The sequence below is a fragment of the Campylobacter concisus genome, from assembly GCF_002914195.1.
Lineage (GTDB): Bacteria > Campylobacterota > Campylobacteria > Campylobacterales > Campylobacteraceae > Campylobacter_A > Campylobacter_A concisus_M.
Window position 1 is genome coordinate 115,344 of the sequence record NZ_PPAU01000108.1, and the last position, 57,671, is coordinate 173,014.

The 57,671-nt window shown below is 36.6% G+C and carries 56 protein-coding genes and 2 pseudogenes (2 of these 58 cut by a window edge); 35 read left to right on the forward strand and 23 right to left on the reverse strand.

What is annotated here, in order from left to right:
- The 8 genes and pseudogenes from CYP28_RS06605 to gap all read right to left on the reverse strand — a co-directional run.
- Nucleotides 1-1,689: the 5' portion of a TonB-dependent receptor domain-containing protein gene (locus tag CYP28_RS06605; protein ID WP_103593582.1), read on the reverse strand. The gene continues 318 nt to the left of window position 1, outside the view; 1,689 of the gene's 2,007 nt are visible here — the first part of the coding sequence; the start codon lies at nt 1,687-1,689; its stop codon lies off the left edge, out of view.
- A 234-nt stretch (nt 1,690-1,923) separates the two neighbouring features.
- Nucleotides 1,924-2,946, reverse strand: coding sequence for an NADH:flavin oxidoreductase/NADH oxidase (locus tag CYP28_RS06610; RefSeq protein WP_103593583.1), 1,023 nt, complete (start codon nt 2,944-2,946; stop codon nt 1,924-1,926).
- Between the two features lie 201 nt (nt 2,947-3,147).
- Nucleotides 3,148-3,604, reverse strand: a pseudogene (locus tag CYP28_RS10925) (DUF2625 family protein).
- A pseudogene (locus tag CYP28_RS10660) lies at nt 3,546-3,698 on the reverse strand (DUF2625 family protein); the annotation flags it as partial. The pseudogenes CYP28_RS10660 and CYP28_RS10925, both read right to left, overlap by 59 nt.
- Nucleotides 3,699-3,925: 227 nt before the next feature.
- Nucleotides 3,926-4,744, reverse strand: coding sequence for an enoyl-ACP reductase FabI (gene fabI, locus CYP28_RS06625; RefSeq protein WP_103593585.1), 819 nt, complete (start codon nt 4,742-4,744; stop codon nt 3,926-3,928).
- A gap of 175 nt (nt 4,745-4,919) precedes the next feature.
- Nucleotides 4,920-5,597, reverse strand: a complete 678-nt coding sequence (locus CYP28_RS06630) for a triose-phosphate isomerase (RefSeq protein ID WP_103593586.1) — start codon at nt 5,595-5,597, stop codon at nt 4,920-4,922.
- Complete coding sequence (locus tag CYP28_RS06635) at nt 5,594-6,796, reverse strand: phosphoglycerate kinase (RefSeq protein ID WP_103593587.1); 1,203 nt, start codon at nt 6,794-6,796, stop codon at nt 5,594-5,596. Before CYP28_RS06635 ends, CYP28_RS06630 begins: the two co-directional genes overlap by 4 nt.
- Nucleotides 6,797-6,811: 15 nt before the next feature.
- A complete protein-coding gene (gene gap / locus CYP28_RS06640; RefSeq protein ID WP_103593588.1) occupies nt 6,812-7,810 on the reverse strand; it encodes a type I glyceraldehyde-3-phosphate dehydrogenase in 999 nt (332 codons plus the stop codon).
- Nucleotides 7,811-7,889: 79 nt separating this feature from the next.
- Here gap and nadD point away from each other — a divergent pair, with 79 nt between their 5' ends.
- Nucleotides 7,890-8,771 carry a nicotinate (nicotinamide) nucleotide adenylyltransferase gene (gene nadD, locus CYP28_RS06645; RefSeq protein ID WP_103593589.1) on the forward strand — a complete coding sequence of 294 codons (882 nt, stop codon included), beginning with the start codon at nt 7,890-7,892 and terminating at the stop codon, nt 8,769-8,771.
- On the opposite strand, the gene CYP28_RS06650 is transcribed toward nadD, so the two are convergent.
- Nucleotides 8,755-9,738, reverse strand: coding sequence for a YeiH family protein (locus CYP28_RS06650; protein ID WP_103593590.1), 984 nt, complete (start codon nt 9,736-9,738; stop codon nt 8,755-8,757). The two genes, nadD and CYP28_RS06650, sit on opposite strands and share 17 nt — an antisense overlap.
- 103 nt (nt 9,739-9,841) lie before the next feature.
- Here CYP28_RS06650 and CYP28_RS06655 point away from each other — a divergent pair, with 103 nt between their 5' ends.
- Nucleotides 9,842-10,777: a sugar transferase gene (locus CYP28_RS06655; protein ID WP_103593591.1), complete on the forward strand. Its 936-nt coding sequence runs from the start codon at nt 9,842-9,844 to the stop codon at nt 10,775-10,777.
- Nucleotides 10,778-10,867: 90 nt separating this feature from the next.
- On the opposite strand, the gene argS is transcribed toward CYP28_RS06655, so the two are convergent.
- The 6 genes from argS to gpmI are packed head-to-tail and all read right to left on the reverse strand — an operon-like array spanning nt 10,868 to nt 17,074.
- The gene (gene argS / locus CYP28_RS06660) at nt 10,868-12,451 is read right to left on the reverse strand and encodes an arginine--tRNA ligase (protein WP_103593592.1); all 1,584 of its coding nucleotides are present in this window, start codon (nt 12,449-12,451) and stop codon (nt 10,868-10,870) included.
- A 9-nt stretch (nt 12,452-12,460) separates the two neighbouring features.
- Nucleotides 12,461-12,682 carry a twin-arginine translocase TatA/TatE family subunit gene (gene tatA / locus CYP28_RS06665; RefSeq protein WP_021091616.1) on the reverse strand — a complete coding sequence of 74 codons (222 nt, stop codon included), beginning with the start codon at nt 12,680-12,682 and terminating at the stop codon, nt 12,461-12,463.
- 50 nt (nt 12,683-12,732) lie between these two features.
- Nucleotides 12,733-13,344 (reverse strand): guanylate kinase, encoded by a 612-nt coding sequence (gene gmk, locus CYP28_RS06670; protein WP_103593593.1) that lies wholly within the window; start codon nt 13,342-13,344, stop codon nt 12,733-12,735.
- Nucleotides 13,345-14,787, reverse strand: a complete 1,443-nt coding sequence (locus CYP28_RS06675; protein WP_103593594.1) for a Highly acidic protein — start codon at nt 14,785-14,787, stop codon at nt 13,345-13,347. It lies immediately after the preceding gene.
- A 57-nt stretch (nt 14,788-14,844) separates the two neighbouring features.
- A complete protein-coding gene (gene fliR / locus CYP28_RS06680) occupies nt 14,845-15,606 on the reverse strand; it encodes a flagellar biosynthetic protein FliR (protein ID WP_054197078.1) in 762 nt (253 codons plus the stop codon).
- Nucleotides 15,607-15,610: 4 nt separating this feature from the next.
- On the reverse strand, nt 15,611-17,074 hold the full coding sequence (gene gpmI, locus CYP28_RS06685; RefSeq protein WP_103593595.1) for a 2,3-bisphosphoglycerate-independent phosphoglycerate mutase: 1,464 nt from the start codon (nt 17,072-17,074) through the stop codon (nt 15,611-15,613).
- Between the two features lie 79 nt (nt 17,075-17,153).
- Between gpmI and mraY the strand changes: the two genes are divergently transcribed.
- The 10 genes from mraY (at nt 17,154) to CYP28_RS06735 (ending at nt 28,260) form a co-directional block, all read left to right on the forward strand.
- Entirely contained in the window at nt 17,154-18,218 is a 1,065-nt protein-coding gene (mraY, locus tag CYP28_RS06690) for a phospho-N-acetylmuramoyl-pentapeptide-transferase (RefSeq protein WP_103593596.1), read from the forward strand.
- An 8-nt stretch (nt 18,219-18,226) separates the two neighbouring features.
- Nucleotides 18,227-19,444 carry a UDP-N-acetylmuramoyl-L-alanine--D-glutamate ligase gene (murD, locus tag CYP28_RS06695; RefSeq protein ID WP_103593597.1) on the forward strand — a complete coding sequence of 406 codons (1,218 nt, stop codon included), beginning with the start codon at nt 18,227-18,229 and terminating at the stop codon, nt 19,442-19,444.
- 144 nt (nt 19,445-19,588) lie between these two features.
- Nucleotides 19,589-23,143, forward strand: a complete 3,555-nt coding sequence (locus tag CYP28_RS06700; protein ID WP_103593598.1) for a glycoside hydrolase family 19 protein — start codon at nt 19,589-19,591, stop codon at nt 23,141-23,143.
- Between the two features lie 10 nt (nt 23,144-23,153).
- Nucleotides 23,154-23,957 (forward strand): hypothetical protein, encoded by an 804-nt coding sequence (locus CYP28_RS06705; protein ID WP_103593599.1) that lies wholly within the window; start codon nt 23,154-23,156, stop codon nt 23,955-23,957.
- Nucleotides 23,957-25,795, forward strand: a complete 1,839-nt coding sequence (locus CYP28_RS06710) for a TIGR02594 family protein (RefSeq protein ID WP_258034136.1) — start codon at nt 23,957-23,959, stop codon at nt 25,793-25,795. The genes CYP28_RS06705 and CYP28_RS06710 overlap by 1 nt, the downstream gene beginning before the upstream one ends.
- Nucleotides 25,792-26,220, forward strand: coding sequence for a hypothetical protein (locus tag CYP28_RS06715; RefSeq protein WP_103593601.1), 429 nt, complete (start codon nt 25,792-25,794; stop codon nt 26,218-26,220). Before CYP28_RS06710 ends, CYP28_RS06715 begins: the two co-directional genes overlap by 4 nt.
- Nucleotides 26,221-26,458: 238 nt before the next feature.
- A complete protein-coding gene (locus CYP28_RS06720) occupies nt 26,459-26,932 on the forward strand; it encodes a hypothetical protein (RefSeq protein WP_103593602.1) in 474 nt (157 codons plus the stop codon).
- Nucleotides 26,933-26,949: 17 nt separating this feature from the next.
- A complete protein-coding gene (locus tag CYP28_RS06725) occupies nt 26,950-27,402 on the forward strand; it encodes a hypothetical protein (protein WP_103593603.1) in 453 nt (150 codons plus the stop codon).
- A 120-nt stretch (nt 27,403-27,522) separates the two neighbouring features.
- Complete coding sequence (locus tag CYP28_RS06730; protein WP_103593604.1) at nt 27,523-28,002, forward strand: hypothetical protein; 480 nt, start codon at nt 27,523-27,525, stop codon at nt 28,000-28,002.
- 3 nt (nt 28,003-28,005) lie between these two features.
- On the forward strand, nt 28,006-28,260 hold the full coding sequence (locus CYP28_RS06735; RefSeq protein ID WP_103593605.1) for a hypothetical protein: 255 nt from the start codon (nt 28,006-28,008) through the stop codon (nt 28,258-28,260).
- Between the two features lie 806 nt (nt 28,261-29,066).
- Here CYP28_RS06735 and CYP28_RS06745 read toward each other — a convergent pair.
- Nucleotides 29,067-30,098 (reverse strand): 3'-5' exonuclease, encoded by a 1,032-nt coding sequence (locus tag CYP28_RS06745; protein WP_103593607.1) that lies wholly within the window; start codon nt 30,096-30,098, stop codon nt 29,067-29,069.
- 63 nt (nt 30,099-30,161) lie between these two features.
- Here CYP28_RS06745 and waaC point away from each other — a divergent pair, with 63 nt between their 5' ends.
- Genes waaC through CYP28_RS06785 form a run of 8 tightly spaced genes read left to right on the forward strand, consistent with a single transcriptional unit; the run spans nt 30,162 to nt 36,934 of the window.
- Entirely contained in the window at nt 30,162-31,136 is a 975-nt protein-coding gene (gene waaC, locus CYP28_RS06750) for a lipopolysaccharide heptosyltransferase I (RefSeq protein ID WP_103593608.1), read from the forward strand.
- A complete protein-coding gene (locus CYP28_RS06755) occupies nt 31,129-32,022 on the forward strand; it encodes a lipid A biosynthesis lauroyl acyltransferase (protein WP_103593609.1) in 894 nt (297 codons plus the stop codon). Before waaC ends, CYP28_RS06755 begins: the two co-directional genes overlap by 8 nt.
- Nucleotides 32,016-32,720 carry a glycosyltransferase family 2 protein gene (locus CYP28_RS06760; RefSeq protein ID WP_103593610.1) on the forward strand — a complete coding sequence of 235 codons (705 nt, stop codon included), beginning with the start codon at nt 32,016-32,018 and terminating at the stop codon, nt 32,718-32,720. The genes CYP28_RS06755 and CYP28_RS06760 overlap by 7 nt, the downstream gene beginning before the upstream one ends.
- Nucleotides 32,717-33,778: a putative lipopolysaccharide heptosyltransferase III gene (gene rfaQ / locus CYP28_RS06765; protein WP_103593611.1), complete on the forward strand. Its 1,062-nt coding sequence runs from the start codon at nt 32,717-32,719 to the stop codon at nt 33,776-33,778. Before CYP28_RS06760 ends, rfaQ begins: the two co-directional genes overlap by 4 nt.
- Before the next feature lie 4 nt (nt 33,779-33,782).
- Nucleotides 33,783-34,856 carry a glycosyltransferase family 4 protein gene (locus tag CYP28_RS06770; protein WP_103593612.1) on the forward strand — a complete coding sequence of 358 codons (1,074 nt, stop codon included), beginning with the start codon at nt 33,783-33,785 and terminating at the stop codon, nt 34,854-34,856.
- Entirely contained in the window at nt 34,853-35,650 is a 798-nt protein-coding gene (locus CYP28_RS06775) for a polysaccharide deacetylase family protein (RefSeq protein WP_103593613.1), read from the forward strand. The genes CYP28_RS06770 and CYP28_RS06775 overlap by 4 nt, the downstream gene beginning before the upstream one ends.
- On the forward strand, nt 35,650-36,156 hold the full coding sequence (locus CYP28_RS06780) for a hypothetical protein (RefSeq protein WP_103593614.1): 507 nt from the start codon (nt 35,650-35,652) through the stop codon (nt 36,154-36,156). Before CYP28_RS06775 ends, CYP28_RS06780 begins: the two co-directional genes overlap by 1 nt.
- Nucleotides 36,149-36,934: a glycosyltransferase family 25 protein gene (locus CYP28_RS06785; RefSeq protein ID WP_103593615.1), complete on the forward strand. Its 786-nt coding sequence runs from the start codon at nt 36,149-36,151 to the stop codon at nt 36,932-36,934. Before CYP28_RS06780 ends, CYP28_RS06785 begins: the two co-directional genes overlap by 8 nt.
- Before the next feature lie 8 nt (nt 36,935-36,942).
- On the opposite strand, the gene CYP28_RS06790 is transcribed toward CYP28_RS06785, so the two are convergent.
- Genes CYP28_RS06790 through CYP28_RS06800 form a run of 3 tightly spaced genes read right to left on the reverse strand, consistent with a single transcriptional unit; the run spans nt 36,943 to nt 39,779 of the window.
- Nucleotides 36,943-37,701 (reverse strand): polysaccharide deacetylase family protein, encoded by a 759-nt coding sequence (locus CYP28_RS06790; RefSeq protein WP_103593616.1) that lies wholly within the window; start codon nt 37,699-37,701, stop codon nt 36,943-36,945.
- Nucleotides 37,698-38,747 (reverse strand): glycosyltransferase, encoded by a 1,050-nt coding sequence (locus tag CYP28_RS06795; RefSeq protein ID WP_103593617.1) that lies wholly within the window; start codon nt 38,745-38,747, stop codon nt 37,698-37,700. Before CYP28_RS06795 ends, CYP28_RS06790 begins: the two co-directional genes overlap by 4 nt.
- Before the next feature lie 3 nt (nt 38,748-38,750).
- Nucleotides 38,751-39,779 carry a glycosyltransferase family 2 protein gene (locus tag CYP28_RS06800; protein WP_180997920.1) on the reverse strand — a complete coding sequence of 343 codons (1,029 nt, stop codon included), beginning with the start codon at nt 39,777-39,779 and terminating at the stop codon, nt 38,751-38,753.
- Between the two features lie 87 nt (nt 39,780-39,866).
- Between CYP28_RS06800 and CYP28_RS06805 the strand changes: the two genes are divergently transcribed.
- Complete coding sequence (locus tag CYP28_RS06805; protein ID WP_103593619.1) at nt 39,867-41,039, forward strand: O-antigen ligase family protein; 1,173 nt, start codon at nt 39,867-39,869, stop codon at nt 41,037-41,039.
- A 58-nt stretch (nt 41,040-41,097) separates the two neighbouring features.
- Here CYP28_RS06805 and uvrA read toward each other — a convergent pair whose 3' ends face one another.
- Nucleotides 41,098-43,926, reverse strand: coding sequence for an excinuclease ABC subunit UvrA (uvrA, locus tag CYP28_RS06810; protein WP_103593620.1), 2,829 nt, complete (start codon nt 43,924-43,926; stop codon nt 41,098-41,100).
- 174 nt (nt 43,927-44,100) lie between these two features.
- Between uvrA and CYP28_RS06815 the strand changes: the two genes are divergently transcribed.
- The 14 genes from CYP28_RS06815 (at nt 44,101) to CYP28_RS06880 (ending at nt 56,236) form a co-directional block, all read left to right on the forward strand.
- Nucleotides 44,101-44,385 carry an NADH-quinone oxidoreductase subunit I gene (locus CYP28_RS06815; RefSeq protein ID WP_021091598.1) on the forward strand — a complete coding sequence of 95 codons (285 nt, stop codon included), beginning with the start codon at nt 44,101-44,103 and terminating at the stop codon, nt 44,383-44,385.
- Between the two features lie 108 nt (nt 44,386-44,493).
- Nucleotides 44,494-44,907, forward strand: a complete 414-nt coding sequence (gene ndk / locus CYP28_RS06820) for a nucleoside-diphosphate kinase (RefSeq protein ID WP_002942517.1) — start codon at nt 44,494-44,496, stop codon at nt 44,905-44,907.
- Nucleotides 44,908-44,923: 16 nt separating this feature from the next.
- Nucleotides 44,924-45,283, forward strand: coding sequence for a hypothetical protein (locus tag CYP28_RS06825; RefSeq protein WP_103593734.1), 360 nt, complete (start codon nt 44,924-44,926; stop codon nt 45,281-45,283).
- A 12-nt stretch (nt 45,284-45,295) separates the two neighbouring features.
- On the forward strand, nt 45,296-45,442 hold the full coding sequence (gene rpmF / locus CYP28_RS06830; RefSeq protein WP_002942540.1) for a 50S ribosomal protein L32: 147 nt from the start codon (nt 45,296-45,298) through the stop codon (nt 45,440-45,442).
- Between the two features lie 3 nt (nt 45,443-45,445).
- Nucleotides 45,446-46,435, forward strand: a complete 990-nt coding sequence (gene plsX, locus CYP28_RS06835; protein WP_103593621.1) for a phosphate acyltransferase PlsX — start codon at nt 45,446-45,448, stop codon at nt 46,433-46,435.
- Between the two features lie 3 nt (nt 46,436-46,438).
- Entirely contained in the window at nt 46,439-47,446 is a 1,008-nt protein-coding gene (locus tag CYP28_RS06840) for a beta-ketoacyl-ACP synthase III (RefSeq protein WP_103593622.1), read from the forward strand.
- 238 nt (nt 47,447-47,684) lie between these two features.
- Nucleotides 47,685-48,284 (forward strand): peroxiredoxin, encoded by a 600-nt coding sequence (locus CYP28_RS06845; protein ID WP_103593623.1) that lies wholly within the window; start codon nt 47,685-47,687, stop codon nt 48,282-48,284.
- A 123-nt stretch (nt 48,285-48,407) separates the two neighbouring features.
- Nucleotides 48,408-49,490 carry a PilZ domain-containing protein gene (locus CYP28_RS06850; RefSeq protein WP_085658080.1) on the forward strand — a complete coding sequence of 361 codons (1,083 nt, stop codon included), beginning with the start codon at nt 48,408-48,410 and terminating at the stop codon, nt 49,488-49,490.
- An 8-nt stretch (nt 49,491-49,498) separates the two neighbouring features.
- Nucleotides 49,499-51,787: an ATP-binding protein gene (locus CYP28_RS06855; RefSeq protein ID WP_103593624.1), complete on the forward strand. Its 2,289-nt coding sequence runs from the start codon at nt 49,499-49,501 to the stop codon at nt 51,785-51,787.
- A 59-nt stretch (nt 51,788-51,846) separates the two neighbouring features.
- The gene (plsY, locus tag CYP28_RS06860) at nt 51,847-52,458 is read left to right on the forward strand and encodes a glycerol-3-phosphate 1-O-acyltransferase PlsY (RefSeq protein ID WP_103593625.1); all 612 of its coding nucleotides are present in this window, start codon (nt 51,847-51,849) and stop codon (nt 52,456-52,458) included.
- A complete protein-coding gene (locus tag CYP28_RS06865; RefSeq protein WP_103593626.1) occupies nt 52,455-52,781 on the forward strand; it encodes a dihydroneopterin aldolase in 327 nt (108 codons plus the stop codon). The genes plsY and CYP28_RS06865 overlap by 4 nt, the downstream gene beginning before the upstream one ends.
- 76 nt (nt 52,782-52,857) lie before the next feature.
- Nucleotides 52,858-53,529 (forward strand): homeostatic response regulator transcription factor HsrA, encoded by a 672-nt coding sequence (gene hsrA, locus CYP28_RS06870; protein WP_021091657.1) that lies wholly within the window; start codon nt 52,858-52,860, stop codon nt 53,527-53,529.
- Between the two features lie 38 nt (nt 53,530-53,567).
- Entirely contained in the window at nt 53,568-54,785 is a 1,218-nt protein-coding gene (locus tag CYP28_RS06875) for a sensor histidine kinase (protein ID WP_180997949.1), read from the forward strand.
- Nucleotides 54,786-54,787: 2 nt separating this feature from the next.
- On the forward strand, nt 54,788-56,236 hold the full coding sequence (locus CYP28_RS06880; RefSeq protein ID WP_103593627.1) for a Ppx/GppA phosphatase family protein: 1,449 nt from the start codon (nt 54,788-54,790) through the stop codon (nt 56,234-56,236).
- Between the two features lie 61 nt (nt 56,237-56,297).
- Here CYP28_RS06880 and CYP28_RS06885 read toward each other — a convergent pair whose 3' ends face one another.
- The 3 genes in view from CYP28_RS06885 to CYP28_RS06895 are tightly spaced (each overlapping or abutting the next) and all read right to left on the reverse strand, a layout consistent with a single transcriptional unit that may run on beyond the window.
- A complete protein-coding gene (locus tag CYP28_RS06885; RefSeq protein ID WP_103593628.1) occupies nt 56,298-57,176 on the reverse strand; it encodes an excinuclease ABC subunit A in 879 nt (292 codons plus the stop codon).
- Nucleotides 57,173-57,490, reverse strand: a complete 318-nt coding sequence (gene fliN / locus CYP28_RS06890; RefSeq protein WP_021091807.1) for a flagellar motor switch protein FliN — start codon at nt 57,488-57,490, stop codon at nt 57,173-57,175. Before fliN ends, CYP28_RS06885 begins: the two co-directional genes overlap by 4 nt.
- Nucleotides 57,487-57,671, reverse strand: partial view of a chemotaxis protein CheX gene (locus CYP28_RS06895; RefSeq protein WP_084041241.1) — the 3' end only. It continues 235 nt past the right edge of the window; 185 of the gene's 420 nt are visible here — the last part of the coding sequence; the start codon falls outside the window, past its right edge; the stop codon is at nt 57,487-57,489. Before CYP28_RS06895 ends, fliN begins: the two co-directional genes overlap by 4 nt.

The window sequence follows — 57,671 nt, forward strand, 5'->3', positions numbered from 1 at the left end:
AAATGTGTATTTATCGCCCTGATCTCGGTAGCCGATAACGTTTGAGGTGTAGTATCCGCCCCTTGCTGGGTTTGCTACTCTATCTTTATATTTTACATTTTGATGAGTGTAGCTAGCAGCTAGGCTTAGTGCGTCTAAATTTAGCCTTGCAAGTAGCTCAACGCCGCTTATATCAGCGCCACCAGCGTTTATCCTAACTAAAGTTTGATTTACACCTCCACCTGCTGCGTTGTTATCAACTATTAAATTTTTATATTTTGTCATGAAATATTTTGCAGAGAGGCTATATGAGCTAACTTCATTTATGTCGCCATGATATTTAAGACCAGTTTCGTAGCTATTACCAGTTGTCGCTTTTAGATCCTTATTTGCCGACCAATTTAAGGCTCTGCCCCTGCTGCTTCCACTTGCCATCATCGACTCCATGACATCAGGCCCTCTAAAGACTCTTGCATAGCTTGCAAATGCATTAAGCCCTTTAATGATCTCATAATCAAGCGCAAGCGCTGGGGTAAATTCATTAAATTTATAGGTGTAGCTCTTTACATTTCCAGCTCTGCCGTCGTAGCTTTTTAGCTCGTGATGGGTGTATCTGATGCCTGGTGTGATGGTTAGCGAGCTAAAATTTAGCGCATCTTCCGCATAGATTGAGTAGTTATTTACCTTTTCAGGATAGTGATTATTTGGCTTGTTAAAATTTTTACTTTGGTAAAACTCAGCGCCGTATCTAAGCGTCTGCGTCAAAGCGCCGGTCTCGACTATACTCTTAGCCTTTGCATTTATGCCGTTTGTCTTTACGCCTAAAATTTTTAAGACCGGATCATCTTTTTTATGCTCGGTATTATATGCCGTTACCTCTAAATTCAAAAGATTACTAGGCTTGTATTCGTATTTTAGCGTTGTCGTATCGCGCTCGTATTTGCGGTGGTCATCATTTGCATGCGAACTACCAAATTCTGCTCTTAAAGGATAAAGACCCTTAAATTCATTATGCTCTCTTGAGATAGAAATTCTATGCGCATCAAGGAAGCTATAGCCAAGCTTTAAAAGATAGCTAAGGTCGTTGCCATCGCCGCCTATCTTCATTTTATTGCCACTTTTGCCGTAGTCATAGCCTTTGTGATTAATAGCGGCTATAAAATCAAGCCCTTCAACCGGTGCAGTAAAGATCATAAGGCCTTGCGAAAATTCGTCGTTGTTTGAGGCGTAGCCCGTTTTGATTTTTGCGCCGATGATCTCACCACTTTCTAGTAAGTCTTTTGCATCCACCGTTTTAAAGGCGACCGAGCCACCAAGTGCGCCTGAGCCATTTACGACTGACCTTGAGCCAACCTCGACATCAACGGCTTTTATAAGATCTGAATCGATCAGCAAGTCGGCATTGTGGTGAAATGTATTTCCGTTTTGTTTTGCGCCATCTATCGTGATATTTAGACCGCGGTCGCTAACGCCTCTCATATAAATTTTTTGGTTCATGCCGTTTGTGCCGCCCACATAGACTCCAGGGATGTCCCTCATCACGTCTTTTACTAGGCCAGCATTTCTAGTTGAAATTTTGATGTCATCAACGCCGTATCCACCACTGCTACTTGTTACCTCAACTCCGCTTAATACGCTCTCGTCTGCCCCATTTGCACAAACTGCTATGCTTGCTGCAAGAGAGAGTTTAAATAAGCTTTTAAATCTCATATTTTCTCCTAATTTGGTTATTAAAGTTACTATTTTAATTTTATAGCATAATTTTGAGATTGAATATTATAATTTAAAATATAAATTTTGAATAAAAATTTATATTTTATACGATTTATTGGTGAAAATAGAAAAATTATTTTTTACTTTAAATGAAAAATGGTGATAAAAATTTTTAAATTTTTGCTTAAGCTAAGTGTAGATTTTGGCAAGAGTTCCCCTTGCCATAAAATTTTAATATGCTCTTTTATAAGCGTTTTCTATGTTATCGCTCTCGCCAAATTCTTTCATAGCATTAAATGCGAAGTAAGGATTTCTAAGTAGTTCTCTGCCAAGCGCCACGCCGTCACAAACATCGCCAAGTAGCAATGCCTCGCACTCGCCTGCCTTTGTGATAAGCCCCACTGCTATGACAGGAATATTTACTGCACTTTTCACCGCTTTTGCGTAGTCTGCTTGATAAAGTGATGTAAATTTTGGTGCAGCATCGACATTTGCATAGATACCACCAGCCGAGACATGGATGAAGTCAGCTCCATTTTTTTCTAGCTCACGCGCTAGCCTCACACTATCTTCCACGTCCCAGTCACCATTTAGCCAGCTACTAGCACTTATTCTAACGCCAACTGCGATTTTAACGCTAGTTTTTATCTCTTTTAAAATTTCTATCAAAAATTTTATACGGTTTTCAAAACTTCCGCCGTAATTATCTTCTCGCTTATTTATGCCGGCGCATAAAAATTGATTTATCAAATATCCATGTGCTGCATGAATCTCTACCGCATCATATCCTGCATTCTCTGCCCTTACAGCAGCATCTATAAAGCTTTGTTTGACACTTGCGATCTCCTCGATACTCATCTTTTTTGGTGTTGCATATTCTTCACTAAATTTGATCTCACTTGGAGCAATAATGCCATCACAAGTACTCTTTCTACCAGCATGAGCTAGCTGGACAGCCATTTTAGCACCGTATTTGCTGCAGTCTTTTACCAGCTCTGCGTGAGCTTCTATCTGCTCGTCACTCCAAAGACCAAGGTCTTTTTTGCTGATCCTACCTCTAGGCTCGACCGCTGTCGCTTCAACAATGATCATACCAACGCCACCAATCGCCCTTGTTGAATAGTGGAGCCTATGAAAGCATCTTGGACGACCATCCTCTTTTTTAACTTCATACATGCACATAGGGGCCATTATAATGCGGTTTTTAATCTCGATATTACCTATCTTAAATGGTGTAAAAAGCTTACTTTGCATAAATTTCCTTTAAAATTATTTTTGGTTATTTTAGGATATTTGTTTAAATTTTTGGAATTGTAGGAATTTGTGTATTGTAATCTTAAAATTATCAATCAAATTTTAAAATTTTTGAGCGAATGCATTTTGGCTCTAAAATTTGAGCTAAGCTGTAAGCGAAACCAAATTTTTGTAGTCAATTCTTACGAGTGGGTGAAAGTTTTAAAATTTGTAAAAATAGTAAAAATTTACAAAAATTCTATTTCTCACCTTTAAACACAGAAGTAAAATATTCATCGACATTAACGCCGTCTTTTTCATATCTTTTAGCCTTAGCCTTACGTCAGCGTCTTGCCAAAGTATTGGCGGTAGCGCAAACATCACCTTATCAAGGCTAAATTTTCTCATATCTTCGCGCCAACCATCCCAGCGGTAAAGCTCGTAAAATTTAGATATATCGCCGCATAGCGCTCGGTAAAAAACGCGAGTAGCCAAGCTGCGTATCTTCCCATTTGCCGCTATCTGGCGCATAGTAAAAGACGTTGCCCGCTTTACCACCAAATGCGCCGCCATTTACCGCGAAAAATCCACCCAAAACATCATCCGCCACAAGCAGATAGCTAGGGCATCTGCCCTGCTTCGCTAAAGCTCTTGCCAAGGTTAAAGCTGTAAATTCCACGCTTCATCTGCTCGCACCCTGAGCCAAGCACGCGCAGCCAACCGCCGTCTATCACGATTCCGCCGCACCCATAAACAAGCGCTCCCATCGGTGAGCGGGTAGTTACTTGAAGTCCTAAAAGCTCGCTTTGCGTCCTGCTCTCATCACGCGGTAAATTTCACTCGTTTTTAGCTTATTTAGCTGCTCTTCTACCAACTCTCAGCCTGGCTCATTTGTATCTATGCACCGCTCTAAGGCCCTTATCGCGAGTTCTTGCGATAAATTTAATGAAATTAAAAAGAAGAATTTGGCGAGTCGCCCCGCCAAATTTGCATTAGAGGATTATTTCGCGTCCCAGGCTAAGATCGTGTTGCCCTCGGCGTCGGTAGCCACGTCGCCCATGCCCATAATGTTGTAGCCGCAGTCGACGTAGTGCACCTCGCCGGTCACGCCGCTAGCAAGGTCGCTAAGCAGGTACATAGCGCTTTTGCCGACGTCTTCTGTGGTGACGTTGCGTTTTAGCGGGCTATTTACTTCGTTGTAGCGTAAAATCATCCTAAAATCGCCAATTCCGCTTGCGGCAAGCGTTTTGATAGGGCCTGCACTGATCGCGTTTACGCGGATATTTTTAGCTCCAAGGTCGTGTGCTAGGTAGCGAACTGAGCTTTCAAGCGCTGCTTTTGCGACGCCCATGACGTTGTAGTGAGGCACGAATTTAGGTCCGCCTAGATATGTGAGTGTAAGCACCGAGCCGCCCTCTTTTAGCACTGGTAAAACCGCACGAGTAAGGCTTAGTAGCGAATACACGCTCGTACCCATCGCGATGTCAAAGGCCTCTTTGGTCGTATTTACGAACTCGCCCTCTAGCGCTTCTTTCGGCGCATAGGCCACAGCATGCACGACGAAATCTATCTCGCCAAGGTCTGCTTTGATGCGATCCGCAAGCCCGTCTAAGTGGGCAGGATTGTTTACGTCAAGCTCATAGACGAATTTGCTCCCAAACTCCTCCGCGATCGGCTCTACGCGTTTTTTCAGCGCGTCGTTTAGGTAGGTAAACGCCATCTGCGCACCCTGCTCGTGACAAGCTTCGGCGATGCCGTAAGCGATAGATTTGGCGTTAGCGACGCCGACGATGAGGCCCTTTTTGCCTTTTAAAATCATTATTTCTCCTTTCTATTTTGCTTGGCTTTTAAGCGATTTGATTTAAATTTTTAAATTTAAAATTTTGATAGCGGCAGTATCATGAGATGGATTTTAATGTTGTGTAGAAATTTTAAGTCAAGACTAGGCACATAGCCTGTCGCAGACTTAAAATTTCCAACTCATTAAAAGACACTCACGAGACGACGCGTATAAGCTCCAAAAACTTCGACGCGTCCCAGCTCGCCGTACCTACCAATACTCCGTCACAGTTCGCAATCCGCGCTATCCCGCCGATATTTGCGACATTGACGCTGCCGCCGTAAAGCAGCGGCGCGCTCGTCTGCTCGCGGATGAAATTTAAAACATTCCCTATCTGCTCCGTGCTCGCACTCTTGCCCGTGCCTATCGCCCAAATTGGCTCGTAGGCGATCAGCAGCCGCTCGTAGCCAAGGTCGATATTTTTTAGCTGTTCCGCCAAAAACTCCTTCGTGCGACCCGCTTCGTTTACGCTCAAATTTTCGCCGATGCAGTAGACGATCTGCCAGTCCGACTTTACGGCGAAGTCGAATTTAGCTCGCAAAAGCTCCTCGCTCTCGCCCAGCTCGCGCCGTTCGGAGTGCCCTATCAGCACGCTTTTTACGCCAAACTCGTCCAGCATCGCCTTGCCGATCTCGCCGGTGTGAGCGCCGCTTTCGCACGGGTAGAAATTTTGCGCACCGAGTTTAAATTTATGAGCCGCAAGATCAAGCGCGCTAAACGGAGGAAATACCGTCACGTCGTCGTTTGCGCTTAAATTTGCGTCTAAAATTTCAGCATATTTAGCAAAGCTCACTCTCGTGTGATTGCACTTTAAATTTGCTAAAAACCTCACCCCGCAGCCTTTCTAAGCGGTTTTATGCCCGGTAGCTCCTTGCCCTCGATGAGCTCCAAGCTCGCGCCGCCGCCCGTGGAGATAAATGTCATCTCGTCGGCATCCCCGGCGCGCTCGACGACGTCGGCCGTATCGCCGCCGCCAACGACCGTAGTCGCGTGTGTGTCGATGATGGCGTGGCTCATCTTGATGCTACCTTTGCTAAATTTATCCATCTCAAAAACGCCCATCGGCCCGTTCCACCAGATGGTTTGCGCGTCAGCGATTACCTCCTTAAAGAGCCTAATCGACGCAGGCCCGATGTCTAGCCCCATCCAGCCACTAGGTATTTCTTGCGCAGGGACGAATTTCACGGCGCTTTCTGCCGAAAACGTCTGAGCTGCGACGACGTCTACGGGTAGGTAAATTTTAACGCCAAGCTCCCTGCCCTTGCGCAAAATTTCGCGCGCATCCTCGATGAGGTCTTCTTCAAGGAGCGAATTTCCGATGTTTTCGCCAAGTGATTTTAAAAATGTAAATGCCATGCCACCGCCAATTATGAGCTTATCTACGCGTGGCAGAAGGTTATGCAAGGCTTGCAGTTTGCCGCTTACCTTGCTGCCGCCCACGACCGCCACGAATGGACGCGCAGGGTGCTTGATGAGATTTTGGGCGAAATTTATCTCTTTTTGTAGTAAAAATCCCGCCGCCTTGTGCTTCTCGTCGTAAAATTTAGTGATCGCCTCGACCGATGCGTGAGCCCTGTGGCAGACGCCAAATGCGTCGTTTATGTAAAATTCGCCAAATTCTGAAAGCTCTTTTGCCAAAGCTTCGTCGTTTTTGGTTTCGCCCTTTTCAAAGCGCAAATTTTCAAGAAGTAAAATTTCGCCCGGTTTTAGTGCGGCGACTTTGGCTTTGGCGTCCGCGCCGACGACGTCCTCGGCAAATATCACGTCTCTATCAAGCAGCCTTGAAAGCCTCTTTGCCACGCCTCGCAGCGAAAATTTCTCCTCAAAGCCGTTTTTAGGGCGTCCTAGGTGGCTAGCCAAAACCACGCTGCAGCCGTTATCTAGGCAGTAGCGGATCGTTGGGATCGCAGAGCGTATGCGGCGGTCGTCGGTGATGTTTAAAAACTCGTCCATCGGCACGTTAAAATCGCACCTGACAAATACCTTCGCGCCGCCGAGCTCAAGGTCGTTGATCGATAAAATTTCACTCATTTTTAGCCCTTTAATTTACTTCGTAGCCACGATCTTAGCTAGGTCGACGAGCCTTGTTGAGTAGCCCCACTCGTTGTCGTACCATGCAAAGACCTTCACCATATCATCAGCGATTACCTGCGTAGTGTCGCTAGCCACGATGCTGCTGTATGCGCTCGTGCAAAAGTCGCTGCTAACTCTATAGTCGTCATCGACGAATAAAATTCCCCTTAAATTTGACTCCGCAGCCGCTCTAAACGCCTCGTTTATCTCCTCTTTGCTAGCAGGTCTTTTTAAAACCGCCGTTAGATCGACCATAGAGACGTTTGCTACCGGTACGCGCACGCTTTGTCCGTGCATCTTGCCGCTTAGCTCGGGAAGTACTTTAGCGATCGCCTTTGCGGCTCCGGTGGTCGTAGGCCCGATATTTAGAGCCGCAGCGCGCGAGCGGCGGAAGTCTTTAGCCTTTACGTCTACTAGGCTCTGACCGTTCGTATAAGCGTGGATCGTGGTCATAAGACCTTTTACGATACCGAATTTATCGTTTAGCACCTTTGCCACTGGAGCTAGGCCGTTTGTGGTGCAGCTTGCATTTGAGACGATCGCTTCGCCTGCGTATTTATCGTCGTTTACGCCGACTACAAAGGTCGCCGTGTCGTCTTTTGCCGGAGCGCTCATGACGACTTTTTTGATACCGCGAGCTAGATACGGTTCGCATTTTTCTGTAGTTAAAAATTTACCCGTACACTCCAAAACCACGTCTGCACCGTAGTCTGCGTAGCTAAGCTCGTTTAGATCTCTTGTTGAAAAAACTCTTATCTTTTTGCCGCTTACTTCTATAAAATCGTCGCTTATCACCTTAACGTCTTGCTTGAATTCGCCGTGCACGCTGTCGTATTTGAGCAGATAGCGCGTCATGTCGCGCGTCGCCGTGTCGTTGATAGCGACAAGCTCAACGTCGTCTCGCTCTAAAATAATACGAGCAGCGCACCTGCCGATACGCCCGAAGCCGTTTATTGCTACTTTAACTGACATCTTAGCTCCTTTTGATATAATTACGCCTAATTCTACAAAAAAGAATTTTAAAACAAATATAAACAAGGCACTTTAATAGATGAAGTTAGCACTTTTTGGCGGGAGCTTTGATCCGGTTCATTTAGGACACGATAGCATTGTGAAAATGGCACTAAGCGGCCTTGACATCGACAAGCTCATCATCATGCCAACTTTTATAAGTCCCTTTAAGAGCGAATTTTCAGCTCCACCAGAGCTTCGCCTAAAGTGGATAAGAGAAATTTGGAGCGCTTTAGAGAAGGTCGAGATCTCAGACTATGAGATAAATTTAGCTCGCCCGGTGCCTACCATAGAGACTGTTAAGTATTTGTATGAGAAATTCAAGATAGAAAAATTTTATCTCATAATAGGCGCGGACCACCTAGCCACGCTTGATAAATGGCATGGCTACGAGGAGCTAAAAAATTTAGTGCAGTTTGTGATCGCTAAGCGCAATCACATAGAAATTCCACGTAATTTACAAAAAATGGACGTGCACGTAGATGTTAGCTCATCGCAAATCAGGCATCAAAAGGGGCTTGATGAGCTGCCTAGCAAGATAAAAGATGAAGTTATAAATTTTTACCAAGGATTAAAAATGCGAGAGAGATCGATGCAAGAGCGCACCGAAAGTATAGTTAAGGTTTTAGACGCAAAAAAGGCTGAAGAGATACAAGTGTTTGATATGAGTGGGGATGATTATTTTGTAAAAGCCGTAGTTATCGCTACTACGCTTGGCGAGAGACACGCTTACTCACTGAGCGAGGATCTAAAAGAGGAGCTTAAACCTCTTGGAGAAAAATTTATAGGCACTGAGAGCTCGCCTGATTGGATCGTGATGGACCTTAGCGACATCTTGATACATCTTTTAAGTCCAGCTTACAGAGCAAAATACAACATCGAAGAGTTTTTGCAAAAGCTAAAAACTAGCAAAGAGTCTTAACAAAAACAAGCGATGAGCAAATAAGCCATAAAAATATAAAAAATGCTAGCAAAAATGGCTTTTTGCCCGTCGCTTTAAATATACTCCTATCTATCCCAAATCCCAAAGCACACATCGCGACGCAAAGGCAGATACTAGCGGCTAGCTTTAAAATTTGCACCAAATTTTCAGGGAAAAATGGCAAAGATCTAACGCAGATCGCCACTAAGAAAAATAGCGCAAACCAAGGTATGCTCTTTAGCTTTGAACCACCGCTATTTTGACTTAAATTTAAGAAATTTAGCAAAAACAAAAATGGCACAAGCATGATGACGCGAAGCATTTTTATGATGACAGCGGTGCTACTTGCTGTGCCATCAAATGCTGCTGAAGCTGCGACTACGTGGGCTACTTCGTGAAGCGAGCCGCCGATAAAAAAGCCAGTTTGGTGTGGCGTGAGAGCTAGAAATTTAGCGATAAATGGATAGATAAACATGCCAATCGTCCCAAAGAGCACCACCGTGCAAATGGCGATAGCAAGCTTGTTTGCGTCTGCTTTTATCTCATTTTGAGTAGCCATAACAGCAGCTGCGCCGCAGATGCTAGCCCCTGAGCCAATGAGCACGGCACTATCCTTGCTAAGCCCCAAAGCCTTAGTGGTAAAAAGCGCAAAGCAAAAGGTCGCAAAGACCATAAAAGCTGCGTATATCACACCTAGAGTGCCAACACTTGCGATCTGGTTAAGGCTTATATTGAAGCCAAAAAGTATGATGCCTAGCCTTAAAATTTGCTTCCCAGCGATCGCCACGACGCCACTAGATTTTAAAATTTGAGTTTGTTTGGTGAAAAGATTTGCAAAAATAGCGCCTAAAATGATAGAGATAATGAGCGGGCTGGTGTAAAATTTAGCCAAAAGTGTGTTTGAGAGTGTAAAAGAAACGGCGCAAATCAGCACTAGAACAAGCACAGCGAAAAATTTATGAGACATATTTTAACCTTAATCTATTTTTTAAAAATGCAATTAGCACGTTTGGGTATAATTAGACGAATTTTATAATGCAAATTTAAAATAAAGATAAAGGGATAGGACTATGATCATCCTTGGCGAAAAATATGCTTTTACCAGCTTAGAACTAGAAAAGCTTAGAAAGAAATTTGGTCAAGTAAATTTTTTATCCCATGAAAATAGCGACGCGAAGGCCTTGCGAAGTGCACTAGAAAATCTCATAAAATCAGGCGATCAAAGGCTGATCGTACTAAATACTGCAAAGCCAGTTGATGGCAAACTGGTGAGGTTTCTCACGCTTTTGCAGTTTAAAACGAAGTATAAAAAGATAAAATTTTTAAACGTAGAGAATTTTTTAGAAATTTACCTACACAAATGTTATATCCCAGAAAATGGCGAAAATCTTAATTTTTTAGATGAGATAAGGCCTTATGGTGCTTTTGCTTACGCACTCAAGCGAATGATCGATTATGCTAGCTGTTTGGTACTTTTTATCTTGCTTTTTGGTCTAAAATTTTATGTAAAGAGAAAGATAGACGAGCAATCACCTGGAAGCCTTTACTTTTTACAAAGTAGAGTTGGGCTGAACAATAGAGAATTTGAGTGCATAAAATTTCGCTCGATGATGGAAGATGCCGAGAAAGATGGGGCAAAATTTGCTAGCGAAAATGATGAGAGAGTATTTGAGTTTGGCGAATTTATGCGAAAAACTCGTATAGACGAGGTGCCACAGTGCATAAATGTCTTTCGAGGGCAAATGCATCTGATAGGACCAAGGCCTGAGCGAAGACACTGGATAAATTTCTTTGAAAAAGAGATACCTTACTACAATGAACGTCACATTGTTCGACCTGGTATCACAGGCTGGGCACAGGTAAATTACCCTTATGGCTCAAATACACACGACGCCAAACAAAAACTCATGTATGATCTTTACTACATCAAACACTGGTCACTTTGGCTGGAGATAAAGATCATAGTAAAAACTATCGCGATTATATTTGAGAAAAAAGGCGTTTAAATTCTCAAGAGCATCATGAGTTTGAGATATTTTTAAATAAACCTTTTTCTAATTTAATTTTGTTGCTTTTAGCCAAAATGAATGCAAATTCTACATCCTATCTTTAGCTGTGATTCCCATTATGTTAAATGCTGTTTTTATCGAGACAGCAACGACTGCAAAGACTTTTAGTAAGCTATCTTCGTTTTCATTTCCAACCACGCGGTTTTCGTTATAAAATTTATGAAAACTAGCAGCTAGTGACTTCAAATAGTCTGGTATCTTTTGAAGCTGTCTTGAGATAAAAGCATCCTCTAAAATTTCAGGTAAAATCAGCGCTTCAAAAAGTAAATTTTTAGCATTTTCATCTAGACATTTAAAGTCCGCATTTATCACGTCACAAACGCTTTTTCCAGCCTTTGAAAAGATCTGATTTATCCTGGCATGAGCATAATTTATATAAAAAATAGGATTTGAGCTATCCTCTTTTTTAAGCTCATCTACGTCAAATTCCAAACTACTCGTATTTGCCTTGCTTATAAAGATAAATCTAAGCGCCTCAGCACCGATCTCGCTTGCAATATCGCTCATCAGCACGGCATTACCAGCGCGCTTGCTCATCTTGTATGGCTTGCCATCTTTTAGCAGACTAACCATCTGCATAAGTATCACTTCAAGCTTGCTTTCATCGTATCCAAGGAAATTTATCGCAGCCTTTAGCCTTGCGATATATCCGTGATGGTCTGCGCCCCAAATGTTTATATAGTGGTCAAAATTTCTTTCAAATTTAGCGTTATGATAGATGATATCGCCAGCTAAATATGTCGGTCTGCCGTCATTTCTAACCACAACCCTATCGTTATCGTCGCCAAGTGTGGTAGAAGCGATATAGATAGCGCCCTCTTTTTCATACATTTGATTTGAACGTTTTAGCTTTTCTATAGTTGGCTCCAGGCGGTCGTAAAGTGCTTTTTCACTGGCCCAGCTCTCTATAAAAATGCCAACGTCCGCTAAATCTTTTTTGATGATCTCAAGCACGATATCCTTGCCAAACTCAGCAAGCTCAAGGTTCCTGCTCTCGTCATAAAAAATTTCCTTGCCAAATTTCTCATTTGCAAGCTTAGCGATATCTAAAATATAATCCCCGCGGTAGTATTTCTCTGGATAGACGACACTTTCGTTAAAAAGCTGCTCTTTAGCCGCAAGTGATATCGATGTGCCAAGCAGATCTATTTGATTGCCCGCATCATTTATGTAGTACTCTGTTGAGATAGCATAGCCAAGTCTTTTGCCAAGTCTTGCCAATGTATCGCCGTAAACCGCACCTCTAACGTGTCCGATATGAAGCGGACCAGTTGGATTTGCGCTGATGTATTCTATTAAATAGCTATCTTTTTTTATATCTTCTTTTGCAAAATTTTCGCTATCTAGCAAAATTTGCTTTGAAATTTCATCTAAAAACTCGCTTTTTAGCTTGAAATTTAAGTAGCCATTTACCGCACTGGCTTCAACTATTTTGCTATCACTAAATTTATCGGCAAACTCGCTAGCTATCATGGCTGGCGACTTTTTTAGCTCCTTTGCTAGACTAAAAAGTGGCGTAGCATAGTGAGCTAAATTTTTATCTTTTGGCTTTTCAAGCACAAATTCACGCTCTAAAACCTTTGAAATTTCAGCTTTTATTTTATTTTTCAACTCTAAAACCTATGCGTTTTTAGTTGTTTCTTCTATTTTTTGACTATCGGCATTCTCTTCTTTATGCTCGACTTTCTCACTTTTTTCAGGGGTTGTATCCTCCATCTCAGCCTTAAAAGTCTTTATACCTTTGCCTAGTCCTTTTGCAAGTTCTGGGATCTTCTTTGCTCCAAAAAGTAAAACAATAATCGCTAAAACAACTAGCCAGTGACCAATACTAAAAGAACCCATTTTTTCTCCTCAATAAATTTTTCAAAATGTTATCATAAATTCCTGAATTTCTAGCAATCTATCCACTCATCAATAACGCGTCTTAAGTCTATTTTTGTGCTTTTTAACCTCATCGCTCTAAGAATTGATTTTAGGCCTTTATAACTCTTTTCAATGTCATCATTTACCAAAAAATAATCATATTCTAAGATGTGCTCCATCTCACCAACTGCGTTCATTAGGCGATTTTCTATCATCTCCTCACTATCAGTTCCGCGATTTTTCAAGCGTTTTTTAAGCTCTTTTTTATTTGCAGTTGTGATAAAAACTGAAGTTATGTAGCTTCTAAATTTTTCAAGTGCGATGTGAAAGCCTTGCACATCGATATCAAATATAACTATCTTGCCAGCCTCAAGTGCTGCTAAAACTGGCTTTAAGCTCGTACCATAATAGTTTTTATGCACCTGCGCCCATTCTAAAAATTCGCCCTTTTCTATACCGCTTTTAAACTCATCTTCTTTTATAAAATAGTAATCCACTCCATCGACTTCGCCTTCTCTTTTTGCCCTTGTTGTGCTTGAAATAGAAAAATAAAGATCCTTCTCTTCCTTTAAAAGACGGCCCAAAAGCGTACTTTTCCCACTTCCGCTAGGCCCAGAAACTACTAAAATTTGTCCTTGCAACTACTTTTCCTCAAAACTTATATTTATCTTTATGTTCATATCTTTTAGCACATCTCTTAGTGAGCTTTCATTTAACGACTCATGGACGTGTTTTGTGATCTTTTTGGTTAGCTCTTCTTTATAGTCAGCATCGATTTTTGTTTCATCGCATGAGCTAGTTTGTGGTGCATTATTTAATCCAAATGCTGCTTGCATCGTATTTTCATCTATTTCTTCAATAGATGCTACATCAAAATTTGGGCTACCCAACGTCTCTTCTTTAAAATTTTCTTCCTCAAACACCTCATCTACCATACCTAGATCTTCTTGCGCAAGGACTTCTTCAGAAATTTCTTCATGATCTTCTTTAGTTGGCTCTTTTTCAAGGTCTATATCTTCGCCCAAAGAAATCTCCTCTGCTTCCTGAGTAGATTCTTCATCTATATCTTCCTCTAAATTTTGACTAGCTTCATTTATCAAATTTGCCTCGCTGCTTTCAGGCTCAAAATTTTCATCATTGCCAAAATCAGTCTCTGGTTCATCAAAATTTTCGCTATCTTCGCTAGCTTCTTCGTTTAGCTCTTTATCCAAAGACTCGATCTCGCTGAGCTCTTTTTTACTTTGGCTTATATCATCTACAAAATCTTCATTAAGCTCGGCAGTTTCTAAATTTTGAGAATTTTGCTCGACCATTTTATCAAGCTCATTTTTAGCCTCTTCATCCGCCAAGTCACTCTCGCCCATATCATCTATCTCATCTACAAGCGAACTAAGCTCATCAAAGTTATCACTATGCTCTTCTTTTATCACAGGCGGCTCATTGTTTTGCTCTAAGGATTTGTCTATATCTTCTGAATCAGCCATATATTTGCTAGCTATGTCATTTATCATATCATCATCTATGAGTTCAGTGTCTGTTTCATCAAAACTGATATCTTTATCCTTTAAATCCTCAGCCTCTAGTTCACTTAGCTCCTCTTTTAAAAACTCGTCATCTAAAGCCTCGTTATCAAATTTATCTGCTTTATCATCTTCTTTTGCTAAATTTTCAAGGCCCATATCAATTTCTGGAAGCTCAAAATTTTCTAAATCATCAAAGTTTTTATTGTTTTCGTCGAAGTCATTAAAATTTGTAGGCTCATCTAATCCAAGCTCAAGTTCTTTATCATTGTCAGTATCTTTGTTTTGTTCAAATAAACTAATAAATTCTGTTGGTAAAAAGGGCTTTTCAAGCATAACATCAGCAAAATCTGGCTTTTCACCGCCCCTAGGTGCTAGATACATTATCTTTTGATTTAAATTAACATCGCTGCTATCCATATCACTATCGATGATAATATAATCAAATTGATCGCCAACACTATTAACATCGTCAAATTCGCTATATTCTATGCCTAGTTTATTTAAACTTAACGTTATAAGGCGAGAAACTGCTGGGTTTTTATTTACAAGTGCAACTTTCATAATCCCTCCTTGAAGAGCTTGAGGCTGTATTTTATGATAAATTTCATTGCTATTTACTTAAAAAAACAGTGCTGGCATATCGTTTAAAATCTGCACCATCATATCAGTTATGATTTTTATAATGCCAGCTAAAATAGCTATCAAAACCGAAAAACCGATACTTACCTTAATAGGATAGCCAACAACTAATAGGTTAAATTGTGGCATAGTTTTCATAAGCATGCCAAAAATAGCATCTGAAAGTATAGAGAGCGCGATAATAGGGAAAGCCAGAACAAATCCAAACATAAAAAGATTACCAAAGAGCTTTAGGGCGTAGCTCATCACACCGCTTCTTGGATAAAAATCTCCAAGCGGTATAGCAGAAAGTGAAGTGGAATAAAACTGCAATATTAAATGGTGCCCATCAAGCATCAAAAATGCAAGAAGCGCGATAAAATTTAAAATATTTGCGATCACTGGCGAATTTGTACCAGTTTGTGGATCAAGCACTGAAGCCATCGAAAAACCCATAATCATTGAGATTTGCTCGCCAGCCATTTGAAGTATAGCAAAAACGATATTTAGCAAAAGCCCAGCGCAAAGTCCGAGCATGGCCTCACTTAAAATTTCCATGATCAAAAAATTTATAGCATGCTCATGAGCGTGTGAGAGCGGAAAAAGTACAACACAAAGGGCAAAAACTAGTAAAGTTTTTACGCTAAGCGGGATCTGATTGTGAGAAAAGAATGGAAAAAATACGATAAGCCCACTAAGACGTGCAAAAAGGAGCATAAAGGTTATGACTTTATCCGCTCCAAAAAACTCGACTAGCTCCATTATTTTATATTAACGCCTCGTCCATCTCAGCTGGAATTTCAAGCCCCATGATCTTTAAAACACTAGGAGCGATATTATTTAGACCGCCGTTTTTTACTTTTTTTACGCCATCAGCCATCACAAAACAAAAGACATCATAAGTCGTGTGGTTTGTCAGTAGCTCGCCACTACTATCGCGCATCTCTTCGCAGTTTCCATGATCGCTCGTGATGATCATCGCGTAGTTTTTCTCTTTTGCTTTAGTGTAAATTTCTCCAAGAGCCCTATCTACTGCCTCTACTGCTTTGATTGCGGCCTCATAGTTACCAGTGTGCCCTACCATATCGCCATTTGCGAAATTTACCACAATGAAGTCCTGCTCGTCATCCATACCTTTTAGCACGGCTTTGCAAACCTCTGCTGCGCTCATCTCTGGCTTTTCGTCATAGGTCTTTACCTTTGGACTAGGGATTAGCACCCTTGTTTCATTGCTAGCTAACTCCTCGACGCCACCGTTAAAGAAAAATGTGACGTGGGCATATTTTTCAGTCTCAGCCGTGTGAAGCTGCCTTAGCCCAGCCGCTGCTATGACCTCGCTTAGGGTATTTTTTATCTTTTCATTTTTAAAGAGCACTTCAAATTTAAAATTTGCGTCATATTCGGTCATGGTGATTAGATTTTTGATAGCAAAAGGTCGCTCAAACTCGCTAAATTTCTCCTCGCCTAGAACCTGGCAAATTTCTCTTGCTCTATCATTTCTAAAATTTATAAAGATCACGCCGTCATCTTCGCCCATGCCCTTAAAGCCATTAAAGCTTGCTGGCTTTACAAACTCATCTGTCACGCCCTCATCGTAGCTTTTTTGTAGATACTCACTTGGCGATAAGCTGCTTAAATTTGCTCCATTTACCAAGCTATCGTAGGCCTCTTTTACACGTTCCCAGCGTCTATCCCTATCCATCGCGTAAAATCTTCCACAAACGGTAGCTACCTTAAATTTAGCTTCCAAGCTTTTTATGAAATTTATGCTACTATTTGGACTAACGTCGCGTCCGTCTGTGATAGCGTGAGCAAAAACTTCGCAGCCACTTTTGCTAGCAAGCTCGCACATACCATCAAAATGCTCCATATGTGAGTGCACGCCGCCGTCGCTATAAAGCCCTATGATATGAATCTTTTTGCACTTTTTAAAAAGAGCTTTTAGGGCTTCATTTTCTGCTATCGAGCCATCAGCGAAGCTGCGTGAAATTTTGACCAAATTTTGATACAAAACTCGCCCACTTCCTATGCACATGTGCCCTACTTCGCTGTTTCCCATCTGCCCTTCAGGTAGTCCCACAGCGTTTCCAGAGGTTTTTATGAGCGAGTTTGGAATTTCTTTAAAAAATTTCTCGTAATTTGGCTTTTTAGCCGCCTCAAATGCGTTAAATTTACCGCTTTTATTAAATCCAATACCATCAGTTATTATTAAAATAGTTTTTTGACTCATTTTGAAAATTTATCCTTAATTTTAGATAATTTTTAAGGCCATTATACTAAAATTGCTTTTTTTAAAAATAAAGGCTCTCATGTTTTACTATATCTATGAAATTTTAAATTTTAATATCTTTCAATACATCACCGTTCGTGCTGGTATCGCTTTTTTCATCGCTTTTGCACTCACAACTTATTTGATGCCCAAATTTATCGCTTGGGCAAAGGCAAAAAACGCCGCCCAGCCCATCTACGAGCTTGCCCCACAAACTCACCAAAAAAAGGCCAAAACGCCGACTATGGGCGGACTTGTTTTTGTCTTTACAGCAGTACTTTCTACGATAATTTGCGCAAGGCTTGATAACGCATTTGTCTTAACATCTCTCTTTTGCCTAGTTTGCTTTACGCTGCTTGGCTACAAGGACGATTACAGTAAAATTTTAGGAGCAAAAAATCACGCCGGCCTAAGCCCAAAAGCAAAGCTCCTTTTTCAGTTTTTAATAGCCTTTGTAATTTCTGTTTTTTTATATGCAAGTCACGAGCTTAGCACCGAGTTTTATCTACCTTTTTTTAAGCAACCTATTTTAGATTTAAAAATTTTTGCCATTTTCTTTTGGACACTGGTCATAGTCGCTGCTTCAAATTCAGTAAATTTAACAGATGGGCTTGACGGGCTAGCTACTGTGCCATCGATATTTTCACTTCTAACACTTGGTGTTTTTGCTTACATCTGCGGACACGCTGTCTTTAGCTCATATTTGCTCTTACCAAAGATCATAGGTGTTGGTGAAAGCGTTGTTGTATCTTCAGCTTTAATTGGCTCATTGATGGGCTTTTTATGGTTTAACTGTCATCCAGCTGAAGTCTTTATGGGCGATAGCGGTAGCTTAAGCGTTGGAGCATATATCGGTTTTATGGGCGTTGCGACAAAAAATGAAATTTTACTCATCATCATCGGCCTCATCTTTGTCGTTGAAACCCTAAGCGTCATCTTGCAAGTGGGAAGCTTTAAAATCTTTAAACGCAGAATTTTCCTCATGGCGCCTATACATCACCATTTTGAGATAAAAGGCTGGGCGGAAAATAAGATCATCGTTCGCTTTTGGATCATCGCACTTTTAGCAAACCTAATCGCACTAACTGCGCTAAAGATCAGATAAGGAAAGTTATGAGAAAATCGCTATTTGGCTACGGTGGCACGATAAAGGCGATCGCTAAAAATTTCATAAAAGATGGATTTTGGGATATCTATGATGATAAATTTAGTGAAATTTTAAAAGATGAGTTTGGCAACACTCTTTTGCCAGTTAGCAAATTTGATCCAGCAAAAAGCAGCCTAGAGATACCAAGTCCAGGTATCCCGCCTCATCACGAGCTTATTAAAAAAGCTAGAAATTTGGTAAGCGAGTATGACTATTTTTATGAAATTTATAAAGAAAATCTGCCATTTAATATCTGGATAAGTGGCACAAATGGCAAGACTACGACAACCAAGATGACACAGCACCTACTAGAGAGCAAGGGCTCGGTAATGGGCGGTAACGTTGGCATCGCACTAGCAAATTTAGATCCGCACGCTAAAATTTGGATACTTGAGACTAGCTCATTTACTCTTCACTACACAAATCACGCCACACCTGGTATCTACGTGCTTTTACCGATCACTCCAGATCATCTAAGCTGGCATGGCGATATGAGCGAATACGAAAAGGCTAAGCTAAAGCCGCTTGCTAGCATGAGCGAAAGCAGCGTGGCGATCGTGCCTGAAATTTACGCCAATACGCCAACAAAGGCAAAAGTGATCGCTTACAAAGACGAGAGCGATCTGGCTAAATTTTGCGGTGTAAGCGTAGATGATATAAATTTCAAAACGCCATTTTTACTTGATGCTCTATTGGCACTCGCGGTAGAGAAAATTTTATTTGACCGCTGTGAAGTCGCACTTTTAAACACATTTGTTATTGAAGCAAATAAGCTCGAAGAATTTACTGATAATAAGGGCAGAATCTGGGTCAATGACACAAAAGCGACTAACATAGACGCGAGCATACAAGCTATTAAACGCTACAAAGATCATTTCATACATCTAATACTTGGTGGCGATGATAAGGGTGTTGATATGACGCCACTTTTTGAAGACTTAAAGAGCTTAAGAGTAAAAATTTACGCCATTGGCTCAAATAGTGACAAACTCATGAAATTAGCGACTAAATTTGGCATACCAGCTTTAAAATGCGACTTTTTGCAAAATGCTGTCAATGAGATGAATAAAGAGCTAAAGACCAGCGAGATAGCGCTTCTTAGCCCGGCAGCTGCGAGCCTTGATCAGTTTAAGAGCTATGCCGAGCGAGGCGATAAATTTAAAGAGTTTATAAAGGCGCTTTAAATTTACAAGCTCTTTTAAATAGCCTTGTTAAAAATAAAAACATGCAAATTTATGTTTTTGACATAAATTTTTACTATAAAGTTTTATTGTTGAATACTTTTTAAGTTTGTGCTAATATTTAGCAAAAATTTCCAAGGAAGTTTAATGCCCCTAACGCCCAGAAATGATGTAAATTTTAAAAGAAATTTAATAGATATCATAAAATTTTCATATGACAATGACATAAGCAGACCATTTATATCTAACAACAAACTACTTATTGGATATGGCTTTAGCCTAAAAGATGATATAGAGCTTATTTGTGCTCAAATTTATAAAAATAACAAAGACAAAGTCATAAAAGATATCAAGCAAACTATTGCTAACACCACAAGTAAGACTACCATAGAAAAGATAGATACAGATGAACTTTTTAAAAAGATAAATGATGCCGCAAAAGGGGCTTATGCAAAGTCTGGAGGTGCCGATACTTTACCTGAGTTTGAATTTAGCTCGGAAGATCAGCTAAATGCCATCTTGGAGCAAAAGCTTACGCCGCTAATCCAAGAGATAAATCAAAAATTAAACAACTCTCCACTTAAAAATTTACAAGCCGTTTCACTTACTTCAGATACACAAAACAGCCAAATTTCAATAGAGCATGTCGCACTTTTAGCACTTCTTTATATCAGCAAGAAAAGCAATATTGATCCATCCCTAGCAAGCTATATCAAAAGCAAAAATCGTTTTAAAGCCTGGTTTTGGCTAGCATATGAGAGCTTTAGTGATGAGGTAAGCAATAAAACATCTCTTTTGCGAGAAAAAATTTCAAATCAGTTTGGGCTTTATGAAAGCGATGAACAAAATGTTAATTTTGCCGAGTGTATAGATGTTTTTAGCCATTTAAATATTTCTAAAGCAAAATATAAATCAAAAAATCAAAACAATAAAGAGATCATCCAAAACGTCACTCATTTAGAATTTATGAAACTTCAAGAGAATGGATCAAATTTAAACGCACCAGATACATCAAAGTATGAGGCTTTATTTCAGCCATTTGTTACAAAGATAAATTCTTTATTAAGTACTCAAAGTACAAAGACCTTTAACCTTGAAAACATATACTGCGTAAATTTAATTAGCTCAAATGCTTCAAACACTTCAAGAATAAATAAGCTCTTAAGGCAAAGAGAGGAGGAATTTTACAAACAAGAAAATATACTCTTGCTATGTCCAAGGAAGATGACAACTCCTATTAGAGTCTTTCAACCCAAAAAGAGCGAATTTACCGTCGTGCTAGCTTGTCAAACTCCATTTGATTGCAGTGAGCTAAACCCAAAAGAACTAAATTCTAGTAGGCCAAACTATGGTAAGGTAAATTTATGCGAGCTAATACTTACTGACTTTAAATTTGACTCTTACGAAGATAGTAAAAATGAAGATATAAAATTTAAAAATGCAAAGAGCAAAGATACGGTAATACTCTATCAAGAAAACAAAAACGAAGAAGATAAGATAAATGGTGCTACCTTTACTAGCATAAAGCAAAATAGCGATGATATAGAGTATAAACTAGAAGATGGCGCTATAAGTATGAAGTACTTTGAAGACCAAACATCTAACAACAAACACCTAAATTTCTCTTTATTAAATTTTGCCAAAGAGAATAACTTTACCCTAAGAGACGATAAAGACTCAGCTATGTTTGATATAAAGCTTCGTCTAGCTCATGGCAATAATGTAGTGCCTACATCAGCATCAAGTTCAGGTCTTACTCTTACAATAAACAATCTCATCATTGAAAACGAAGATGGTAAGGCAAGTGAAGATATAGATAAGATATATCTTCATCACTGCTTTGATAAAAGTATATATGAGAGTATATCTTTAGTAAAAAATGAAGACTCAGATATCAAGAACTCATACACAGCTATATTTAATATCCCAATAGACAAAGAGAATAAAGGAGATACTAAATTTATACTTTATTCAAGTGATCTAAGTAAAGTTTATAGCACTAAAGATATTCATGCTCACTCTGATACAGCTGTAATATCTTTAGGATATCAAGATAAGAGTAGCTCTAACTTTTGCTATAGCAATAAGGTCTCGTTAAGAGATATAACAGATCATATAACAAATGTAATCTCTGATAGTGAGTATCCATTTAAGACAAATGAGCCAATATGCTTAAAAGCTATATATAAACAAGAAAAAGGTAGTAAGAGATATAAAGAGATACTTTGGGGATATAAGGTAATAAAAAGTAAAGAGTATGATGAGCTATCCAAATCAAACCCAAAAGATGTAGTAGCCTTAAAAGATCAAAAAGGTAAAGAGATAACATTTAAAATTTCAGATGTTATACAAAAAAATGATCTAGACAAGCTAAAACAAGGTGATCATACTATAGTATTTTTTGCATATCTTGAAGGTGATAAGGATAAATTTAAGTTTTTTACAAGATATGGCAAAAATCATATAAGGATAGATATAAAGATACCTTTATATATTGGATTTAGTAATGATAAGCTAGTTATATATGAGTTTGAGCATGCTATAAAAGAGAAGGCATTTAATGCTAGATTAAAGCTTAACAATAATAAAGACGATGCTTTAATAAAAAATGGTAATTACTTATATATAAATAAAAATATCTCATCAAATGAGATAAATATCTATGAAGATGATAAGCTAAGCAAAAAGCTAAAAAGTGATGAAAAGATAAATAAGAGCTATCAAATTTATGCAAAAAAAGAGAGCTCTAGCAATAATCAGTCTAATGCAGATAAAGATGATAAGCTTGGTATAAATTTATTAAATAAAGAGAATATGGATAAATTTATTAACTCTTTTAATGAATCAAAGAGTTTAACCAGAGTAGATAGTGGTATGTGGGAAGATGGGGATGAGGGGATAAATGTTTTAATAGAGATTAAAGATTATCCATTTACACTAGATATGCTAAAACAAGTATTTACTAATATAAAAACAAACCAAGAATATATCTTACAAGAAATGGTAGATGAACTAAATAGAAGAGATGATGATGGAATTCAAATGTATGTAAAATATAAGCTTGATACTAGAAATAGATTGGAGCATTTTTTTGGGCAATGCTTTGTAGAGGCACAGGATTCTGGAAATTTTGAACTAGAGGAAAGTTTAAGGTTTTCAAATACCACGCTGAAGCGTGTATTTACATTTGTAACAGAAGATGAAGCTAAAATGTACGGAAAAATAAAAAATGTTCAAGAGGCAAACAGAGAGGCTATAGCCAACATAATCTATGATGATAATAGAAGAAAATCCGCAAACTGGTCTTTAATTGGTAATATTCAAGAGGGTGACGGATGGAAATATAGAGGTAGAGGAATAAAACAATTGACAGGCAAAGATAATTATAAGGGATTTAATAATTTTTCACACACAAATCAATGGGTAGAAAATGATATAAATTTTCTAGATTCGCCAGATTTATTAGTACAAGACGGCAAATATGCTTTAATGTCTGCTACTTATTTTTGGACAACAGCTAGAGAAAAAACTAAAAAGAAACTTTACGAAACAGCCGATGAAAGTAAATTAGATTCCAATAATGATGATATAGTAGAGCGCATAACCGCTGTTATAAATCCTAAAAAACTTGGATTAGAATATAGGAAAGAATCATATAAACGCATAAGAGAAGCAAATATATTTAATATATTTTTAAATTAAAAGGAAAATTATGAAATTTAAAATTTTATTACTAGCAATTGTATTTATAGGACAAAATTTATATCCATTTGAACCTCTAACACCGAGTAAAGCAAGCAGAAAAACAGAAGAACTTGGGCAACTAGATTGGATTATAAATTCTACAAATGATTACGGCTTAGAGAGTAAACCAAGCTTTGCCTGCTATGACGCTAAAGGAAAGTATAAATTTAAAAAATACTCCTTAGAAGACTTTATATGTCAGTCAAGCTATAACTCTTTTAGGGATAACTATTTTGCTGATCTTTATAATCTAATAGTAAAAGAATCTCCAAATTTAAAAGACAAAGCACGACAAATAGCTAGAAATAGGATAAATAAAACCAAAAAAGAGTGTATGATATACAGCCAAAAAGACTATATAAACTCTATAGAAAACTATCCAAACCCAGATGTAGGGCCAGGCTATATACATATGACAATTAACTGTATAAAATCACACTACCGAAGTTCTACAGCAAAATTTGCATTAATGCTTTATGAAAATGACGAAGAGCTATTTAAAAGAATTTATGGTGAAGACTATGAGAAATTCAAAGAGGTCTTTGAAGATACTTTAAGATATATACCTATAATCCACTCTACTCCAGAAATAACACATATAAGAAAAACAGACAATGCTCCCTATGCCGAATTCTTAAGAAAATATGATGACTATGCTGGCGATTATGACGAGTATCACATCTATGATCTAATTTATATATTGTTAATCCAATACTCCCTAATAGACAAAAATGGTCATTTAATTTTGCCCGAGAATAGAAAAGAGGAGTAGTGTGCCTACTTCTCATCACTTCAAACTCCCCCTCGTCCAAAAACAAACACCTAAATTTCTCTTTATTAAATTTTGCCAAAGAGAATAACTTTACCCTAAGAGACGATAAAGACTCAGCTATGTTTGATATAAAGCTTCGTCTAGCTCATGGCAATAATGTAGTGCCTACATCAGCATCAAGTTCAGGTCTTACTCTTACAATAAACAATCTCATCATTGAAAACGAAGATGGTAAGGCAAGTGAAGATATAGATAAGATATATCTTCATCACTGCTTTGATAAAAGTATATATGAGAGTATATCTTTAGTAAAAAATGAAGACTCAGATATCAAGAACTCATACACAGCTATATTTAATATCCCAATAGACAAAGAGAATAAAGGAGATACTAAATTTATACTTTATTCAAGTGATCTAAGTAAAGTTTATAGCACTAAAGATATTCATGCTCACTCTGATACAGCTGTAATATCTTTAGGATATCAAGATAAGAGTAGCTCTAACTTTTGCTATAGCAATAAGGTCTCGTTAAGAGATATAACAGATCATATAACAAATGTAATCTCTGATAGTGAGTATCCATTTAAGACAAATGAGCCAATATGCTTAAAAGCTATATATAAACAAGAAAAAGGTAGTAAGAGATATAAAGAGATACTTTGGGGATATAAGGTAATAAAAAGTAAAGAGTATGATGAGCTATCCAAATCAAACCCAAAAGATGTAGTAGCCTTAAAAGATCAAAAAGGTAAAGAGATAACATTTAAAATTTCAGATGTTATACAAAAAAATGATCTAGACAAGCTAAAACAAGGTGATCATACTATAGTATTTTTTGCATATCTTGAAGGTGATAAGGATAAATTTAAGTTTTTTACAAGATATGGCAAAAATCATATAAGGATAGATATAAAGATACCTTTATATATTGGATTTAGTAATGATAAGCTAGTTATATATGAGTTTGAGCATGCTATAAAAGAGAAGGCATTTAATGCTAGATTAAAGCTTAACAATAATAAAGACGATGCTTTAATAAAAAATGGTAATTACTTATATATAAATAAAAATATCTCATCAAATGAGATAAATATCTATGAAGATGATAAGCTAAGCAAAAAGCTAAAAAGTGATGAAAAGATAAATAAGAGCTATCAAATTTATGCAAAAAAAGAGAGCTCTAGCAATAATCAGTCTAATGCAGATAAAGATGATAAGCTTGGTATAAATTTATTAAATAAAGAGAATATGGATAAATTTATTAACTCTTTTAATGAATCAAAGAGTTTAACCAGAGTAGATAGTGGTATGTGGGAAGATGGGGATGAGGGGGTTGGGATAATAAAGATAAAAAAAGAAGAGCTGCCTTGGATAGCTGTCGCAAGAGAAGAAGTAGGAGTAAAAGAAATAACAGGCAAAGACCACAACCCTAAAATCATAGAATACCACTCGTTTACTTCAGGAAATTTCAAAGACGATGAAACACCTTGGTGCTCCAGTTTTGTAAACTGGGTAATGTCCCAGGTTGGTATAAAAGGAACCAATAGTGCTGGTGCATACTCCTGGAAAAATTGGGGGAAAAAATTGGACAAGCCCGCATATGGTAGTTTAGCAGTTATTGTTAATAAAAATGGAACAGGACATGTTGGGTTTGTTGTTGCTGTAACAAAAAATAATAATCTTGTAATATTAGGAGGTAACCAAAAAGATGAGGTAAGATATTCTATATATAAAAACAAAAATTTTACATTTGTATATCCAGATAATTTTATACCCAATTACAGTCTACCTACTATAGAAAATGGCAATATTGACAACATAAAGGAAACTAGATGAAAAAAATTTTATTTATATTTTTTATAGTATTTTTTTGTAGTGGTTCGTTTGCACAAGTCTTTACATACAAAACAGATACCATAAGTATAAATTTAAGTACAAAGCAGATAGCAAAAGATAAGATCGAATTTAGTCTAACCTATAAAAATAACGCATATAAAGATATTGTAAAAATATCTGGAGTAGCCAGGAATAAAAATATAGATCTTGACCCAGAGACAGATGATGACGAATATGGCGAGAAACTAGCCTACTTTGCAGATGAATACATATATGACTACCTAGCACCACGAATAGATGCCGATGAAAACAAAAGAGCTATAGTAAATTTTGAAGAGTGTGAGACATTAAACAAAAAGGAATGGGTGCCAAAAAATATGCTTATATCAAAAGAGTATTTTAAAGAATTGCAGCGATCAAAATAAATTTAAAAAGATATAAAGTATAGTGGTTTTTAGATTTTCTTTTATTTGCTTATTTTTCTACTTTTTTTCAAAGCCGAAGAAATAGGATATTACTATGAAAATGAAAAATTTTTAATAGCTATTGTGATGTTTTGACTGTCACTAATGATCCAAACAATAAATTTAAAAGACGTAAAGACTTAGCAGATACTATTGAGATATTAAAAGAGGGATATAAAAATACTTTTGGGGAAATATTATGAGGATAATCTTTAAAATAATCTTAGCTTTACTTATAGCTGTAAATTTATCATTTGCAATAGATGATTATATAGATGATTATTATGATAGCTGGAAGCAAAAGACAATATCAAAAAAGTTTTTGAGTCAAGGTTGCAAAACAATATCAAAAGACATTTGGAATGAAAGCAAGGTTTCCTATCGTCAAACAACTATATTAAATATATACAAAGAGCCTATTTTAAATTTATATGGAGACTACGACTTAAAAATTAAAGAAATACAACATCTAAAAAATCAAAAATACAAAGAGTGTAATAAAAATTTTTGTTACGACTTTGATTTTAAGTGGTTAAACAACAAAAGTCTTTTGGTACAACTACATTTTCATGCTGATAAATATTCTAAATCAAGCTGTGAGTTATGGCTATATGAAGAAGAAGATGGTGGTGTAGATGTATATAGTTTTACGTCTAAAAATTTACCTGACTAATAATGAACGATATATTTATGAAATCAATCTTTAAAATAATCTTAGCTTTACTTGTAGCTGTAAATTTATCATTTGCAACAGATGATTATGATTATAACTGTGGAAAAAAGACAATACCTAAAAAGTTTTTGAATAAAGACTGTAAAAAGCTTACAAAGAAAATTTGGGTTGAAAGTATGGTCACTTACCGCAGAGATACAATATTAAATATGTATAAAGAGCCGATTTTAAATGTTCTTATTTATGAACCTCCTATAAAAGACATAGAATGTATGAAAAATATAAGATACAAGACCTATGATGCAAATAACTATTCTTATGACTTTGATTTTAAATGGATAAACAAAAACACTCTCTTGGTTCAGTTATTTGACACTAATCCTGAAAATATCTGTGAGCTATGGCTATATGAGGAAAAAGATGGTAGCGTAGATGTTTATAAATTTACATCCAAGAATTTACCTGACTAATAAATTTACAAAGGATAAAAGATTAAATTTAAAACCATACTATTAATAAGCTTTTTAATAGTCATAAATTTAAACGTTTTTGAGCCTCAAAAAAATGCCAATAGAGCCGAAATAAACTGCATGTTTATCTCTAAAAAGCTTCAAAGCCAATGGACAAAAGATGACTGGGAGCAATGCAAAATAGATAGCAATAATACAATGCCCCATAAGCCAGCTGCAGTAAAATTAGATGGTGCTTTAGCTGTGCTTACGTTTTTAAAAACGCAAAACAACAAAACACAAATGGTGCTTTTAAACATAGATAAAACCTTAATAAAACCTGATATTATAGACATTCTAGATGAAATAAAATCAGTATTTTTTATAGAAATAAATAAAAAGAAAAATCTTTGTGTCATCAATAGCTACTCTTTAAATGACGCAAGGAGCAATGTAACTAATTACTATGAGTTAAACAAAAAAGAAAATTCGATCATTGTTTCGCTTCTAACAAAAGTCTTGAATTTTCAATGTAACGACAAGTGTGTAGAATATGATACGGATGCTGTTAAAAAATTCCTAATAAAAAATCCTAATGGATATAGTACCGATGGATCATAGAATATGAAATTTTTCAAATTTTTAAATAGTGTATTTTTATTAGTATCATTGCTGACCTTCAATGGTATGGGAAAAGATGAAATACCAAATTTTAAATACAAAGACGCATCTAACTATTATTTTAGAATAGGCAGCGATAGCTATTCAGTAAAAATTTTACGTGATTATAAAGACGACAATTTAAGTCGCGCGATAGATATAAAAGAGTGCGCAATCATTTACAAAGAGAAGATAAAAAAAATGGAGCTTCTGTTATGATGATATGTCGATGTGGAGCGTTACGGCTAATGGCAATATAATTGAGTTTAAAGGTGGAACCCAAGACAGAGACGGAAACATAGTGGATTTTTATATACTTTTTAAAAAATTAGCCTCGAAATTTTATTTGTATGAGTATACTTGGAAATTTTGATACATAGATGAAAATACGAGCGACGAAAAGATTAGTAAAGTAGAAAATTACTACGTAGATCATGGTAAAAAGAATAAGCTTTATATAAATCAAATCACTTCAAAAATTCTTAATGACATGAGAAAAAACTTTTATAAAAATAAGTAGTAATTAGGTAATTTGAGTAACGTATTAATATTTATATGACAAAATTTATATGTTTTTGAGCTCTTAATACTTAGCAAAGCCACTAAAATATCGACTGGAGAATTCGAACAAATAGAAAATAGTGAGGTAAAGGTAATTTAACAGTCATAGATGATCCAATTGGCATCAAAAATACTTTGCAAAAATAAATATAATAAAAAATTTCTACTACAAATTCTGGCATCAAACTTGGCGACAAACAAGACCAAATTTTAAAGAAACTAGGCAAGCCAAACGATCTACAAGAAGAAAATGCCACCTCTATCGTCACCTACATCACTGAGCAAAATGAGAGCAAACTCTTGCAAGAATTTGATATGCCCCTCTACTACGAGAAATTCATCTTTTCTAATGGAGTTTTAAAAGAGTATGAATTTGGATTTGAGTACCCGTGATATTCCGCGGATCAGGATATTAATTCCATAGAGTAGCAAAAGATATTTCACGGCCTAAAAGCGTAGAGTTTCTACTCTTCGTCCAAATTTATTTCAGGTAGTTTCTCTTCGGCAAAACTCTTATCTTTTTTGGCAGCTGACGCAACCTCACTAGCTTTTTTTAAAAGCCCATCAAGCCCTTGTCTTGCCAAACGCTCATTTAGCTGCTCTGGCGTATCTTTCACGCCATCAAGATCGCTAAAATCATCAAATTCTTCATCGTCTTCTTTTTGGATCTTTATCTCGTAATTAAGCTTGCCATTAAGTCTAGCTAGCTCGTCGCTTATCGCAGTGCAAAAGACCTCAGTGTATCCTCTGTGAGCGCAGTTTTTGGCTAGAAATTCACTCATCACATTTAGGTGATTTATATAGTCATCTTGTAAGATATTTGCCTGTAAAAGCTCAAATTTCAAAAAGAGCCAGTAGGTATTAAGCACGTCACTTTCGCAGTATTCGTTGATCTTATCAAGCTCGCCTGCATAGTATAGCTCAAGCACCTGATCGCCGTGCACATCGTACTTGCCAGGTAAATTTAAGCTAGCGCAAAGTGTGTCAAGCTTTAGCCCTCTTACGCTTCCAAAATCGCTTATAAAATCAAGCAAATCAAGGTGAAATTTAGGCGAATACCTTGCCCTATAATTTTCCCATTTGTTTTTATTTAGCTCTTTGTTTTCGCTCTCGTAATATGCCGCCGCGTTTAGGTTGTAGCGCATCGCACGCACCATTAGCATCGGCAGGTCAAAGCCACGGCCGTTAAAGCTAACAAGCCTTGGGTTATAATCATTTATAAATTTTAAAAATTTAGCGATGATCTCGCGCTCGTCCTTGCCCTCCATCGTGCTAACTTTTAAAAATTTGCCGTACTCATCAGCCATTACCGCAGAGATCGCGACTACTCTATGAAACATCACAGGCAAAAACTCACTACCACTGGCCTCTTTTTGCAGCACCATCGCTTGCACGCTCACATCTTCATCGCTCCCATCAATACCATAAATTTTTCTTATCAAATTTGCATCAGGTATCGTTTCACAGTCAAAGACACAGATGTAACTTTTCGCCATTTTAGCCCTTTTTTAAGCATTTTTTTTTAAAATCATACCAAAAATTTATATCTAAAGTGATCAATGCAAAACAAAAATCAACTAAAAATAGCCATTGTCAAACTCTCCGCTCTTGGGGATATCGTGCACGCAGCTATTGTGCTTCAGTTTATCAAAAAGCACTATCCAAATGTCCATATCACATGGCTCATTGATGCTCGTTTTGCAAGCCTTTTAAAAGATCATCCGCTAATCGACGAGCTAGTCGTTTTACCGCTTAAACAAAGCTTTAAACAAAGCTACAAGATACTAAAAACCCTTGGTAAATTTGACAAAGTGATCGATCTACAAGGACTTTTTAAATCAGCCATCGTTGCAAAAATAATAGGCAAGCAAACTTATGGCTTTAGCAGAGAGAGTGTCAAAGAAAAGATCGCAGCTAGGCTTTATAGACATAAATTTAAAATTGATTACAATGAAAATATAATCATTAGAAATTTGGTACTTGTGGCTTTCGCTCTAAATTTTAGCTTTGAAGCAAGTGAAATTTTAGAAAAAGTACCTTGCTTTGAAGCAAGTGAAATTTATAAAAATGAAAGTGGCAAAAAACGCGTTCTAATCGCCGCATTTGCAAGCGAAGAGAGCAAAATTTATAACAAATTTAAAGATGTGATTAGGCTGCTTGGGGGTTGTGAAATTTACCTTTGTTACGGAAGTGAGAGCGAGAAAGCAAGGGCTGAGGCGATCATCTCAGGTACCTCAGCAAAGCTACTTGAAAAACTAAGCATAAAAGAGATGATAAGCTTCATTGCAAGCTGTGATTTAGTAATTGGCAACGATAGTGGTCTAACGCACCTTGCTTGGGCGATGAATAGGCCTTCTATCACGCTTTTTGGCAACCGTCCAAGCCACAGAAATGCTTACATCACGGATAAAAATTTAGTTATAGATATGGGCAAGCAAATAGACGCCAGAAGTATCGATAAAAACGACTTTTGCATAAGAGAGATTTTTCCAGAAACTATTGCAAATTTTGCAAAAAGGCTACTAAATGGATAGGCTCTATCTGGCTAGCTTTTATACTTTAAAAATTTTTATATTTTTACTACCTAGCTCACTTAGAGATTTGCTTGCTAAATTTTTAGCTTTTTCGTATATGAAGCTTAATAAAAAGCGATTTCACGTCGTGATGACAAATTTAAACCTTGCTTTTGGCGAGACAAAAACTAAAGAAGAGAAGCTTGAAATCGCCAAAAAATGCTACTACAACTTCGCAAAATATCTTGGTATAAATTTCATCCTCAATCAAAATACGACAAAGCAAAAGATACTAGAGCAAGTTGTTTTTAAAAATGAGCACTTTTTGCTTGACGCAATAAAGTCTGGCAGGTCTATCATAGTTACAACTGCGCATTTTGGGCAGTGGGAGATATTTGGCTTAGCTGTCGCAGCTCATTTTGGGCCATCTTCAGTGCTTGGCAGAAGGCTTGATAGTAGCGTCATGGATAAAATTTTAAGAGCAAACAGATCGCAGTTTGACGTGGAGCTCATCGACAAAGATGGCGGTGCAAAAGATATTTTAAAAGCGCTAAAAGCTAGACGAATAGTAGGGATTTTAGTCGATCAAAATACCGCACCAAAAGATGGCATAAAGGTACAGTTTTTTGGCAAAGATGTGCTTCACACACCAGCTGCAAGCGTGCTAGCGCAAAAGACAAATGCCCTTATCATAAACGCATTTATCTACCAAAAAGATGAAAATTTAAACGAAATTTGCTTTGAGCAGCCTATCGACATAAGTACGTTTGACAAAGAAGATGCCGTGCAAAAAGCGACGCAGATGCAGTGCAGTGCGTGCGAGGAGATGGTTAGAGCAAGGCCTGAGGAGTACTTTTGGTTTCACCAAAGGTTTAAGAGATTTTACGAAAATGAGTATAAATGCTAAGCGTTGTCATTCTGACTTTTAACAGCCAAAAATATCTACAAGAAGTGTTAGAAAGTACAAATTTTGCTGATGAGGTCATCGTGGTTGATAGCGGCTCAAAAGATAGCACAAGGCAAATTTGTGATGGCTTTAGCAACGTGAGATTTCACGAGCAAGCTTGGCTAGGATTTGGCGCGCAAAAGCAAAAGGGCGTTGATCTAGCCAAAAATGAGTGGGTCTTTGTGCTTGATAGTGACGAGGTGATCACGGATGAACTTAAAAACGAGATCATCAGCACGCTAAAAGAGCCAAAATTTATGGCTTACAACGTAGCTAGGCTAAATTTTTTCTTTGGTAAAGCGATCAAAAATATGGGGCTCTATCCAGACTACACAGTGAGGCTTTTTAACAAAAATTTTGCCAAATTTGATGGCAGAGCCGTGCATGAAAAGGTCATTTTAAATGACAGCTCGCAAAAGCTTGGAGTACTTAAAAATCACTTCTTGCACTATGCATATGAGAGTATCGAGCAGTTTATCGCTAAGCAAAATCGCTACTCAAGCATGGGGGCAAAGAGAAATTTACTAAAGGCGCTTACAAGCCCAGCGTGGACATTTTTTAAGCTTTACGTGCTAAAAGGTGGCTTTAAAGAGGGCTTTGCGGGCTATGTTATCGCTAGACTTTACGCCCAGTACACATTTTGGAAATATATAAAATGAAAATACTTGTAATTAAATTTAGAAACATCGGCGACGTACTTTTGACTACGCCTCTTATTGAAAATTTGCACCACTACTACCCAGACGCGATCATCGACTTTGCCCTAAACAAAGGCACAGAAGCGATGATCGAAGGAAATCCTTACATAAACAAAATTCACATTTACGATAGACAAAGTGCAAATTCTGGCTTTTTAAAAAAACTAATTACTGAGATAAAATTTATAAAAGCCATCAAAAAAGAAAAATACGATATGGCCGTGCAAACAACCACGGGAGACCGCGGCATCATCATCTCAAAATATGCAAAGATCAAAAAAATAGTAGGCTTTCTTGGCAAAAATCAATCAATAAATAAACTTCTAAACGTCAAGGCGAAATACTATGAAAATTTTTCACATACGATCGATCATAATCTAAACGCTTTAAGGGCTTTGGGATTTGAACCAGTTAGCAAAAAGGTGAGTGTATTTTCGGACGAGAGTGTGGAGCATCTAAATTTACCAAAACGCTTTGTACATATGCATCTTACAAGCCGCTGGATGTTTAAATGTGCAAATGATGAGAGCATGGCAGAGCTCATCGACTACTGCGAAAATGAGCTTGGCGTAAAGGTCGTGCTAACAAGTGATAATAAAGAAAATGAGCTAGAAAAGCTAGCAAGCGTACTAAAGATTTGTAAGAGTGAGCCCATAAATTTAGGTGGCAAGCTAAATTTGAAACAAACGATCGCCCTATCAAAGCGCTCAAGCCTTTTTATCGGTGTTGATACAGCTATAATGCACATTGCCGCTGCTAACGATGTGCCAGTGATCGCCTTTTTTGGCCCTAGCAATGCTTATGAGTGGGGGCCTTGGGATAACTCACTTATGGAAAATGGCTACACAGCGCAAAATGGCATACAAAGCATGGGCAAGCATATCGTCTATCAAAAAGATTGGGACTTTGTGCCTTGCGATAAAGAGGGCATAGCAAAGCATGGCATAGAAAAGACATTGATGGATTTTAGCGACGAAATGCCAAAAATAAAAGCCAAAATAAAAGAAATTTTAGGATAGGTAGATGAATATTCTTCACACGCAGACACTTTTTAACTGGGGTGGCGAGCAAAATAAGACGCTAAATGAGATGCATTTTATGCGTGAGATGGGTCACAATGTCATACTTTTTTGTAACCCAAACTCTCAGATAGAAAGCATTGCAAAAGAAGAAGGCTTTAGTGTTATAGCACAAGAGATGAATAAGAAAAATTTTCATAAAAGCGTACCAGCACTTTGCGAAGCAATAAGCTCGAACAAGATAGATGTCTTGATCACACACGGCTCTACTGATAGCTGGGTTGGGGCAATTGCTGGGCTATTTTACAGAAGGAAAGGCGTTAAATTTTACAAGGAAAGGCATAATCTTTTTCCTATAAAAGGCTTTCTCTCAAAACTCATGCACAAAAAGCTATTTGATAAAATTTTATACATCTCAGATAGTGTCAAAGAGTATCTTCTAAGCATCGGCGTTAGCAAAGATAGGCTCTTTTTTATGCCAAGCACGGTCGATGTGAAGGCGATAGATGCTACAAAAAACACATTTAGAGATGAGTTTAATATATCTCAAGATAAGCTAGTTATCGGTACATTTACTTCGCTTTACCGCAAGAAAGGTGTCTTTGACTTTGCAAATGCAGCAAAAGAAATTTTAAAAGAGAAGGACGCCACAATAGTTTTTGCAGGAAATATCAGTGAAAGCACAAAAAATGAGATTGCCTCGATTTTTAGCAATAAAGACAAGATCATATTCACTGGCTTTAGAAATGACGCGGCAAATGTTATAAAAAGCTTTGATATCTACGTATTTGCATCGCACTCTGAGGGGCTTGGTACAGTTTTGCTTGAGGCGATGAGCTCAAAAGTACCAGTGGTAGTCTATGATAGTGCCCCGATGAACGTGCTAGTTAAAGATAAAGAGCGTGGGCTTTGTGCTAAAAATTTAGATGAAGTTTCACTAAAAGAGTGCATTTTGGAGCTGATAAATGAGCCTGAAAAAGCCAAAATTTACTCACAAAATGCATTTAAATTTGTAGATGAAAACTTTAGCCATAAGGCGCTAAAACAGGCTATTAAAAATTTACTGGAGCAAAAATGAACTACCCGGTTTGCGTGCTAACGATGCACCACTGCAATAACAATGAAAACGACTTTGCCATTAAGCCAGAGCTATTTAAAAAGGCGCTTTTGATGGCGTTAGATGAGGGCTATAAATTTATAAACTATAGCCAGTTTAAAGATATAGCTAGTGGCCGAGCAAAAGCTTCTAAAAAGAGTATTTTACTAACCTTTGATGATGGGTATTTTGATAACTATAAATTTGCATTTCCTATCCTAAAAGAGCTAAATATCCCAGCTGTGTGCTTTTTGATAACAGATAAGATCAAGGATTTTAAAAGGCAAGATTATGACTTTGCATTTAAAAAGCATAAAGAAATAGACTACGAAAAAGATGCGGAGTATTTTTTGAATTTAGATGAGATCAGGCAGATGCAAGAGAGCGGGCTTTTTGAGTTTGATAGCCATACAGCGAGCCACTTTTCTTGCAAAAGTAACGATGAAACAAAGCTAAGAGAGGAATTTTCTAGCTCGCTGGCTAAAATAAAAGAGCTATTTCCTGAAAAAAAAGAATTTGGGTTTTGCTTTCCCAAAGGGCATTTTAATAAGCTTTCACTAAAAGTTGTGAGAGAGTATTATGACTTTGCTTTTAGTGTGATAGATGGCGGATTTTGCGTAGGGGATGATAAATTTAAGATAAGACGTATTGATATCTCAAACAATGCGAAGAGCGAGAGTGATTACATTTTTAGGGTTAAAAAGAAGCTTTTTATCTATTCTACGCCGGTGCTAGGAAATTTATATTCAAATTTTAGAAATAGAGGCTATAAATAATGCTTGACGCATTAAACGAGGCTTGTAAAGAAATTTTAAAAGATAAAAAACGAGCCTTAATCGCTCTCACTGGGCTTCACGGCAGTGGCAAAAGCACACTTGCAAAACAAATTAGAAAAAATGGATTTAAAAACTTTAAACCTTATCAAATCGCTGTAATCGATGATGATGTAATGAGCCTAAATTTATTTATAGCTCGTCCAAAGATAAAAATCAAAAGTGATCATCAAGATGAGTTAAAGCCATTTTTTAAATTTATCATGCCATTCGTAAAAGTCGTAATATACGTAAGCGCAAATCCACTTCTACGTATAAGTAAATGCGACATTCTTTGTATTTTAAACGCTGATGAAGAAGCTCGAATCGCTGGAATTTATAAAAGAAATTCTAGTGACGATTTAATCAACACCCAAAAGCATATAAATAAAAAAGAGCTTGATCTAGCAGGCCTTGCATATAAAGTCAAGTTAGAATTTGACTCAAAAGTTGGAGCAAAAAATGAATAATCCCATCTATGTAATATCATTAAAAAGAGATGAAGAGCGAAGGCAAAATTTACAAAGACAATTTAACAGATATGATAAATTTAAAATAATAGATGCGGTTGATGCTAAAAATTTTAGCGTCAATGAGTATTACAGCGCCATAATAGATTGCTTATTAAAATCTTGCAATGAAGATTATAAATTTAAAATACCGCCATTAATTGCGACACCAGGTGAGCTAGCATGCACAATGTCACACATAAAAGCTTATGAGGATTTTTTACAAGGCGACGCGGAATTTACTTTAATATTAGAGGATGATGTTATTGGAAATGACGAATTAATAAATAAAGCCTTTTTACTTTGCAACGATATAAGTAGTGATAGCATTTTGATATGCGGTGTGCAAGACGGATTAAATAGTAGATTTCGTGCTTTTGGCAAAAAAATAAACGAAAATTTATACCTTATCTCACCATACTCATACGCTAGTATATATAGAACGGCTGCTTACATTCTAACAAGAAAGAGTGCAAAAGCTCTACTTGATTTTTACAAAGATGGTCTTTACGGGGCCGATAAATGGGAGGCAATCTTAAAAAACACTGATCTAAAAATGTATTTTAGCAACATCTTTTCTCATCCAGAGGAGCTAAATAACTCTAGCTTGGAAATCCAAAGAAAGCAAAAAGATAGGATAAATTCTCTTTTTAAAAAATATAATAAAAATTTCTCATACAAAATTTCAAGATTTTACGAAAAACATATTGCTAAAAATGAGAGAATTTTTACAAAGTAAAATTTCTCTTAAGATTTTAGTATTGAATATAGTGAGCCTAAAAAGTCATTTTGATAGATAAATAGTGTCTTTTTTAGCCAGCTTGCATCTCTTTTTGCAGCTATGCGCCTTATGTCATCAAGCACACCATCAGGTTTATTTATCCCACGCTTTGTTGTGAAAAAAACCTCATAGCCAACGCTTTTTGCCACATTTTTTAGCTCATCATTAAATTTACCTCTTGGCCAGCAAAGTAGCTTGTCATCAAAGCCAAAATTTTTATACATAAATTCTTTGCATTTTGTAAAATTTTCTTTCATTTCACAAATACCAAAATAATCATCAAAATGCGTATAAGTATGCGAGTGAAAGTCAAAGCACTCTTTCATCTTTGTTATTTCTTCGTAGTTTAAAAAGACATCTTCAGGTCTAGTTGGTGCAGCATTTTTGTATTCATTATGATCTAGCTCTATAAACTCGCCACTTTTTCTACTCGCCTGCTCTATCCAGCCAGCAACTAGAAAAATAGTCGCTTTAAGATTAAATTCCTTGATAATAGGATATGCGTAGACGAAATTATCCTTCCAGCCATCATCAAATGTGATAAAGACACTCTTTTTAGGCACACCAAGCTCACCTTTTTTATATGCCACAAACTCAGCCGAGCTTAGCGTTTTGTAGCCATTTTGAGCTAAAAATTTCATCTGATCTCTAAACTCATCTACGCTACTTGCAATAAACCCACTTTTTTTAAGCACATGATGATACATTAAAACTGTTACGCTCATTTTGCAAGTTCCATATATAAATTTTGAGTGTTTTCTATCATTTTTTCGATACTAAAAACCTCTTTTACGTACTCTCTGCCAAACTCGCCCATCTGTTTTCTTAAATTTTCATCCAAAATAAGCCTTTCAAGTGTCTTTTTTAACCCCTCTTTATCGCCATTTTGAAATAAAAATCCACTCTTTCCATCACTCACAGCCTCGCCAAGACCACCCACGTCGCTTCCGATGGTAGCTAGTTTACACGAAGACGCCTCAAGTAACGCTCCACCGATAGCCTCCATATCTGAAGGCAACACACAAATATCAAGAGAGCCCAAAAAATCGCTCACATCGGTTCTATTGCCAAGCATAAAGATATTTTTTTTATCTTTTATATATTCTTGTAAATTTTTATTTTGCGGACCATCACCTACGATAAAAAGGGCTGATTTTTCTAAATTTAACTCACTAAATGCATCGATTAATAGCTTATGATTTTTAGCTGCCCTTAGCACTGCCACGATACAAACGCCCACCACATCGTCACTTAGGCCAAATTCTTTTTTCATATTTATCTTAAATTCTGGCGTGTATTTTTGCGTATCAATGCCAGTGTAAATTTTTAGCACCTTCTCTTTTTTTACACCTCTTTTGATAAGATCAGCACAGACTGAGTTGCAAACACCGACCACTTTTGTGCTTAGGTTGTAAGGTATGGGAGAGCTTATAGGCAGCTGCAAATGCCTAGTGCGAACCACGCTAACGCCGCAAATTTTGCCCACGATCGCGCCTATCGTGCCGTCTTTGCCTGAATGAGTTGAGATGATTTTTATATTATTTTGCTTTACAAATTTGCAAATTTTTAAAATTTCAAAGATATTAAAAGACTTTTTGAGATTAAACTCAACGAATTCGCACTTGATTTGTTTTTCAAAGCTTTTTGAGCCAGGATTTAGCCCATAAAAAACCTTAAATTTGCTCTTATCAAGTCCATTTATCACACGCTGTGTACGGTGTTCCTGTCCACCAAATCCAAGAGAGCTTTCAAGCTCAAGTATATTTATCATTTTCTACTCTTTAAATTCTTTCATTTTTTTATTTGATAAAAAGCCATTTATTGTATTAAAGATTTTTAAAATTTTTGATACATTTTCGTACGATTTTATATTTTTTAGCACTTTAAGCAAAATTCTTTGTTTTAATCTAAGCTTTGAAAAACCAGATGAGTTTATGATGCTATCAATATCTGCATAAAAAAGATCAAGTGCCTTTACATAGCTACTATTTTTTAGATTTGGCCTTGCCAAAATAACTGGCATATAGACGCTTTTTATCTTTCTAAGCTCTAGATCTGGCACCATTTCAAGAGCTAAATTTTTGTTTTTTAAAATTGAGATTATGTCATCATAAACAAATTTATGATCCATCACAGCTTTTAATTTTTCAAAGCCAGCAGTGTTGTTGTCTCCTATCTTATAGTAATAAAATGCTTTATTTAGCTTTACAAGAGTTTTTGAAGCGATAACATTTCTCACTACAGTGTGAAAATCTTCAGCTTGCGTGATCCCAACTGGAAATAAATTTTCTTTTAAAATTTTAGTCCTAATCGCCTTGTTTGCCGCATTATGCAAGACTTTGTTGTGTCTTGAAGCTAAAAGCCTTTTTAGATACTCATTTTTATCGATTACGCCGTCCTCTTTTGTCTCAAAATCCTTTAAAAGGAGCTTTTTATGACCATAGACCTTACACATATCTGTTATCACTATGTCGGCATCAAATTTTTCTGCGATATCATAAACACATGAAGCATAATCTTTTTCCACATAGTCATCAGCATCTACGCAGATAGTATATTTGCCACTAGCTAGCAATATACCGTCATTTCTGGCAGCACTGACACCAGCATTGCTCTTTGTTTTTAATATTATTTTATCTTTATATTCTTCTAATATCTCTAGCGTATTGTCAGTACTTCCATCATTAATAACTATAATCTCAATATCATCCATGTCTTGAGATATAAGCGAATTTAAACAATCCCTAATGTGCTCTTTTTTGTTAAAAACAGGCACTACAAAGCTTATTTTCACATCAGGCACGATACTTCCTTTTAATTTTTGTTTAATTGTATATTATTTTTAGTTCAGCAATGATAAAATGCCTACTTAAAAATTTAAAGGATCTGCATGAAAAACGATATTATGTCTAAGCTCTACAATCTTTTTTTAGTTATTGTCTTATTTACACTACCAGTAACTGAGGGCTTAAAGCAAATTTCACTTACACTTTTCATCTTGGCTGGAATTTATATTTGCGTCAAAGAAAAAAAGCAATTTAAATTTGATCTCATAAATATCTCACTTTTTATCTTTGTTTTGGCTACTTTTATAAGTTGCTTGGTAAATGGAGTTTCTGTATCAAGAGCGCTTGATCCGCTAAGGTGTATGCTATTTTTCTTTGTAGCCAGAAGTGTCGGCGTAGAAAAAATAAATTTTAAATTTTTATTTTTTGCCTTATTTGCTGGTTTGATTGCTGCATTTATCCCTGCTTGTGTAGAAAAATTCACTTCAAATGATCCTTTAGCACTTTTTGAGCTTAAATCAATAGGACACGTAAATCATAGCGCTATTTTTATGCTAATAGTTTTTTGTGTAGCATTAGTTTCTATAAATAGTAAAGAAATTTTTGAAAAGTATATAGGCATAAGTGTTGCCGGAATTTGCGTCCTTGGAATAATGATAGCTGGCTCTAGAGCTACAATGTATCTTTTACCGATCATTATTTTTACTTATTTACTTTTTGAAATTTTAAATAAACAGATAAAAATAAAATTTTTATTAGGCTTGATAATTTTATTTAGTGTAATAGCTATTTCTTATATATATATATCAACAAATATCGCTCAAGATGAAAGATTATATAGTCAACTAACAAAGGGGGTAACTGGATCAGAGACTAGATATCCAATATTTGTTAGCGCGTTTTATACGTGGTTAGAACACCCTTTATTTGGGATAGGTTCTGGTGAGTTTAAGATCATTGATATAACAAAATATTTTCCAGGCAATGTTGAAGTTCATGTTGGTCACGCACACAATACCTTTTTAACATTTTTAACAGAAAAGGGCATCGTTGCCTTGCTTGCATATTTGGTATTTCAACTATCACTCTTTATAAAATTTATTAAAAATTTTAGACAAAATAGCATAGTTTTTCTTGCCCTTTTAATGCTCATGGCTAATAATATAATTTCACTTGCAAATACAACATTTCACCATGAAAATGCGCTTTTAATGCTACTATTTTGGGCTCTGGCTTTAAGTGCCATAGATGAAAAATCGACCTTAAAAATTAGCTAACACTCCAACACGCCTCAACCGTTTTAAATTGTATAAAGAAACGGTTGAAGCAAATTTTTTATTTTTTCTTCATCTCTTCAAGCTCTTGCGCTAGAAATTCCCCTGTGTAGCTGCCAGTTTTTTTGTAGTTTTTAGCTACCTCTTTTACATTGCCGCACGCTATCACTTTACCGCCCTTTGCGCCGCCTTCTGGTCCCATATCTACGATATAGTCGCAGTTTTTGATAACATCCATATTATGCTCGATCACAAAGACTGAATTTCCAAGATCAACTAGGTGATTTAGCACCTTTACCAACCGATCGACATCGGCAAAATGAAGTCCAGTCGTTGGCTCATCAAGGATATAAAGCGTATTTCCAGTATCACTTCTACTAAGCTCTTTTGCTAGCTTTACGCGCTGCGCCTCGCCGCCACTTAGTGTGACTGCATTTTGTCCAAGTGTGATGTAGCCAAGCCCCACGTCTTGAAGCGTGGTGAGTTTTGAAGCGATCTTTGGCACAGCCTTAAAAAACTCAACCGCTTCATCTATACTCATATTTAGCACCTCGGCGATGTTTTTGCCCTTGTATAAAATTTCCAAGGTTTGGGCGTTGTATCTAGCGCCATTACAAACGTCACAAACCACGTTGATATCAGGCAAAAAGTGCATCTCGATCGTGATCTCACCCTCGCCTTGGCACTTCTCGCAGCGCCCACCTTTGACGTTGAAGCTAAAGCGCCCTATTTTATAGCCTCTAAGCTTTGCCTCTTTAGTCTGCGCAAACAAATTTCTGATCTCGTCCATCACGCCAGTGTATGTCGCTGGATTTGAGCGTGGAGTGCGACCGATCGGGCTTTGATCGAGGTAGATCACCTTGTCTAAATTTTCAAGTCCGCTTAAATTTACTCCGGCTATTTTTTTTACTTTTTTGGCTCTATTTAGCTGCTCCTGCGCCTCTGGAAGCAAGGTCTGAAGTATTAGCGAGCTCTTGCCAGATCCTGAGACGCCAGTGATACCCACAAGGTTTCTAAGTGGAAATTTCGCGGTTAAATTTGAAATATTGTTGATATTTACATTTGAAATTTCAAGCCACTTCTCAGCTTTTCTATTTTTTTGATAGTTGATCTTTTTCTTACCATTTATGTATTGTGCAGTCTGGGTATCTGAGCTTAAAAGCTCTTTTGAACTGCCTGCAAAGACCACGTTACCGCCAAATTTACCAGCCCCAGGACCGATATCTACGATAAAATCAGCCTCTTCTATCGTTTTTTTATCATGCTCGACGACGATTACAGAGTTGCCTTTGGCTTGTAAATTTCTAAGCGTCTTTATGAGTTTTAGCGTATCACGCTCGTGTAGACCGATGCTTGGCTCATCAAGCACGTACATGACGCCACTTAGCCCGCTTCCTATCTGACTCGCGATCCTGATACGCTGCGCCTCACCACCGCTGATCGTCCTAGCATCACGTCCAAGTGACAAATAGCCAAGCCCCACGTCATACAAAAAGAAAAGCCTCTCGTTGATCTCTTTTAAGATAGGCTTTGCGATCGCCTTGTCATAGTCGCTAAGATAGGCAAAATTTTTCTCATTTGAGAAAAAGGCAGTGCAGTTTTCTATACTCATATCTAAAATTTCACCAAGTCCAAGGCCAGCGACCTTTACCGCTAAACTTTGAGGCTTTAGCCTGTGACCGTTACAAGCGTCACAAATTTTCTCACTCATGTATTCGTCAAAGTCTTTGTAATCCTTCAAAAGCCCGTGTGAAATTTTAACTACACCATCAAACTTTCTAAGTAGCTTATTTCTCTTCCAAAAAAACTCAACTTCTTTGACATTTCCATATAAAACGAGCCTCTTTTCATCTTCACTAAGCTCATAATATGGTTTTTTGATATCGATGCCATTTTGCTCGCAAAAAGCAAGTAAAAATTTATAGTAATAGCTCATGTTATAGCCATAAAGTAGCTTGATCGCACCATTTTCTATCGACTTTTCCTCGTCGATGATCTTGCTCATATCTAGGCTATATCTTATGCCAAGTCCGTCGCAGTGCTCGCAAGCGCCCTTTGGCGAGTTAAAGCTAAAACTAAGTGGCTCAAGCGGCGTAAATGAAATTTTACAGTCAAAACAAGCCATGTGCTCGCTGTAATGTATAAAACTCTCTTTTAAGCCCAGCTCATCAGCATTTGCGATCTCTATCTCGACCTCGCCAAAGCTCTCATTTAGCGCCTTTTCAACGTCACTTGCAAGGCGTTCGTGATTTTGCTCATCGATAGCAATCCTATCAACAATAACCTTGATCGTGTGTTTTTTCGTTTTTGCAAGCTCGATATCCTCATCAAGCCTCACCACCACGCCATCTATTTGCGCCCTTACAAAGCCTTTTTGGCGTAAATTTTCGATCAAATCCGCCCATGTGCCCTTTTTCTCACGCACTAGTGGCGCATAGATGATCACTTTTGCTCCAAGTGGGAGCTTTGAGATTTCGTTTATGATATCGCTTGCACTCATTTTCGAGATAGGTTTGCCGCATTTATGGCAATGCTGAACGCCAACCCTTGCATATAAAAGCCTTAGATAGTCATAAATTTCCGTGATCGTACCAACCGTTGAGCGAGGGTTTTTAGAAGTCGTCTTTTGATCGATCGCGATAGCAGGCGTTAAACCCTCGATCTTATCAACATCTGGCTTACCCACACGGTCTAGAAACTGCCTAGCGTAGCTACTAAGGCTCTCCATGTATCTTCTTTGTCCCTCAGCATAAAGCGTATCAAAGGCTAGTGTGCTCTTGCCGCTTCCACTAAGACCGGTAAAAACTACTAATTTATTTTTTGGAATTTTAAGATTTATATTTTTTAAGTTATGTTCTCTTGCGCCAGTTATTTCAATAATATCGTTCATTAAATTTATACAACCTTTTTAAAATTTTAATCTGTAAATTTAGTCTAAAAGTGATAAAAGATTTATAAAGTAGTTTTTCTAAAATTTAAGATCGTAGTTAAATTTAAGGGCTTATTTATATCATTTTCAGCTTTTTTTGATATTCTACGCCAAATTTTAATCTAAGGAGAAAAAATGTCTGTAAAAATAACTGATATATGCATAAGCTGTGGTTCATGTATTGATGAATGCCCGGTTTCAGCTATCGTTGATGATAGCGACAACCCAACTGGAGCAGATACATATTATGTTTATTCAAATAAATGCGTTGAGTGCGTAGGCTATAACGATGAGCCAGCCTGTGCATCTGCCTGTCCAACTGACGGTTGTATCGTATGGGACGCTGTTGTAGCAGGACAACCTTCGCGCGATCAGATCGGTGCTGATGCACGTAATGGCTCTATTCCAGTTATTCAATAAATTTATATTTATAAATTTTTAGGCTCAAATTGAGCCTATTTTATTTTTAAGCTTTATTTGATATAATTGCCAACTTCAATTTAAATAACCTAGATTTAAGGAAAATTTATGCAAAGAACACTTTCTATTATTAAGCCTGATGCTGTTAAGAAAAATGTTGTTGGAAAAATTATAGATAGATTTGAAAGTAACGGCCTAAGAATCGCAGCTGCAAAGAAAATCAAGCTTAGCAAATGCGATGCAAAAGCGTTTTACGCAGTTCACAAAGATAGACCTTTTTTCAATGATTTAGTTGATTTTATGGTAAGCGGACCAGTTGTAGTTATGGTTTTAGAGGGTGAAAATGCAGTTGCTAAAAACCGCGAGCTAATGGGTGCAACTAACCCAAAAGAAGCAGCTCCTGGCACTATAAGAGCTGATTTTGCCGATAGTATTGATGCAAATGCAGTTCACGGAAGTGACAGCCTAGAAAATGCTGTGAATGAGATAAATTTCTTCTTTGCTTCAAGAGAAATTTGCTAACTTTAGGTCAAGAAAATTGATTATATCTTTTTCTAAAATAGCAAACAAAGATATAAGCTTTGAGCTAGTAGGAAATGATAATTTAGTTTTTATTGGAATTTTAAAAAGAAAAGACCCTTTTTTGGTAAAATGCCAAGGCAAAATAAAAGGGAATATAAATTATGTTTGCGATCGATGTGGTGAAGCATTTATGTTGCCTATCGATCAAGAAGTAGAGCTAAATTTAAGTGACGGTATTTATAAAGATAGCGAAAATGAGCTTAGCGATACGATGGAATTTTTTGATGGCAATATTGATTTAAAAGAAGTCCTTGAGAGTGAGTTAGAAGCTTTTAAAAGCGATTATTTCTATTGTGAAAAATGTAAAAATTTATAAAGGAGAGTAAAAATGGCAGTACCAAAGCGAAGAGTGAGTCATTCTCGTGCAGCAAAACGTAGAACACATTATAAAGTTACACTTCCAGTGCCTGTAAAAGACAAAGATGGTTCTTGGAAAATGCCTCACCGCATAAACAAAACTACAGGTGAATATTAAAATATGATTCGCATTGCTATCGATGCTATGGGTGGTGATTTTGGTGCAGATCCTATAATATCTGGTGTTATTGATGCACTAAAAGAGACAGAATTTAAAGCTGTATTAGTCGGCGATAGCAATGTCATCAAACCACTCATCCCACAATCTTATTTAAAAAATATCGAATTTTTAGATGCTAGCGAAGTTATCTCGATGGCAGATGGTGCGACTGATGCACTTAAGAGAAAAGATAGTACGATCTACAAAGCAATTGAACTCTTAAAAAATAAGGAAGTTGATGCTGTAGTTTCTGCCGGTCATAGTGGTGCAACTATGAGTTTAGCTACCCTAAGAATTGGTAGACTAAAAAATATTTCTCGCCCAGCAATTGCAACACTTATGCCAAATTCAAAAGAATCTGCGACTTTGGTTTTAGATGTTGGTGCAAATGTTGATTGTAAAAGTGAACATTTGTTTCAATTTGCCATAATGGGTGAAGCCTATGCAAAAGAAATTTTAGGTAGAAAAGAGCCAAAAGTTGGTCTTTTATCAAATGGTGAAGAAGAAAGCAAAGGCAATGAAGTTAGCAAAGAAGCATTTAAATTAGTTTCTAGGCTTGATAGCTTTGTTGGCAATGCAGAAGGTAATCAAATTTTTGATGGCAGTATTGATGTAATGGTTTGTGATGGTTTTATGGGAAATATTCTTTTAAAAACTAGCGAAGGCGTTGCAGATGCAATAGGCAAAATCATCAAAAAACAAATTAAAAAATCACCTCTTGCTATAGCTGGCTCTGTACTCATGAGAAAAGTTTTTAAGACACTTAAAAAACAGGTTAGCTATGACGAATATGGTGGTGCACCACTTCTTGGTGTAAATGGTTGTGTTATCATAAGTCACGGCAAAAGTAATTCAAAAGCTATAAAAAATGCAATTTTTCAAGCAATAAAATTTGCTAATTCAAATATAAATAAAGTTATCGAAGAAGAACTTTCGCACTTTGCAAGGTAAAATATGCCAAAAGCTTCACTGATTTCTATCGCTTCTTACATTCCAGAAAAAATTCTGACAAATTTTGACTTTGAAAAAATGGTTGAAACGAGTGATGAATGGATAGTAAAGCGAACAGGTATCGAACAAAGGCATATTGCAACTAACGAAACAACAAGTGACCTTGGCACAAAGGCTGGTGAATTAGCTATAAAACGCTCAGGACTTGATAAATCTCAAATCGATGCAATCATCTGTGCTACGATATCTCCAGATCATCTTTGTATGCCTTCTACTGCTTGCAAAATAGCTGCAAATTTGGGTTTAAACTATGGAGTTACAGCATTTGATATAAGTGCGGCTTGTACCGGTTTTATTTATCTTTTAGAGCTTGCAAATTCTCTCATTATTAGCGGTGCTAAAAAGAATGTCTTAATTATCGGAGCCGAAAAATTAAGCTCTATTGTTGACTATACAGATAGAGGCACTTGTATACTATTTGGTGATGGAGCAGGCGCGGCTGTAATTAGTAGTGGTAATGAGAACGAGATCATCGATATTCATACGGCAAGCGACGGCAAGCAAGCTGAACTTTTAATAACTCCAGGATGTGGGAGTGTATTTCCAGCCAGTGAGGAAACGCTAAAAAATAGACTAAATTTCATCCATATGAGTGGAAATGAGGTTTTTAAAATAGCAGTTCAAACACTTAGCAAAAGTGTAATAGAAATTTTGCATGCAAATAAAATGCAAAGCAAAGATATCGATTTTTTTATACCTCATCAAGCAAATATAAGAATAATAGATGCGGTAAAAAATAGATTAAATTTTAAAGATGAGCAGTGTGTCTTGACTGTTGCTAAATATGGCAATACAAGCTCAGCTTCAATTCCGATGGCTATAAATGATGCCTATGAAGACGGCCGTATCAAAAATGGTTCAGTTTTGCTTCTTGATGCATTTGGCGGCGGCTTTACATGGGGATCAGCGATTCTAAAATTTGGTGGAAAAAATTTTAGCGACTTACAATAATTACAGTAAGTAATCCTCTAAATTTTTAGTAACGCTTTTACTAATTTCTTTCAAATATTCTCATCAATAAATTTTTAAAAATTCAAATTTTTACCACTTTTAACAAAAATCCATTTTCTGCTTTTACCAAATAACAATAAATTTACTACACAAAAATTTCTAAAATATATTTAAACTAAATTTAATTTTGAATAGATATAATTTCGCAATCAATAAAATTTATTATTAAGGAGAACAAATGTTAGTAACAAAAAAAGCACCTGATTTTACAGCTGCAGCAGTTTTAGGAAACAATCAAATTGTAAATGATTTTAATCTTTATAAAAATATTGGCGAAAAAGGCGCAGTTGTATTTTTCTATCCAATGGATTTTACTTTTGTTTGCCCAAGCGAAATTATCGCATTTGACAAAAGATATGACGAGTTCAAGTCACGTGGTATCGAAGTTATCGCAGTTTCATGCGACAACCAATTTTCACATTTTGCATGGAAAGAGACTCCAGTAAACAAAGGCGGTATTGGCAAAGTTCGCTTCCCTATCATAGCTGATATGACAAAATCAATCGCTCGCGGATTTGACGTACTTCTAGAAGATGCTGGTGTAGCACTTCGCGGCTCATTCTTGCTAGACAAAGATGGAACTGTTCGCCATGCAGTTATCAACGATCTTCCGCTTGGTAGAAATATCGATGAGATGATAAGAATGGTTGATACTATGCTATTTACAAATGAGCACGGCGAAGTTTGTCCAGCTGGTTGGAACAAAGGTGATGCTGGCATGAAACCAAGCACTGAAGGTGTCGCTGACTACCTTTCACACAACGAAGGTAAACTATAATCAACAGAAATTTCTAGGTATCCTTTACCTAGAAATTTCTTCTCCAAATAAATTTAAATACTTTTTTAATATAACTTTTTATATCATAGTCTTGGCTTTAATCAACAACATTCCGGAGACTACATGGATTTTAAAGGCAGGCAAGAGCTTGTAATAAATTGCGAAGATAGCATACTTAAATTAAGAGACAAATTTATCGATGACGGTATCAAATTTTGTAGACAGCTAACATTTATCGTACCGCACGATCAGGTAAAAATTTGTCTTGAAAACATCTTTGATACACTGCTTATTCAAAAGCCAAATGCTACGCAGCTACAAGATGATTTAAATAATCTAATACCAAAATCAAACGCAAGAGACGAATTAATAAATTTCCTACTTTTAAATTTGACTTTAAATTTTAGTCACTCTTGCGACAATAGCACCTTCGTAGGTTATTTCGTAAATGCCGTTTCAAGAATCAAAGAAATTTTATGTGGTGCCAAAGACCAGCAAGAAACAAATGTAAAAGACATGATTGAAACCGGAACATTTTTTTATGAAGATCCGATCAATACATTCACTCGTATGAAAAAAGCTAAGGTAAGGCCAGAGCTTTTAAATTTATATGATGGATTAAATATAAAATATGAGGCTGAAATTTTAGAAGTTAAAGAAGATAGTGTCGTTTTTCGCGTGGATATGATGCAAATTTTAGCAATGAAGCAAGACGGCAAAGGTTTTATTTTGCCAAATAGCTTTTTCTCAAAACCATTATGTGCTGATATTGTTAATTACAATATAGTCAATAAAGGCGTCACTCTTTCAAATTTCTTACGAAATACGACGATGTACGCATATAAAAGAAAATTCCAACGTATCTTGCCAAATCGTTTTACCAAAACTATTATCAAAGGCAAACAAGACAAGATCGAAGGTAGCCTTTATGATGTTTCTGAAGGTGGCATAAGTGTATTAAGCCCGCAAACTACAAATTTTCAAGATGGAGAAGAGCTAGAAGCGACCTTTGAAATCTTAATCGCGCCAGATAAAGTAAAAAACGTGACTTTAAAACTAAGACTTGTTACAGAGCTGGCATATAAAGGCTACATTAGATACTGTATGAAGCTTATCGATGATGATGAAACGATAAAAGATTTTACGCAAAAGCGCATAAAAGAGACGCTTGACGAGCTTCGCTCACGTATAAATTTATACGAATAAGGCAGCTAGTGAAAACAATACAAGAAAATTTAAAACTTTTTTATATCGGGCTAAAAGACAAAGAGCCATTTTTTTATAAAAATAAGGATCTAACCACCCACGCAGCTATCATAGGTATGACAGGTAGCGGTAAAACAGGCCTTGGTATCACGCTTTTAGAAGAAGCCTGCATAGATAATATCCCTTCCATCATCATCGATCCAAAAGGCGATATCACAAATTTAGCCCTCACTTTTCCGCAGATGAGGCCGGAGGATTTTTTACCATACATAGATGAAGCAGAAGCGGCCAACAAAGGTCAAAGTGTAGAGGAATTTGCCACTGCTCAAGCCGAGCTATGGAGAAACGGCATAGAGTCGAGCTTTCAAGATCTTAAGCGAGTAAAAATTTTAAAAGAGAGCGCTAACTTTAACATCTACACACCAAAAAGCTCAGCTGGCATAGGCGTGGCGCTACTTAGCGACTTTGCCTGCCCAAATATCACTGATGAAGAAATTTTTAGCAACTATATAAATTCGCTTGCAGCCTCGGTATTATCTCTTGTAGGTATAAATTCCGAGGACATGAATTCAAAAGAACAGCTTCTCATCTCAACCATATTTGATACTAAATTTAAAGAGCAAAAAGACATCAGTATAGAAGAGCTAATAAATTTTATCGCAAATCCACCTTTTAAAAAGATAGGTGTCTTTGACGTGGATACCTTCTATCCAAGCAGTGAGCGCCTAAAGCTTGCCATGAAGATAAACGTGCTCATCGCAAGCCCAAGCTTTAAGGGCTGGACGCAGGGCGTTAGACTAGAAATTTCAAAGATGCTCTTTGACGAAAACGGCAAAGCAAAGTGCAATATCTTTACGATCTCACACCTAAATGACGCCGAGAGGATGTTTTTTGTTACCCTTTTGCTAAATGAGATCATCGCGTGGATGCGCGGCACAGAGGGCACTAGCTCACTTAGAGCGATCCTATATATGGATGAAATTTTTGGCTTTTTTCCACCAAACGCAAACCCACCATCAAAAACGCCTATGCTCACACTTTTAAAGCAAGCTCGTGCATTTGGTTTGGGCTGTGTTTTAAGCACGCAAAACCCAGTCGATCTTGACTATAAAGGCCTTAGCAACATCGGCACTTGGTTCATAGGTCGCCTCCAAACAGCCCAGGATAAAGCTCGCGTTATAGACGGGCTAAGCGGCATCGCAGGCTCAAGCTTAGACAAAGCTTCACTTGAAAATCTCATATCAAATTTAGCCAAAAGAAATTTCTTACTTAAAAATATAAACGAAGACGGGCTAAGCGTTATTTCGACACGCTGGGCACTTAGCTATCTAAAAGGCCCGCTTAGCCGTGAGCAAATTTCAAATTTGATGAAAGAGCAAAAAGAAAATTTATCTGATACAAGGATCGATAAAAGCGAGATGAAATTTAGCATAAAGCCCATAATCTCAAATGAGATCACGCAACTTTATGCTAACTCAAAAAGCCTCACGCCAAATTTATTTGCAAGCGCAAAGATAAGAATTTATGACACCAAAAAAGATATCGATAGCGTTTATGAAGTAAGCTATCTTTATGAACTAAACGAAAATGACAATGAGCCAAACTGGGATGAGGCTAGCGAAGGCATGCACGTTGAAGCAAGCGAAAATGAGCCAAGCGGTGCAAGCTTTGCAGCTGTGCCAAATTTCATCTTAAAAGCTAAAAATTTTGACAATCTCCAAAAAGATTTTAAAGAGTATCTGTATAGAAATTTTAAATTTAATACCTTTGAGGCATTGGGAATTTATTCAAAAAACAATGAAACAAAGGAGCAGTTTTATATCAGGCTTCAAGATAAGTGCAATGAAATTTCAGAAGAACAAACCGCAAAACTTACAGCAAAATTTGAAAAAGAGCGAAAAAGCTTACAAGATAAGCTAAACAAGGCTCTAGCAAAGCTTGATAAAGAGCAAAAAGAGATGACCACAAGTGGGCTTGATGCTGCCATAAATATAGGCGCCAGCATACTTGGAGCGATATTTGGCAACAAGCTTTTATCTCGTCAAAATGCGGGCAAGATCGCATCAAGCGCAAGAAGCGCAAATAGAGTCTTAAAAGAGCGAAGTGACGTCAAGCTTAGCGAGCAAAGCGTAAATGATATAAATTTAGCCATAAGCGAACTTGAAGAGAAATTTGAAAAAGAAAGCAACGAACTAAAGGAAGCAAACGATATAAAAAATATCACTATAAATGAAATACAAATTTCACCAAAGAAAAGCGATATCTATGACGAGAAAGTCGTACTTTTGTGGAGATGATTTATAAAACAATTAGTATTTTTTTACTATCATTTCTCTTTAAATTTAAAAGGTAAAATATGCAAAATTTAATACTTTATGCCATTAGTTATTTACTTGGAAGCATTCCGTCTGGCCTCATTCTTGCAAAAATTTTTGGGCATGTCGATATAAAAAACGAAGGTAGCAAGAGCATCGGTGCGACAAATGTTTTAAGAGTTTTAAAACAAAAAGATCCAAAATTAGCCAAAAAACTAGCCATTTTAACGATAGTTTGTGATGTTTTAAAAGGTGTTTTACCACTCATGGTCGCCTCTTCTATTGGTGCAAGCCAAAGTGTGCTTTGGACGATGGCGGTCTTAAGTGTAGCTGGACATTGTTTTTCAATATTTTTAGGCTTTCAAGGCGGCAAAGGAGTCGCAACTGGAGCTGGGGTGATCGCATTTTTCTTACCAGTTGAGATCATTATCGCTCTAGCTGTTTGGTTTGTGGTCGGAAAATTTTTAAAAATTAGCTCTCTTGCTTCACTTTGTGCGTTGATAGCCCTCATAGCATCAAGCTTTATAATTCACCCAGAGCTAGATGAAATTTACACACACGCTCCGATACTAATCATCGCATTTTTAGTGGTTTATAAACACATACCAAATATTGTTCGCCTGCTTTCAGGCAAGGAGAAAAAAGTCGTATGAAAAGCGAGATGACGACGATCATTAAAGATTATAAATTTGAAACGATCATCGGAATGCTTGATTTTGAGCGAGTCGCTAAGCAAGAGGTGCGAATGAATCTAGAAATTTGCTCAACTAGTTTTATTGATTATGTTTTAATTATTGACTTTGTTAAAAATTTTTATAATGAAAGACAGTTCCAAAGCGTTGAAGAGTCGCTTGAAGAAACTAGCAAAGCGTTAAAAGAGAAATTTAGCTCACTAGCTAGCCTTAAAATGGAAATTTTAAAAACTGAAATTTTACCAAATGCAGTTGTTGGAGCAAAAATAAACACTATTTTTTAAAAATTTATTAAACTATCTTGAAATATTGCTTAATTTATGATACAATCGCCCATAAATTTTAGTTTAAGGAAGCAAAATGCGTATTTTAATAGTTGAAGATGAAGTGACGCTAAATAAGACGATTGCTGAGGGTTTGCAAGAGTTTGGCTATCAAACTGATAGCTCTGAAAATTTTAAAGATGCTGAGTACTATATAGGCATCAGAAACTACGATCTAGTTTTGACTGATTGGATGCTTCAAGATGGCGATGGCATAGATCTTATAAACATCATCAAACATAAATCTCCACGCACTTCAGTTGTAGTTCTTTCTGCAAAAGATGACAAAGAAAGCGAAATAAAAGCACTTAGAGCTGGTGCTGATGACTATATCAAAAAGCCATTTGATTTTGACATCTTAGTAGCTAGACTAGAGGCTAGACTACGCTTTGGCGGCACAAATATTATAAAAATCGATGAGCTCATCATCAATCCAGATGAGGAGAAAATCACATATTTAGGTCGTGATATTGAGCTTAAGGGCAAACCTTTTGAAGTCCTAACTCATCTTGCAAGACACTCAGATCAAATCGTATCTAAAGAGCAACTACTTGATGCTATCTGGGAAGAGCCAGAGCTTGTAACTCCAAACGTCATTGAAGTCGCTATCAACCAAATCCGCCAAAAAATGGACAAACCACTAAATATTTCAACAATTGAAACTGTTAGAAGACGCGGATATAGATTTTGTTTTCCCAAAAAAGCCTAAGGAATAGATTTATACTACAATTAGCATCTGGTGCTATGATGCTAATTGTAGTTATTTCGGTAATGCTTTATCACTATATAAGGGTTACCGTTTTTCAAAGTGTAGTTAATGAGCTAAACTATCAAGCAGAAGCTTATAAAAAAAATCCTCAGAATTTCAATCCTTTAAATTCAAAAACATTTACGATAGAAAATCCAAACAAAACTCTAGCAACGATAAAAACAGACGAGCCACAAGATAAAGAAATATATATCGTAACACAAAAATCAAAGGATCAAAGTAAGACTATTTTAATAACAAAACTTGATGAAAGCAGTTATTTAAGCCTAGAAAAAGATACTACACTTCAAGCTCATATAGTAGAAGAAATTTTTATAGATATTATAATCGTAAATGTATCAGCGATACTTTTGGTACTTTTTTATGCGCTATTTTTATCAAGGATGCTTTTAATACCTATAAAAATTTTAAGTCACAAGCTTACAAATTTAGACGAAAAATTTCTTCATGAGATCGATATAAAAAGTCTACCAGATGAGTTTTTACCACTTGGGCAGAGCATAAATAGATTAATCTCTCGAATCCAAACATTTGTCTTATACCAAAAAGAGCTTTTTGTAGGCGTGGCACATGAGTTAAAAACACCGTTGGCTGTAATGAAAACAAAAAATGAAGTTACGCTTTTAAAGCCACGCGAGAGTGAAAGATATATCGAGGCTCTAAAATCAAACAATGAAGCTATAAACGGCATGAACGCAATGATAAGTTCTGTGCTTGAGATCGGCCGCCAAGAGGGAGCTCAGTTTGAAGAGCCAGTAAATACCGATGTCATAGGATTTTTAAAAAAACTTGCAAAAAACTATGAGATACTTGCAAAAAATGATGAAAAAAATATAAAACTAGACCTAAAACCAGAAATTTTAAATCTAAAAATACAAACTAGCTTACTAACACACATTGTGCAAAATTTTGTTCAAAATGCCATTAAATTTTCACCAAAAAATAGCACCATTACGATTAGCTCTAAGCTTATAAAAAATAAATTTATCGTCGAAGTAATAGATGAAGGAATAGGCATAGATGAGAGCAAAGATTTATTTGCCCCATTTAAAAGATATGGCGACAAAGGTGGTGCTGGACTTGGGTTGTTTCTAGCTAAAGGTGCGGCACAGGCTCTTGGTGGCGAAGTAGACATTAAAAATAGAAACGATAGAAGCGGTGCAGTCGCAAGCCTAGTTTTAAATATAAAAGGATAAAAATGGCAAAGAGAACCGCAGTAATCGACCTTGGCTCAAATTCTATGCGAATGGCGATATTTGAGAGAACGTCACGCTTAGCGTTTTTTATACTAGCTGAATATAAAACAAAGGTTCGCCTAGGTGAAGGTGGATATGGCTCAAACAATGAAATATCCGAAAGCTCAATGGAAAAAGCGCTAAAGGCTTTTAGCGAATTTTCAAATATTATAAAAAGCTACAAATGCAATAAAGTCTTATGTGTTGGTACTTCAGCGCTTAGGGACGCTCCAAACGCAAATGTTTTGATCTCTCTTTTAAGAAAAAAACTTGGCATAAATTTAAAAGTCATAGACGGCAAAGAAGAGGCTACTTTTGGTGCGATCGCAGCCAAAAATTTACTCCATAACATCGATGAATGCGTTACTATCGATATCGGTGGCGGATCAACTGAACTTGCCAGAATAAGCAAAGGCAAAATAATAGATACGCTCTCACTTGACATTGGCACAGTTAGGTTAAAAGAGCTTTTTTTTGATAAGAAAAACTTAAATAAATTGCCAAAATTTTTAGAACAAGTTACAAAACAGATAGATGAGCGATTTAAATGCCAAAATATAATCGCTATTGGTGGCTCTCTTAGAGCGATATCATCTGCCATAATGAGTAAAAATTCATATCCGCTCTCTTCGCTTCATGGCTTTTGCTACAAGCTTAGCGACGAGCAAGCCTACATCGAGAGCATTGCAAATATTAGCGTGCTTGAGCTAAATAAATTTCCTATTAAAAAAGACAGATACGACACCATTAGAGAGGGTGCACATATCTTTTTGGCCCTCGCCAAAGCTCTGAATGCCAAAAATATTATAACAAGTGGGGTTGGCGTAAGAGAGGGAGTGTTCTTGAAAGATTTTTTACGCCCTAGCCTTAAATTTCCACAAAATTTTAATCCAAGTATCAAAAGTTTGCAAGATCGTTTTATATTATCATGCAATAAATCAGTCACAAGATATGCAAAAGATATATTTATGGTATTAAAAAAGCTTCACGGCCTAAGCGATAACTATCTTGAAGTGCTTTTAGTTGCTGCAAAACTTCACAATGTAGGTCAAGAGATTGGCTTTTATGGTGATCATAAAAACTCAGCCTATATAGTCCTAAATGCCTTAAATTATGGCTTTTCACATGAACAAAAAGCATTGATTGCAGTAGTAATTGGCACAAACGGAAAGAAAAATATCTATGAATTTGAGCGATATAAAAATTTACTTCCAAAAGCCGAGTGTATAAGATGGCTAAGTTTTATACTCTCACTAGCAAAGGCACTTGATCTAACCTGTAAAAGGCTAAATTTAAACTTCGAATTTAGTGGACACACGCTAAAAATAGAAGGTGCAAAAGAATTTGCTATGGCAAAAGAAGAGATAAAAAAGATCACAAAACCTGAAATTTTTGCTATTTCGTTTGTATAAATTTTAAAACTAGCTTTAACGCATAAAAATTTAAATTGGATAAGAATTTTAGCTAAAACTACTAAAATTCTCCGCTCATTTTATCTTTATAGTTACTTAAACTATTTTTTCGCTCTTCTAAAAATGAGCTTAGCTTTTTCTTGTTCTCTTCAAAAAATATAGCAAAATCCTGCTCATTTTGTATCCTGTCTTCACCAAAGCTATCAAGCATTACATTTGAGCTACCAACTATCACCAAATAACGCCTATTTTCATAGCTTAATAGCATTAGCTTATTCGTGCGATCAAGATACTTTTCATATATTATATTGACGTTACTATTTTGATTTTTAAGTAGCCAGTTCATTGATTTTGTATCATTTTGAGACTGATTTCTAGGTGCTTTAAATCCGCTAAAATCATTACTCTTTGACGTAATATATCTTTTAAATACATATAAAAATACAAGAAGCGCAATAAGCACACTTAAAACTATAAAATACCTTGAGTCTATATTTAACATAGGCTCTTCATCTGCCTTTGGAGTACTAGGGGTCTCTATTTTTGCACTAGCTTGAGGCATATTTTGTATTTGAGGTTTTGCATTTTTTAGAGTTACACGAATGCGGAGTCCAAAACTATCAGTCGTCTTTGAAGCATTTACGATAATAGCATCATTTGAGCGTAAATTTAAGACAAGTGAGTTTTGCTTTGGCTCTATCTCAAGCTCTTGAATAATCTTTGAGTTTATGTCTTTGCTAGCACTTTGATCGTAATTTAGCGAATTTAATATCAAAGACGTTGTATCTTTTTCGCGCTTTTGAAAGATATTTCCTTCATAAGGTGCATCAAAGCTAAGCATAATATCGACTCTATCGGCACGTTCATAGATATTGTAAGTTAATAGGTTTGAAGCTAAAATTTGAGTTGCAAAAAGTAAGAAAAATAGTATAAATTTCATAAAAGTTCTTTTTTGAAGTACTGAATAACTGACTTTGAATCCAAAATTTCATTTATCCTGATGGCTAAATTTTTCTCATAAACCATTACTTCGCCTTTTCCAAAAATTCTATTATTTATATATAACTCCACACTCTCACCAGCTGGCTTTTCGAGGTCTATGACCGAGCCAGCTTCAAATTTCAAAAGTTCATTTATGCTAACCGTGGTAGTTCCTAGCTCAGCTATAAAATCAACACTTATATCCATAAGCTCATCATAGCTCTTAAAAAGCCCTAGCTGCTCTAGCGTCTCTATCGCACTCTCATCGTTCATTGTATATCGTAGCCTATTTGAAATGTTCTATTTTTTATTTTATATACAAATTTCTCTTTTAGCTTGATACCAAAATTTTCAACTTCGCCTAAAAATTCAGGCGTTCCAAGCTTATAAGCATTTGGCTCTTTTTCATTTAGCAGATTTTTAGCCTTGCCAATGATTTGATTAGCTATCTCTT

What these genes read in the sequence shown, in the direction of transcription:
- CYP28_RS06610 (WP_103593583.1), bottom strand. Translation starts at nt 2,946, where the DNA reads ATGCAAAGTAAGCTTTTTACACCATTTAAGATAGGTAATATCGAGATT.
- fabI (WP_103593585.1), bottom strand. Translation starts at nt 4,744, where the DNA reads ATGATTTTAAAAGGCAAAAAGGGCCTCATCGTCGGCGTCGCTAACGCC.
- CYP28_RS06635 (WP_103593587.1), bottom strand. Translation starts at nt 6,796, where the DNA reads ATGAGTGAAATTTTATCGATCAACGACCTTGAGCTCGGCGGCGCGAAG.
- gap (WP_103593588.1), bottom strand. Translation starts at nt 7,810, where the DNA reads ATGTCAGTTAAAGTAGCAATAAACGGCTTCGGGCGTATCGGCAGGTGC.
- nadD (WP_103593589.1), top strand. Translation starts at nt 7,890, where the DNA reads ATGAAGTTAGCACTTTTTGGCGGGAGCTTTGATCCGGTTCATTTAGGA.
- CYP28_RS06650 (WP_103593590.1), bottom strand. Translation starts at nt 9,738, where the DNA reads ATGTCTCATAAATTTTTCGCTGTGCTTGTTCTAGTGCTGATTTGCGCC.
- CYP28_RS06655 (WP_103593591.1), top strand. Translation starts at nt 9,842, where the DNA reads ATGATCATCCTTGGCGAAAAATATGCTTTTACCAGCTTAGAACTAGAA.
- tatA (WP_021091616.1), bottom strand. Translation starts at nt 12,682, where the DNA reads ATGGGTTCTTTTAGTATTGGTCACTGGCTAGTTGTTTTAGCGATTATT.
- CYP28_RS06675 (WP_103593594.1), bottom strand. Translation starts at nt 14,787, where the DNA reads ATGAAAGTTGCACTTGTAAATAAAAACCCAGCAGTTTCTCGCCTTATA.
- fliR (WP_054197078.1), bottom strand. Translation starts at nt 15,606, where the DNA reads ATGGAGCTAGTCGAGTTTTTTGGAGCGGATAAAGTCATAACCTTTATG.
- gpmI (WP_103593595.1), bottom strand. Translation starts at nt 17,074, where the DNA reads ATGAGTCAAAAAACTATTTTAATAATAACTGATGGTATTGGATTTAAT.
- mraY (WP_103593596.1), top strand. Translation starts at nt 17,154, where the DNA reads ATGTTTTACTATATCTATGAAATTTTAAATTTTAATATCTTTCAATAC.
- murD (WP_103593597.1), top strand. Translation starts at nt 18,227, where the DNA reads ATGAGAAAATCGCTATTTGGCTACGGTGGCACGATAAAGGCGATCGCT.
- CYP28_RS06700 (WP_103593598.1), top strand. Translation starts at nt 19,589, where the DNA reads ATGCCCCTAACGCCCAGAAATGATGTAAATTTTAAAAGAAATTTAATA.
- CYP28_RS06705 (WP_103593599.1), top strand. Translation starts at nt 23,154, where the DNA reads ATGAAATTTAAAATTTTATTACTAGCAATTGTATTTATAGGACAAAAT.
- CYP28_RS06715 (WP_103593601.1), top strand. Translation starts at nt 25,792, where the DNA reads ATGAAAAAAATTTTATTTATATTTTTTATAGTATTTTTTTGTAGTGGT.
- CYP28_RS06720 (WP_103593602.1), top strand. Translation starts at nt 26,459, where the DNA reads ATGAGGATAATCTTTAAAATAATCTTAGCTTTACTTATAGCTGTAAAT.
- CYP28_RS06725 (WP_103593603.1), top strand. Translation starts at nt 26,950, where the DNA reads ATGAAATCAATCTTTAAAATAATCTTAGCTTTACTTGTAGCTGTAAAT.
- CYP28_RS06730 (WP_103593604.1), top strand. Translation starts at nt 27,523, where the DNA reads ATGTTTATCTCTAAAAAGCTTCAAAGCCAATGGACAAAAGATGACTGG.
- CYP28_RS06735 (WP_103593605.1), top strand. Translation starts at nt 28,006, where the DNA reads ATGAAATTTTTCAAATTTTTAAATAGTGTATTTTTATTAGTATCATTG.
- CYP28_RS06745 (WP_103593607.1), bottom strand. Translation starts at nt 30,098, where the DNA reads ATGGCGAAAAGTTACATCTGTGTCTTTGACTGTGAAACGATACCTGAT.
- waaC (WP_103593608.1), top strand. Translation starts at nt 30,162, where the DNA reads ATGCAAAACAAAAATCAACTAAAAATAGCCATTGTCAAACTCTCCGCT.
- CYP28_RS06755 (WP_103593609.1), top strand. Translation starts at nt 31,129, where the DNA reads ATGGATAGGCTCTATCTGGCTAGCTTTTATACTTTAAAAATTTTTATA.
- CYP28_RS06760 (WP_103593610.1), top strand. Translation starts at nt 32,016, where the DNA reads ATGCTAAGCGTTGTCATTCTGACTTTTAACAGCCAAAAATATCTACAA.
- rfaQ (WP_103593611.1), top strand. Translation starts at nt 32,717, where the DNA reads ATGAAAATACTTGTAATTAAATTTAGAAACATCGGCGACGTACTTTTG.
- CYP28_RS06770 (WP_103593612.1), top strand. Translation starts at nt 33,783, where the DNA reads ATGAATATTCTTCACACGCAGACACTTTTTAACTGGGGTGGCGAGCAA.
- CYP28_RS06775 (WP_103593613.1), top strand. Translation starts at nt 34,853, where the DNA reads ATGAACTACCCGGTTTGCGTGCTAACGATGCACCACTGCAATAACAAT.
- CYP28_RS06780 (WP_103593614.1), top strand. Translation starts at nt 35,650, where the DNA reads ATGCTTGACGCATTAAACGAGGCTTGTAAAGAAATTTTAAAAGATAAA.
- CYP28_RS06785 (WP_103593615.1), top strand. Translation starts at nt 36,149, where the DNA reads ATGAATAATCCCATCTATGTAATATCATTAAAAAGAGATGAAGAGCGA.
- CYP28_RS06790 (WP_103593616.1), bottom strand. Translation starts at nt 37,701, where the DNA reads ATGAGCGTAACAGTTTTAATGTATCATCATGTGCTTAAAAAAAGTGGG.
- CYP28_RS06795 (WP_103593617.1), bottom strand. Translation starts at nt 38,747, where the DNA reads ATGATAAATATACTTGAGCTTGAAAGCTCTCTTGGATTTGGTGGACAG.
- CYP28_RS06805 (WP_103593619.1), top strand. Translation starts at nt 39,867, where the DNA reads ATGAAAAACGATATTATGTCTAAGCTCTACAATCTTTTTTTAGTTATT.
- uvrA (WP_103593620.1), bottom strand. Translation starts at nt 43,926, where the DNA reads ATGAACGATATTATTGAAATAACTGGCGCAAGAGAACATAACTTAAAA.
- CYP28_RS06815 (WP_021091598.1), top strand. Translation starts at nt 44,101, where the DNA reads ATGTCTGTAAAAATAACTGATATATGCATAAGCTGTGGTTCATGTATT.
- ndk (WP_002942517.1), top strand. Translation starts at nt 44,494, where the DNA reads ATGCAAAGAACACTTTCTATTATTAAGCCTGATGCTGTTAAGAAAAAT.
- rpmF (WP_002942540.1), top strand. Translation starts at nt 45,296, where the DNA reads ATGGCAGTACCAAAGCGAAGAGTGAGTCATTCTCGTGCAGCAAAACGT.
- plsX (WP_103593621.1), top strand. Translation starts at nt 45,446, where the DNA reads ATGATTCGCATTGCTATCGATGCTATGGGTGGTGATTTTGGTGCAGAT.
- CYP28_RS06840 (WP_103593622.1), top strand. Translation starts at nt 46,439, where the DNA reads ATGCCAAAAGCTTCACTGATTTCTATCGCTTCTTACATTCCAGAAAAA.
- CYP28_RS06845 (WP_103593623.1), top strand. Translation starts at nt 47,685, where the DNA reads ATGTTAGTAACAAAAAAAGCACCTGATTTTACAGCTGCAGCAGTTTTA.
- CYP28_RS06850 (WP_085658080.1), top strand. Translation starts at nt 48,408, where the DNA reads ATGGATTTTAAAGGCAGGCAAGAGCTTGTAATAAATTGCGAAGATAGC.
- plsY (WP_103593625.1), top strand. Translation starts at nt 51,847, where the DNA reads ATGCAAAATTTAATACTTTATGCCATTAGTTATTTACTTGGAAGCATT.
- CYP28_RS06865 (WP_103593626.1), top strand. Translation starts at nt 52,455, where the DNA reads ATGAAAAGCGAGATGACGACGATCATTAAAGATTATAAATTTGAAACG.
- hsrA (WP_021091657.1), top strand. Translation starts at nt 52,858, where the DNA reads ATGCGTATTTTAATAGTTGAAGATGAAGTGACGCTAAATAAGACGATT.
- CYP28_RS06875 (WP_180997949.1), top strand. Translation starts at nt 53,568, where the DNA reads ATGCTAATTGTAGTTATTTCGGTAATGCTTTATCACTATATAAGGGTT.
- CYP28_RS06880 (WP_103593627.1), top strand. Translation starts at nt 54,788, where the DNA reads ATGGCAAAGAGAACCGCAGTAATCGACCTTGGCTCAAATTCTATGCGA.
- CYP28_RS06885 (WP_103593628.1), bottom strand. Translation starts at nt 57,176, where the DNA reads ATGAAATTTATACTATTTTTCTTACTTTTTGCAACTCAAATTTTAGCT.
- fliN (WP_021091807.1), bottom strand. Translation starts at nt 57,490, where the DNA reads ATGAACGATGAGAGTGCGATAGAGACGCTAGAGCAGCTAGGGCTTTTT.